This is a genomic window from Treponema sp. Marseille-Q4130 (assembly GCF_014334325.1).
GTDB lineage: Bacteria > Spirochaetota > Spirochaetia > Treponematales > Treponemataceae > Treponema_D.
Window position 1 is genome coordinate 1 of the sequence record NZ_JACSET010000003.1, and the last position, 57,671, is coordinate 57,671.

Consider the following 57,671-nt stretch of genomic DNA (forward strand, 5'->3'; position numbering starts at 1 on the left):
ATCACAGGATTATAACGGCTTGCTCCGCCTCCTTTCGTATATTTTGCAAATACTTCTTCTATCCCAAGCTCGTCTACTGTTTTACTAACAATTCTTACAAAATGATTTTCCGGTACAAGTTCTTCCATGCTCGGTGGCAAAAGCCACTGTTCATGCTGATTGTACGCCTTGAATGTGATTTTATCGCTTACTCCTCTGCTCATACTTAAATTTTAGCATAGAACAAATCTTTTGTCTTTAAAAATAATCAGGGCTGTCCTTACTTTTTGGACAGCCCCTTCTTTTATAGGAGACGCTCATAAATCCTGCGCGGGGAACTTCGCGCTCCGCGCTCGTTGCAAGTCGCGCATTGCTCGGATTTATGAGCTCTTACAGTTTTTCGATCTCCGCTTCCGAGAGACCGGTCATAAGGCGAATCTCAGAGAGCGGGTACTTGCGTTCAGCCATCAGCTTTGCCGTCTCTCGTGCTTTTTGATACGAGCCTGCGGCAATACCGTCGCGTCGACCTTGTAGGAGTCCGTCTCTTCTGCCTTTGCGTATTCCCGTAGCAACGCCCCGCTCAAAGCCGATCTTTTCACCCTGCTGTGAACCCTCTCTTAGTAAATCATCTTTCCAAATATTCAACGACATATACCAACTCCTGAACTTTTCGTTCCGTTTCGCTTTTTCGACAAGCTCATCGATGTGCTCTGTAAAACCGCTCGTCGCCCGCCTCTCGCAAAGATACTCCAACAAAGCGCTCAATTCAGGTTCATCTTCTTTACCGTAGGCACCCACATTATAAAATACTTTATACGATTTGTCATCAAGAAAAATACCGCCGTCCTCACTGCATAAATTGCGAAACGTATACACAGGTAAACCTCTACCGAAGGGATCCTGCGTACAGATAAAGATGACGTAGCTCTCTTTTAATTCCGCATAACTCTGTCCGCGTAAGAGGTTATCGACATCCATAAGGCTTTGGTAATAACGTGTGCGTTTGGGAAGAGAAGGCGGGATCGACGTTTGTATTTCGATATCGAAGATGCGCTCGGGATCTGAGACATAAACGTCGAGACGTATACCCTTACTTTCGTAAAAGGGAGCAATCGTTTTTTGCAGCGAGGGATATTCTATTTTACCGACTTTGATATGCAGGAGCCGTTCGATGACGCCCTTGCAGATCATTTTGTTTTTCATGACCGTGCCGAACATAAAGTCGTCGGTAAAGGAAAGTTCTTCGACGGGTTTATGGGTATATTCCATGGGGATATCCTTGATTATTGAGATAGCGCGGCAAGGAAGCCGCTGCAATATATATCGTTTACAAAGCTATAAATTACGCGGTTTTTTATAAAAATAAACGGATGTACCGCAAAACCCGACTGCGATTCCTTATGAGGGCATACGGAGTGGCGCGTGCGTCGTACCAGGAGATGCTTGCAAATCCTGCGCGGGGAACTTCGCGCTTACGCGCTCGTTGCAAGTGGCGCGGAGAACTTCGCACTTCGTGCTCGTTGCAAGTGGCGCACTGCTCGGATTTGCTCTTTTTAAGTCGAGAGAAGAAAAACGGACAAGCCGTTTTTCTTTTATCCGTGCGGAGGCTTTTATACCTCATCCTTTCGGATGTAATAAAAGGTGTGAAAGCCGACTGCAACTCCTTATGAGGACACACAGCGCGACGTTTACGGCGTGCTGTGTGATAGGACACGCTCGCAAATCCTGCGCGGGGAACTTCGCTCAATGTACGGCACGGATGCCGCCTTTCGCCTCCGTATGAAACTCATTACCCATTACACATTACCAATTACAAATTGATAAAGCACATTACCAATTACAAATTGATTTCCGTGATCTCCACATTGACACGCGCCGCCGTTTTTATATATAGTAAATAAAGCGGTGTTCAACCTATCTTGCAACTCTGCATACCGAATTTATCAATTGCAATTCATTTTTAAGGAGTGTTCGTATGAAATCTTGCCTTATAACAAAGATAACGGGAAGAGAAATTATCGACTCGCGCGGAAATCCGACGGTCGAAGCTGAAGTGACGCTTGCCGACGGAACCGTCGGAACGGGAGCGGTACCGAGCGGCGCATCGACGGGTACTTATGAAGCCCTCGAACTGCGCGACGGAGACGCAAAGCGCTTCGGCGGAAAAGGCGTTTTAAAAGCCGCGGAAAACGTAAACCGTGCAATCAACGAAACGCTCGTCGGAAAAGACGCGTCCGATATCTACGCGGTCGACCGCGCAATGATCGCTGCCGACGGCACGAAAGACAAATCGAAATTCGGTGCGAACGCGATCCTTGCGGTTTCCATCGCAAGCGCGCGCGCAGCGGCTTCTTCTCTCGGCATTCCGCTCTACCGCTTTTTCGGCGGCGTCAATGCGACGAATCTGCCCGTCCCGATGATGAACATCTTAAACGGCGGCGCACACGCTACGAACAGCGTCGACACGCAGGAATTCATGATCATGCCGGCAGGCGCTCCGTCTTTTAAAGAAGGACTCCGCTGGTGCACCGAAGTGTTCCACGCATTGCAGTCCATTTTAAAATCGAAAAAACTCGCGACGGCCGTCGGCGACGAAGGCGGATTTGCGCCCGATCTCGCAAGCGACGACGAAACGATCGAAACGATCCTCGAAGCGATCAAAAAAGCCGGCTACGCTCCGGGAAAAGATTTCCTGCTCGCTATGGACGCGGCTTCTTCCGAATGGAAGGGCGGTAAAAAAGGCGAATACAAACAGCCCAAAAGCGGCAAAACGTTTACGTCGAGCGAACTCGTCGCGCACTGGAAATCACTCGTCGAAAAATATCCGATCATCTCCATCGAAGACGGTCTCGACGAAGAAGATTGGGAAGGCTGGCAGCATTTGACGAAAGAACTCGGCAAAAACGTGCAGCTCGTCGGCGATGACCTGTTCGTCACGAACACCGAGCGCCTCATCAAAGGCATCCAAAACGGATGCGGCAACTCCATCCTCATCAAGCTGAACCAAATCGGCTCCATCTCCGAAACGATGGACGCGGTAAAGATGGCGCACAAAGCGGGCTTTACGGCAATCATATCGCATCGCTCCGGCGAAACCGAAGACACGACGATCGCAGACCTCGCAGTCGCTCTCAACGCAGGCCAAATCAAAACCGGCGCACCGAGCCGCAGCGAACGCGTCGCAAAATACAACCGCCTCCTCCGCATCGAAGAAGATCTCGGAGCCGGCGCGGTGTACCCCGGATTCGGCGCGTTCAATGTAAAACGCAACGCATAGTTTTCGAAAAGAAAGTACGGACGACACGCAACGGAAGAACCCGCCTTCCGTACTTCGGTAACCCTCATCCGCGCTCACGCGCGGACGCTTCGCGGTACTCCACGCGGGCGTAGGCTGCTCGCCCCGCAATCGAACGGCGCACGGATCGGCTTATAACAAAGCCGCCCGTGCGCCTTTTTATTAATAATTAATAATTTTTTAGCGGCTGCCGAAATCATTCGAGTGTCGGAAAACGCTTATTTTACCGCGCGGACGGTGAGCCAATGCTTTCCCTCGCTTCGATACGTTTCAATGCGCGTAAATCCCGCCTCTCGAAGATAGCGTTCCAATTCTTCTTTGCCGTAAATTCTCATACCGTCTATGATAGTCGTCCACTTTTCATCGGCTTTGTTTTTGCCGTCCGCTTCATTGACGACCATGAAGACGCCGCCGGTTCGCAGTACACGAAACACTTCGGAAAAACTTCGATCGGGACCCGGCCAAAAGTAAACCGTTTCGAACGCGCTCACCAAATCGAAAGTACCGTCGGCAAAGGGCAAAGCGGAAACGTCGCCCTGTACGATGCGACACCTGCCGTTTTGTACGGCATCGGCATTCACTTCCTGCGATTTTTTAACCGACACTTCCGAATAGTCGAGTCCCGTAACTTCCGCCTGCGGGTATCGTTTTAACAATTCCGCAACGTTTCGTCCGCCGCCGCAACCGCAGTCCAAAATCGATTTCGGCCGAATGTCGCCGAAAAAGCTCATTCCCCAATCGGCAAGCGGCGCGTGTCCGCGGTTCATGCCCTCCACCATAAGCTTACCCCAAAAGCCTTCGGGCTTTTTCGTATTGCCGAACAGTTTATTTAAAATACCCATTTCCGGTCTCCCTATTATTTTTTGCCGACGAGCAACGTCGAGCCCGTAAGCTGCAACGACTTCGCTTCTTTCGGCGACATAAACATGCCCTGCGTCGTGTCGATCAGTTCGGCTTTTTCGTAGCCTTTCGCTTTTAAGTCCGCAACAAACGCATCCATGTCGCCGTAACGAGAGCGGGACATGAGATCGTGAATCGCGAAGACACCGCCTTTTTTCAGCACCCGAAGCGTTTCAAAAAGCAGCGCCTGTTTATTTACACCGGTGATATTGTGATACACGTAATTGCTCGTAACCGCATCGAAGCTTTCGTCCGGAAAATCGAGTTTTATCGCATTACCTTTTTCGAAGCGTACATTCGAAACGCCTTCAGCCCGCGCGTTGTTTTCGCACAGCGCTTTGCTGAACGAGCGGTACTCCGCACCCCACGGATCGACGCCGAACATCGCACCTTGCGGATTTCGCTTTGCGCACGCGATCGTAAGCGCGCCGCTGCCGCAGCCGACATCGAGTCCCGTACCGCCTGAGGGCAGCGTCACATACTTCGCGACCCCTTCGATAATACCGCGTGCCATCTGCCGCTTGCCGTTGTAATCGAATGCGCGGTACCAGCGCAAAAACAGTACCGCAGCGGCACCGAAGCCGATAAAAAAGAGCGCAAACAGTACCGAAAGTACGGCCCTGAGCGTTCCCGAAACGCCGACGCCGGCAATTCCGAAAACAGCGAGCAAAATAAACGAAACGCATGTGCAGGCGGTAAAAAGAACGAGCACTTCTTTCGGTACCCAGTTTTTATAATCGGGTTTCATAGATTCCTCCATCGGCGGCGATATTTCAGACGAGAGTTTTTATGATGTTTTCGCAAAAACTATATGCTTTTTCGAAGATAATTGCAAGAAGTTAGAAGTAGCTAATTTTACGCTTCGACCGACTGCTGCTCTTTCAAAAGCAGTTCGATAAAGGTCGTGCGCGCTTCCGCGACGGCGGCCGGTTTCCTGCGCAAATCGTGAGCGGGTCGAGCGATCGCATCCCGGGCTTTTTCCCGCGAATCTGCAAAGCCGTCATAGCACACCGTACGTAAATTCGCTATACTGTCCGTATATCTATGGAACCGATATTGACTGTTGAAAATTTAACGAAACGGTACGGTGCGAAACCCGCACTAAAAAACATTTCGCTCGTACTCGAATCGGGGCGGATCATGGGACTCATGGGGCCGAACGGCAGCGGCAAAACGACGTTTTTGAAAATCGTCGCCGGTTTGCAAAAAGCGAACGGCGGAAAAGTGTGCGTATGTGGAAATCAGGTCGGCATCGAAAGCAAAAAGTACGTATCCTTTTTACCCGATCGTAATATTATGCCGAAGTGGATGACGGCGTTCGACGCTTTCGATTATTACCGCGATTACTTTGACGATTTCGATGTACACAAAGCGCTCGATATGCTCGACTTCGTCCGTCTCGAAAAAAACGTTCCCGTCTCGCAGATGTCGAAGGGCATGATCGAAAAACTGAATCTGACTTTGTGTTTTTCACGCAAAGCGAAATTATTTTTGCTCGACGAACCGCTCGGAGGAGTCGATCCCGTTGCGCGGGAGAGAATCGTATCGGCTATCGTCAACACGTACAATCCTTCTTCGTCGATCATCGTGAGCACGCATCTCGTGCACGATATCGAGCACATGTTCAACGACGTGTGCTTTATCGGTAAAGGCGAAATCGTGCTGTATGAAGATGCGAGCGCGCTGAAAAGCCGGCGCGGCATGGACATCGACGAACTGTATATCGATACGTTCAAGGAACTGTAAAAAGCGGCAGTTGGAATATCGCCGTCAGGGAGCTGTAATGATCATGCAAGCAACGTTGAAACAGGAATGGAAAGCGAGCCGCCTGCGCATTTTGTATACGAGCGCCGTCATTGCGATGGTGCTGCTCGGCGCGGTTCTCGTCAATTTTATCGCATATCAAACGAGGTCGGATCATCTTTCGCTCTTCGGCATGATACTGTACGGTATCGGATTTTGCTGTATGGGGATTATCCCGCTGTATGCGTTGGTGCGCGGAAGCGGCAATATGCAGCCGATCCTTTTCGGCGATACGGGATATCTTTCATTGCTCGTTCCGGAGCGCAGTTATGCGCAGCTCGGAGCGAGGCAGCTCGTAAATCTTGCCGAATACGTCATCTATATGCTGCCGGCTCTGTTGTATCTGTCGTTTATGGCGCCGACGGCGGGGCTGCTCTTTCACGGCGCTTTTTCGGAATATCTTCCGCTTGCACTCAATCCGGGTATGTCCTACATCGAAAACATAAAGCAGCTGTACCGCTTTGCATTTGCCGAACATTTTTTAGAACTCGTACAATTCGGCATCATGGGTATTATTTCTTTTGCGAGCTGGCAGGCGATGTTCAATTTTGCAATGGCGCTGTACTCCGCTTTTATCCGCACGAAAAAGCCGAATAAATTTTTGATCGTCGTAATCATCTTTTTTCTGTTTTATTTTCCGATGCGCATCGGTACGCTCGGCTTCGATACCGACGTGAGCGATATGGTGCGGGACTCTTCATTTTATGGAGCGGTGCTGCGCTATTCGTGGAATCATACGCTGCGCTATGCGATTTTCGGCGCGGTGTATTTTTTGGCGACGGGCTGGCTTATGGAACATAAAATAGAGGTGTGATGTGAAACATGCGATGGAGCGCCTGCGGGAGCTTTCGAAAAAAAACGGGCCGCTGTGCGTCGGACTCGACACCGATCCGTCGTATATCCCCGAAAGCGTTTTGCGCCGATTCGGCGGAAAAGCTGAAGCGGTTTTCGCATACAACAGAGAAATTATTAATCGAATCGCGGCCGACAAAAGCGCATGCTGCTGTAAAGTACAGATCGCGTATTACGAAGCGATGGGTATTGCGGGGATGAGCGCGTATGCGAAAACGCTTTCGGCGGTGAGGGCTGCGGGTTTGTCGGTCATATCGGATATCAAGCGAGGCGATATCGCGAATACGGCGGAAGCCTATGCGCGCGCGCATTTTTCGGGCGATTTCGAAACGGATATAGCGACGGTAAATCCGTATATGGGTTTCGATACGCTTTCGCCCTTTGTAGATTTTTGCAAAAAGGGCAAAGGGATATTCGTTTTGCTCCGCACGTCGAATCCCGGAGCGGCGGACATCGAGCGAAGGGAGCTTAAAGAAGGAGGCGCCGTGTTCGGCATCGTCGGCGCGGAACTCAAACGGCTTGCGAAAGAATGCGCCGAGGATTATCCGACCGAGTGCTGTCCGCCTGTCGGTGCCGTCGTCGGCTGTACCGAAGAAAGCGATGCCCGTATTTTGCGCGACGCATATCCCGAACTCTTTTTTTTGATCCCCGGCTACGGAGCGCAGGGCGGAAAAGCGCGAGTTGCCGCAACACTCCTTTCCAAAGCGGGCGGCGTTGTAAACTCTTCGCGCGCTCTTTTGTGTGCATGGAAAAACGATGCGGATCTCGTACGAAAAGCGGATGAAGGAGTGATCACGCTTTCCGATATGGCCGATGCCGCCGCTCGAAGCGCGCTTTCGGCAAAAAAAGAATTGGGAACCTCTAAAAACTGCAGTTTTTAGAAGTAACTTTAAAAATGCGATTTGGCGTAGGCGGCGGATTTTCAAAAACGCTCCTTGCACGGCACGGATGCTGCGCGAGCGGTCTTTTGTGTTAGGGATTGGAGGGACGGCGGAGTCGTTCCCGACCGAGCGGAGCGAGGGAGGGAATGGAGCGCTCATGCGCGGAATCCCGGAAAGCCCGGCGCCGAGCGGGCGAGGCGCAACACCCGTGAGAAAGAAATGCCTGTCCGAAATACGGAAGGTGCTTGGTGTGCCGCCCGTTCGAAATGTATGCGCCGATATATCCTGCTGCAACGCCGTCTACAAACGCCGTCGCGAACATTGTCATTTATAAACCGATATGCTAATATCAAACTTGCATGGCGCATTTTATTAAATCGGAAATTGAACTTGGAAAATCGTCTCTAAGCGCGGACGCGCGGGATTTGTTCCGTCGTGAAGTGCACGTATAAATACGTTTTATATTTATTTTTTTTTATGGAGGAAAAAATGAAAAAATTCGCTTTTTTTAAGCGGACGGCAGCGGTGATGCTTGCAGCGTCACTGCTTTTTGTTTCTTGCGGCGGCGGAAGCAAATTCAAAGCGGGAACCTATACCGGCGAGGGTACGGGTATGGGCGGTGCGCTCACAGTGCAGGTAAAGCTTTCCGGTTCGAAAATCGAATCGGTAACGGTGACGAAGCACAACGAAACGCCCGGTATCAGCGATCCCGCGATCGAAAAGATTCCGGCGCAGATCGTCGCTTCTCAAAAAACGAACCTCGACGTTATCGGCGGATGTTCGATCACGAGCCGCGCGATTATGCAGGCAACGGATGCGGCGCTGAAGAGTGCGGGCGTCGATATCGAAAAGCTGAATGCAGCAACCGCTTCTTCTGCGGAAACGAAAGCGGCCGATGTTGAAAAGACGGCGGACGTTATCGTTGTCGGTGCGGGCGGCGCGGGTATGGCAGCCGGCGTTCAGGCAAATCAGGACGGCGCAACGGTCATCATCATCGAAAAGACGGCACGCGTCGGAGGCGATACGATTATGGCCGGAGGTGCGCTGAACGCGGTCGATGAAGGCAGCGAAACGGCAAAAGCGAACAAGGATTCGGTTGCGCTGCATTACAAGCAGACCTATGAGGGCGGCGACAAGCAGGGAGACCCCGCTTTGATCCACGTACTCACCGACAATGCGTGGAAAGGCGTCGAGTGGCTCAAATCGATGGGCATGGAATTCAAGCCCGGCACGTTTACGGTAACCGGCGGTTTGTGGCCTCGCGCGCATAAACCGGTAGACCCCGTCGGCACGGGATTTTTCAAAACCTATAACCGCTATATCGATTCGCACGAGGGCATCGAAGTGATGCTCAATACGAAGGGCGAAAGCTTTATCGTCGAAAACGGTAAAGTCGTCGGCGTCAATGCGATCGGCGAAACGGGTAACAAAGTGACGCTCCGCGCGAAGAAGGGCGTAGTTCTTGCGACCGGCGGTTTTGCACGCAATGTCGAAATGCGCGAAAAATACAATAAACAGTGGCCGACGCTCGGTGCGAATATTCCTTCGACGAACCCGCCGAGTTCGACCGGCGACGGTTTTGCCATGCTCGAACCGCTTCACGCGCAGCTCGTGCAGATGGAAAACATCCAGCTCCTGCCGCTCGGCGATCCCCAAACGGGAAGCCTCTCCGGCAATATCGAAATGGATGTCGAACGCCGCATCTTTGTCAATAAAAACGGCGACCGCTTTGTCGATGAAGGCGCGAGGCGCGACGTTATGACAATGGCGCTGTTCCATCAGCCGGATAACTATATGTGGATCGTACTCGATTCGCACTGCTATCCGACGGGCGACGAAAAAAACAATTTCAACGAATCCGCGAACGAACTCGTTGCGGCCGGCCGCGCGGTGAAGGCGAACTCCGTCGAAGAACTTGCAAAAGCGATGAACGTTCCCGCCGATCATCTGAAAGCGGCGCTCGACGATTTCAATAAACACGTCGCCGATAAATCGAAGGATGCGTTCGGCCGTACGCTTTATTCAACGCCGATCGACAAGCCGCCGTTCTATGCGGCTCCCCGCGTTCCGACGGTTCACCACACGATGGGCGGCGTCAAAATCGATACGGGCTGTCACGTGTACAACACCGACGGAAAAATCATTCCGGGCTTGTATGCGGCGGGCGAAGTTACCGGCGGCATACACGGTGCGAACCGCTTGGGCGGCAACGCGCTCACCGATACGGTCGTATTCGGACGCATCGCAGGTACGAACGCAGCGGCGGGCAAGTAATCGTCCGTTCTAAAAGCAGACCTTTCGGAAGGGCTTTGAAGTGCAGACGATAGTGTACAGGCGGCCCTCTCTTCGGGGAAGGCTGTTTTTGCGTACTTATCGATTTCATGTGAAGTTCAAAAGCGGCGGCTGAAATATCGTCGCTGCTTTTGAATGCCGAGCCGTTTTTTATGGGAGGTTCTATGAAAAAATTATACGGCGTTATTACCGCTATGACGACGCCGTTTACTCAAGACAATAAAGTGGATGTCGTTGCGCTTGAAGAGCAGACCGAATTTTTAATTCAAAAAGGCATTCACTGTTTGTATCCGTGCGGTACGACGGGTGAAATGTTTTCGATGTCCGCCGAAGAGCGCGAACTCGTCGCCGAAACCGTCGTCAAAAAAGCCGCCGGCCGCGTAACGGTTTTCGTCCACGTCGGTGCAATGTGTCAGGACTGTACGATCCGTCTTGCAAAACACGCGCACAGCATCGGTGCGGACGGCGTGGGTATCATTACGCCGGTGTTCTTCCATGTCGATGACCGCGCTATGGTCGAATATTATAAAACGGTATGTGCCGCGCTGCCGGACGATTTTCCCGTGTATGTATATGTGATTCCTCAGCTTGCGCACAACGACATCGGGGCTGCGACGATGGAAGAGATCGCTTCCGCGTGTAAAAACGTCGTCGGTGTAAAATACAGTTTTGCCGATATGCGCCGGATAAACGAATATCTGCAAGTGCGCGGAGGAAATTTTTCGGTTGTTCCCGGAGCGGACGATCTCTTTTTGCCCGCGCTGTCGTGCGGCTGCGACGGTACGGTGTCCGGTTGTTCGGGCCCGTTTCCGGAAGCTTTCGTCGACGTGTATAAAGCGTTTCAATCGGGCGATATTGCCGCGGCTCGGAAAGCGCAGGTTAAAGCAACGAAATTGGCGATGATTATGAAATGCGGCGCGAATATGTCCATATTCAAAAACATCTTAACGATGCGCGGTATTCGCGGCGGATATATGCGACGACCGCTTCTCGATTTGACTGCCGAGCAGGTTGCGGAACTGAAAAAAGAAGTTGCATCGTATTTGTAATTGCAAATACGGTGTAGAGTATATGGCTTTTTATGGAAAAGGCGGTCTCGCGCTCGGTATAAACGTCATCTATTCGTTTATCGGAGGGGTCTTTTCGACGCTGTGTCTTATTTTGTTTTCAACGCCGATCGCGAATTTCACCGTAACGTTCAATGCACCCGAATACTGTATGCTCGCGCTTTTCGGCCTTTCGATGATGATCGCCGTGTCGACCGGCAACGTGCTCAAGGGTACGATACTCGGCGTCGCGGGCATCCTGCTCAGCTGCGTGGGACTCGATCCTCTGCTTGCCGTGCCGCGATTTACTTTCGGTTCGGTCGACTTGCTTGCCGGCATTTCGTTTATCCCCGTTATGATCGGTATGTTCGGTATCGGCGAAGTGCTGTATCAGATGTATTCGCGGAACCGCGCGGAAGAAGCGGCGGAAATGAAAGCGCGGAAAGTCAATCTTGCGCTCGGCCGCGTTTTGCCGTCGTTTAAGGAATTCAAAGAACTCACAATACCGACGCTTATCGGTGCCGTTGAAGGAACGGTCATCGGCGCGATTCCCGCAGCGGGCGGCGACATCGCATCGATTATCTCGTGGGGCAATGCAAAAAAAATGAGTAAGCATCCCGAAGAATACGGAAAGGGGTCGATTGAAGGGCTCGCCGTTTCTTCGACCGCAAACAATGCGGTTATCGGCGGGGCGATGACGACGATGATGACGCTCGGTATTCCCGGAGATTCGGTTACCGCCATTCTTATCGGCTCTTTGACGATGTACGGCATGCAGCCGGGTTTGAAAATGTTTACTGAAAATGCCGACTTTACCGCAAAGATTATGCTGCTCATGCTGCTTGCGAACGTCGTTTTTTTGATCTTCGGCCTCGTTACCGCAAAAGCGTCCGCAAAAGTGCTGAATGTTTCGCAGCCGACCGTTTGGACGGCGGTATGTCTTTTGTGCGTCGTCGGCTCCTATGCGTTGAATAATAATTTTTTCGACGTCATCGTCATGTTTGCCGCTGCTCTTCTCGGTTTTGTATGCAAAGTATATGATTTCCCGACGGGCCCCTTTGTGCTCGGACTGCTCCTCGGCAATATGATGGAAGCGAATTTCCGCCGCGCGCTCGTAATGAGTCATGGCAATCTCATGACGTTCGTGCAGCGTCCCGTTTCCTGTGTGCTTTTGATCGCGACGATTCTTGCGTTCTCTTGGCCGGTTATTAAAAATATAATCGATGCGCGGAAGGGCAGTGCACGAAAGGCGGGATAAGTGCGAGATTTTTTTATCGACGGCTTCCTCAATGCGGGAAGCCGTTTTTTATACCGTGCCAGTTGAGTGAAAAAAAAGATAAACAGGAGGCTAACAGTATGAATAAAATGAAAGCGATGTTATTGTTTTTATTGTATGCCGCAGCACTGCGCGCATATTCTCTCCGGGCGCAAACAAATCAGACCACGGCAAAAATCATTTCCGATTTTGTCAATAAAGATTTACCGGCAGGGAAAAAACTTTTTATACTTGAGATTGTACCGGGTAACTTTACAAATTCGGGGCATGATGAGTTTTTGGTTTCTTTTGATACGATGCGTAATGCCGATTTATACAGTAGAGGACTAGCTAAAAGCGTTGACAAAGCTAAGGTTTTTGTTATTGATAAAAATAAGGTCGTTGCTTCCTATTCGTTGGATAATTATGGAGCAGGTTACAAAGAAGATGGATTAGAAAAGATTTATTCGGGGTTATTAAAAATACCCATGCCGGAGCTGGGGCGATCCTGTGCCAACGGATGGGTCGGCGATTTCAACGGAACAGGACGCGATCAAATTTGTTTGTATGTAGCTAATGTTGTTCAATATCCGGTCATATATGAATTTTTTAACGGTCAATTTAAGATGATATTGCCGTACGACGAATATGATTTCTGCTATATAATTTCAGCAGATAAGAAGAAGAAAAATATCAAACTGAAAAAATATAAAGATGATCAAGGTTATACTGTTACTGTCAGATGGAACAGCGATAAACTGATGTACGAACAGGAATAAGGATTGCTGTTTTGCGGGCAGTTTTCGGATAATAAAATTCGGGTTATAATGAGGAGATAAAGTGATCGGCAGATTGAATATAAAAAAAATATTTTTCACATCAATTATATTGATCTACCTATTTGTTATCACAGGTATGATGCCCAACAAAGATGCAGCCGACATTTCGCTCGAATTTAACAAAACGGAGCAAGAACCGGCTAATATTTTTCCACAAAAATTACTCGATTCGGAATACAAGCCCTCCCCTGCATTGCATGAATATGCGATGGAAGCGAACCGCCGTATCAACGATTTTTTTCAATATCTTGTTACAGGAAACACGGCGGATCGAAGTAAATCGTATATCGGTCATTGGATACTTGAAAATACCAACGGTGAAAGAAAAGGAAGCGGAGAATCGTCAGAGGGGCATGAATGGGGTGCCGGATATGCCTGCGATATTTTATTGCAGAAAAATCAATTATTCTATAGCTGTGCCGGTGCCGATTCATATCTTTATTTTTCCGAAAGCGGCAACGTATATATAAAGCCGCAATGGTATTATGGAATAATAAAACAAATAAAAATAATTAATAATTACATGTATCTTTACGTATTACAGGGTGATAAATGGATACTCGATCCCGTCCACGAAAACGGAGCGTATGGCTATGTAAAATACGGTTCCGTAAATATTACAATACCGTAATAGAATAGTAATCTCGGTTGAAGCACCGGAAAATCGTCATGGCTGAAAACTATACTAATAAAATATACGGGACGGTTGTTTTTGGCGAAAGATAGTCAACTACCACCACTAAAGGTGGTGGCTTGAAAAGAAGCGCTCAAAGCGGTTAGCCTAGCCTACGGCTACAGGCCTAATTGTTCCTGCAATTCGTCTTGTTGAAGATCGTCTTTCTCCTGTTCACGGATATACTTCCGTATGCCTTCTTCATCAAGTCCCACCGTCGAAACAAAATACCCTCGTGCCCACATATGCTGCCCCGTAAAGTATCTTTGTCGTTCTCCATACCGCCTTGCTATATACAGGGCACTTTTACCCTTTATGTATCCCACCACCTGTGCAACCGAATATTCCAGCGATATCTCCATTAATATACGAAAATAATAAATATTATTCGATGTCTTATAAAGCAAATAGGGCTTAGCCATATTCACCTCACTAAGATCGTAAACTACTTTATTTAAAGTGTTTACTTAAATTAGTAATTTGAATCACGCTAAGCCCTACCTGTGTGGGTTTAGTAGTGTGCTAATTTCTTGTAACACAAGCAATCAGCAGTTTAGCGGGGGCAGGACTTGAACCTGCGGCCTCCGGGTTATGAGCCCGACGAGCTGCCAACTGCTCTACCCCGCGTCGTATGTTTAGTTATAGTATTGCTTATCGGATAAATAGTCAAGAGTTCGTTCGCGGTACACACGGAAATCAATTTTTAATGGGTAATGTGCTTTATCAATTTGTAATTGGTAATGTGTAATGGGTAATTATTTGGAAAAGAGACACGATACGGCATGTGCCGTACATTAAGCGAAGTTCTCCGCGCAACTTGCAACGAGCGCGGAGCGCGAAGTTTCCCGCGCCACTTGCAACGAGCGCGGAGCGCGAAGTTTCCCGTGCCACTTACAACGAGCGCGGAGCGCGAAGTTCCCCGCGCCACTTGCAACGAGCGCGGAGCGCGAAGTTCCCCGCGCAACTTGCAACGAGCGCGAAGCGCGAAGTTTCCCGCGCCACTTGCAACGAGCGCGGAGCGCGAAGTTCCCCGCGCAGGAATTCTCAAGCGTCTCCGATAAAAGAAAAACTCGTCGAGCGTTTTCGACCCTCGACTTGCTCTTTCCTTATGCCGTATTTCACGGTATAATCAATACAGCTATGTACATTGAACGAAGCCGTGATAATTTTTTATCATTTCCGCTTTTTGCGTTGCAAAACACGGTTCGCGCGGTGATCGTGCTTCGGCAAAGCATCGCTGCGTGCGGCTCACATTATGTTATTCGAGGCTGCTATGGCACAACTGAAAGGTTCAAAGACAGAAGAAAATCTCAAAACGGCGTTTGCGGGCGAATCGCAAGCTCACACGAAGTATCTCTATTTTGCAAGCAAAGCGCGCAAAGACGGATACGAACAGATTGCCGCACTGTTTGAAGAAACGGCGCATAACGAAAAAGAGCACGCAAAAATATGGTATAAGCTGCTCAACGGCGGTATCGGTACGACGGCGGAAAATCTCAAAGCTGCTGCGGCCGGTGAAAATTACGAATGGACCGATATGTACGCCGAATTTGCGAAAGTTGCAAAAGACGAAGGTTTCGATAAAATCGCGAAACTCTTCGAAGGCGTCGGGGCGATCGAAAAGACGCACGAAGAGCGTTATCGAAAACTGCTCAAAAATGTCGAAGACGGTCTCGTGTTTTCGAGAGACGATGATCGAATTTGGCAGTGCCGGAACTGCGGTCATATCGTCGTCGGAAAAAAAGCTCCCGACGTTTGTCCGGTATGCGCACATCCGCAAAGCTTTTTCGAAATCCGCGCTGAAAATTATTAATTAACGGAAAGCCGGTAATCGGGGGTATATGACGGCAAAGCGAAGAAAAAAAATCGACCGGAGCAAAGACAGCGAGTATCACAAATGGCTTACCATGCCGATCGTGCAATCGCTGATCTACGGCAGGATCATCTTTATGATTCTGCTCCTCGTGTTGCAGCTTTTGCTGTTTGTCGGATTTTTTCTGTGGCTCGGCTCATCTATAGAATACTTCCTTGCCGTCAGCCTCTTTGCGAGCATCGTGTTTTTTGTTTTTTTAATAAACAGAGAAAGCAAAAACGAATACAAACTCGCATGGCTGCTTCCCATCTTTATTTTCCCTTTGAGCGGAATCTGCTTTTACATTTTAGTGCACTATCAAACACTGACGAGCAAAATGCAAAAGCAGATTTCCCGTGCGGATAAAAACGCCGCGCAGAAAATTATTAATTCCACATACAAAGAAGAAAAACTGCCCTATCCGGAAATACGCGATATCATAACCTATTTGAAAAATTCCGCATTTTTTTTGCCGTATGCGCATAGCGACATCTCGTATTATCAAAGCGGGGAAGACGCCTTTCCCGAAATGATACGGGCGATGAAAGCTGCAAAAAAATTCATCTTTATGGAATATTTTGCGATCTTTCCCGGCGTTATGTGGGGAACGATCCTCGATACCCTTGTTGAAAAGCGCAAAGAGGGCGTCGAAGTCCGCATCATGTACGACGGCTTCGGCTGTGCGCCTCTTTCTCCGCGCAGCTATCGAAGATACCTGCATTCTCTCGATTTGCAGGCGGCGATCTTTACGCCGGTCATACCCATATTCAACGCATACCTCAACAACCGCGACCACCGCAAAATCTGTATCGTCGACGGGAAAACGGCATTCACCGGCGGCATCAATTTAAGCGATCAATACATCAACAAAACACACAAATACGGCTATTGGAAAGATACCGTTATCCGCGTGACGGGGCCGGCCGTACGCTCTTTTACCGGCATGTTTTTGGAGCTGTGGGATATCGTTACCGAAACGAAAGAAGACATCAACACCTATGTCGATGTGCGTCATAAAAAATACGATGTGCCGGGGATCGTCATTCCGTACAGCGATAACGCATATAACAATCAGGACATCGCGGAAAACGTATATTACTATATCATTACGCAGGCAAAAAAATACGTGCACATAACGACGCCCTACGTCATCATCGATAATCAAATGATGAACGCGCTCATCTTTGCCGCTCGGCGCGGAGTCGATGTGACGCTCCTCGTTCCACATACGATCGATCACTTTATCACGTTTTGCACGGGGCGCGTGTTTATCAACACGCTCGTCGAAAACGGCGTGCACGTATACGAGTTTACGCCCGGCTTCATTCACGCGAAGATGTTCATCTCCGACGATACGACGGCCGTCGTCGGTTCGGTCAATCTCGATTACCGCAGCCTCTTCGACCAGTTTGAAGACGCCGCGTTTATCTACAAGCATCCGGTTGTCGCGGAGATCGAAGCCGACTTTCAAAAGACGAAAGCGCAAAGCTCCGAAATAACAAAACAAACGTATAAAAATACGCCCGTTCACCGCCGCATCATCGGCCGCATATTCAGAGTGTTCGCACCGCTTCTCTGACAAGGCACGGCAACTGATTAATAATTAACAAATTACGTGGAATTCCGAATTTTCGACAACTCGAAATCGAACCTCTTAATTTTTCTCACTCATTCCGCTTTACATTGTTGTTTAATTTATGCTAAAATACTTTAATATAGCTAAATATACATAAAGGATGTACTTGTATGGAATTTCTCGAAAAGCTAAGTGCATTTTTCGGCAAGTGGATGGCGCTCATCGTCATCGCGGTCGCCGCTCTTGCGCTGTTTGCGCCGCAGACCTGTCTTTGGATCAAAACGAGCTGGATAAATTGGCTGCTTGGCATCGTCATGTTCGGCATGGGACTCACGCTCAAGATGAGCGATTTCAAAGTCGTGTTCAGCCGGCCGAAAGATATCATCATCGGCTTTATCGCGCAGTTTACGCTCATGCCGCTCATCGCCTTTGTTTTGACGAAGGCGTTTCAGCTGCCGACCGAAATCGCCGTCGGCGTTATCCTCGTGGGCACTTGTCCCGGCGGTACGTCGTCGAACGTGATGACCTATCTTTCAAAGGGTGACGTTCCGCTGTCGGTCGGCATGACCGCGGTATCGACACTGTTCGCGCCGCTTATGACGCCGCTTTTGACACTTCTGTATGCGGGACAGCGTGTCGATGTCAATGCCGTCGCGATGTTTTTGTCGATCGTAAAAGTCGTGCTCGTGCCGATCGCGCTCGGTTTGGTGTGCAATTATTTTTTCGGAAAAGTGACGCGCGAAATCGTGCGCATCCTTCCGCTTATTTCAACGCTTGCGATCATCATGATCATTGCAAGCGTCGTGTCCGCAAATTCCGGACGCCTGAAAACGGTCGGCGCAATGGTTGTCGTTGTCGTCGTACTTCACAATCTGCTCGGCTATGCGGCGGGATACGGCGTCGGAAAATTGCTGCGCCTCGACGCGACGAAGTGCCGAGCGCTTTCGATCGAAGTCGGTATGCAGAACTCCGGACTTGCGACATCGCTTGCGGCAACACACTTTGCGCAATATCCCCTCGCAACGATCCCGGGCGCGGTGTTCAGTGTGTGGCACAATATTTCAGGCGCCGTGTATGCAAACTTCCTTGCAAGCCGGCATCCCGACAAAGCGAAGTAAAGTTGCTTCTAAAAACCGCAGCTTTTAGAGGCAACGTTAGAAATGCGATGTTTTGTCATGCAATGACACGGTGTTCGTGCAGTGCATCGAATAAAGCAGATCCGCTTCATGTGCGACTTGCATCGAGCATGGAGCGGTTTTCGCATCATCTGAAAAATTTTTTAAGGGGGAAAAGCCTTTCCCCTCGGTTCAGAGCTGCGCTCTTCACCCGACCCCTTTCGAGCGGGGGCAAACCTTTTTCGCTCGTGCCCCCGCAACGCCCCGCACTATCCGTACAATTCGTCGAGGAGCGCCTTTCCCGTTTCCGTGCGGAAAATCCTTTCGCGCACCGCTAACGCCTCGGCTCTCATCGCTTTATCATCCGAATCATTTTCATGGTGCTCGTATATGTTTACGAGAAAATCCGCTTCAACGAGAATTTGATAATCGATGCCGTCGATATTCGTATACGTGTGGTGAAGACTTACGAGCCGGCACACGCGCTCCGTTACCGCCGTATCGTAACCGAGCGCTTCGAGCATTTTTTTCGCTTCCGGCGGCCCCTCTATTTCCTGATAATGTCCGTGTCCGTTGCCGTATTTTTGCTCGGCAAGGTGAATGCCGATATCGTGCACGATAGCCGCCGTTTCCGTAATGTGCCGCAGCTCGTCGCCGACCTTTTCACCCGCACAGATCAGCTTCGCAAATTCATACACTTTCAAAAAATGGTGGATGCGTTTGGGATCCCCTCTGTCGTACGCGATCATCGCGTGCAAAAGTTCGTTATTATCGGACATCGCTATTTTTTCAAAAGAGATGCAAACGGATTGTAGCCCTCGCCGTCCGTCTGACCGGACATATAACGCGCCGTCGTTTTATCCTGCTCGACCGAAGTCGTCGGCGTAAGCGAAATGCGCCGTTCACGAGCGTTTACTTCTTTGACGAGTACCGACATCTTTTGTCCCTTCGAAAAGACTTTACTCAGATTCGTATGAGAGTCGACGCCGTCCATTTCCGATATATGCACGAGTCCGTCGACGCCCGGCTCGAGTTCGACGAAGACGCCGAAGGGAGCGACGCGCGAAACGGCACCCTCGTATTTCGATCCCGCGGTATATTTTTCCGCTGCGGTTTTCCACGGATCGGCGAGCAGCTCTTTTGCGCTCACCGAAACCCGCTCGTGCGCCCAGTCGGCTTTAATAATTTTTACGTCGAGCTTTTGCCCGACGTGCAAAACCGCGCTCACATCGTCCACGCGCGAAAGTGCGATTTCCGAAATCGGCAGGAGCGCTTCGAATCCGCCGATATCGACAAAGGCTCCGTACGTTTGCAGCGATACGACCGTCGCTTCGAGCGTCATGCCTTCTTTTAATTTTTCCTTCAGCATTTCGAGTTCGCGCTCGTGCGCTTCTTCCATGACGGCGCGGTTTGAAACGAGTATATCGCGTCCGTCGTTTTTGTATTCTTGAATTTTAAAAACAAGGTGCTTTCCGACAAACGACGCGGCATCTCCTTTTTGTCTCCAGCCCATTTGAGAATACGGACAAAAGGCGCGGCTCGTTCCGACCGTCACTTCGTAGCCGCCTTTGATCTCTTTGTCCACGTGCCCTTCGACGGGGATGCCGTTTTTATACGCGTTTTCGAGGATCGATTTATCCGCTTTACCGCCGGAAATCTTCGTCGTAAAGCGCGATTCTCCGTTTTCGTTTCCGATAAAATATACGTCGAGCACATCGCCTTGACGTACCGAACAGATACCGTTTTCATCGGTAAACTCCGCCGCGTCGAGTACGCCTTCGCTTTTTGCGTTCAAATCGAGAAAAATCGTACCGGCGGAAACCGCGACGACTTTGAGAGAAACCCTCTCTCCCATATCAAATTTTTTCATACAAGCCTCATACTTCGAACGCGATTATAGCGCATTCCGCGGATGAACGCAAACCGCAAACAAACGCAAACCGCCGCATTGACACCGCCAAGACAACTGCAGGAACAGGTCTTCCCGTTGAAGAAATCGAAAAGCTTTAGAAAGTGCAGTAATCAATGATTAATGTGTAATTGGTAATGGGTAATTGATAATTTCCAAGATAATTACAAATTACCCATTACAAATTACCAATTAAAAACTTTCCCCGAAACGTTGAAATTTGCAGAAAAGCAGGTTATAATACATATATCAGTCATCTTAAGTCAGTCCCGCAATTTCTTATGACGAGGGACTTATGTCCGGTACAACCGGTACAGCTTTTATATCTCCTGCTCAAAAGTACACTCAGGTACTTGACAAAGCTGTCGCGCGGTACATAATCGTTCGTTCGTTCGTTCGTTCGTTCGTTCGTTCGTTCGTTCGTTCGTTCGTTCGTTCGTTCGTTCGTTCGTTCGTTCGCTCGTTCGCTCGTTCGCTCGTTCGCTCGTTCGCTCGTTCGCATAACTCATGCCTATAGCATAATATCCTCAAATATAGCTAAAAAACGCCGGCGACAAGAACCCTGTGTGCAAAAAGGCTTCCGCGCTTCGCTTGTGCAGAATTTTTTGCCCACAGGAACCTTGTCGCCGTTATTATTTTCCTCTCTGAAACGTTATATAGCAGCATGTGTTCCGCTTTACATGACGGAACGGACGACGGCAAATACGCACAGTATCTTTTCTCACACCACACGCACAAAGGACGTATTGTCCCTGTGCGTTTTTTTATTTTTGAAAGTTCTACGGATTGGAACAGGTCAATCCAAACAAAACCCCGGATTTTGACCCCACGGGGTTTTTAGGGAATTGCAAGCAAGGCGTAGCAATTCTGAGCCCCTAAACAGTGCGGGAAAAAGAGGGGGTTATAGGGGAGAAAAAACCCTGCTCTGAACGGGGTGTTTTCTCCCCCTAAAGTAAGGAGGTTTTCAGATGAAAACAAGTAATGCAAAGACTAAGGCTTATGCCTTTAGAGGAGGGGCGGCGCTCATCACAGTTGCAACTTTAATACTGGCACTGCTGTTTACAGCCTGCCCGAATGCAGCGAGCGGTTCCGGAAGCGGAGGAGGCGGCGGCAATTCCGGCGGAGGCGGGGGAACACCCGTACCGTCTGCCGATAAAACCTACACGGCTGGCGGCGTAAGCTTTACGATGAAAAGCATCGCTGCCGTAACGGACGGAACCGTGGGTTACACAGGTATAACCGATAACCAACCGCACACGGTAAGCCTTACCGCGTACTTGATAGGTGAGACCGAAGTAACGCAGGAGCTGTGGCAAGCGGTGATGAGCACTAATCCGAGCGGTTTTAACGGCAGTCCTGACGGAACGGAAGTACAGGAAAAGCGTCCTGTAGAAAATATAAACTGGTTTAAATGTATAGCGTTCTGCAATGAATTGACCAAAAAGGTAGCGGAATTGGGAGAAAGCCAGTGCGTGTACACGGTTGAGGGACATCCTTACGGCGAGGCCGACGCAACAGCGAAAAAAATACCTGTCATGGACATGAGTAAAAAAGGATTCCGCCTGCCCACCGAAGCCGAATGGGAATGGGCAGCCAAAGGCGGTACGGATGACAAATGGGCGGGAACGAATGTTGAAAGCGAGCTGGTAAACTATGCGTGGTACAACCATACTGGCGAAGGAAATGCCAACGGTAAAACCCACGAAGTAAAGAAAAAGCAGCCGAACGGCTACGGACTTTACGACATGAGCGGCAACGTATGGGAATGGTGCTGGGACCGGTACAGCTTAGCTACGCCTACCGGCGGGCAGGATCCGATCGGCGCCGATTCCGGTACTAAACGTGTCCGGCACGGAGGCTGCTGGGCCAACCCGGCGATCGGTCTTGCTCGTACTTATCGGATGGGCGGCGATTCCGACAGCAGTTACAACTCCGTCGGCTTGCGCGTGGCTTTGCGCCCGGAAAGCGGAGGCGGAACGCCGCCTGCACCGCCTGAAATCGTATACGAGTTTGTAGACATTCAAGGGGCAACCATTACGGGCGTTGACCCTGACTACACCTTACCCGGAACTGGGGCTCATTGGAAAGGTGTATTTATTAAAGACCGGAAGGTAAAATTAAGCCCCTACAAGCTCGGCAAAACAGAGGTAACGTATAAACTGTGGAAAGAAGTCTACGACGAGGCGGTAAAACCTGAACATGGGTATGTATTTGCCAATGCGGGGCAAAAAGGCAGTTCCGGTTCCGGAACGGATGATGAGCCTGTAACGACTATAAGCTGGCGGGACTGCATTGTGTGGTGTAATGCGTATACTCAAATAAAGCTGGGCTCCGATGAGCAATGCGTATACCGCAAAAGCAAAACCGATTCTACCGTATTAAAAAATGCGACTGATACAGCTGCTTGCGATACCGCTTATGCCGATATGAGTAAAAAAGGCTTTAGACTTCCTACTGAAGCCGAGTGGGAATATGCAGCCCGTTGGCAGGGAAGCAACAACACAAATGCGGCACAATACGGCGATGTACGGCTTACCAAACTGAACAGTGCAAGCGGAGCGAAAGACAAGTGGGATACGGCCGAAACAGGAGAAGTTGCATGGTATAGAGATAATGCGGGAGGAAAAACGCATCCTGTCGGAAAAAAGCGGGCGAATGCACTCGGTTTACACGATATGAGCGGAAATGTCTGGGAATGGTGTTTTGATAGGCATGATAATAACCCTGCATCAAACGATGCTGCTTATACAGAGGCCGGTATTGTTACCGATCCTCAAGGTGCCGCGTCAGGCTCTAGCCGCGTCAGGCGCGGCGGCAGTTGGGGCTACAACGCGTACGACTGCACTGGGGGCAAGCGGGACTACTTCAGTCCTGGCATCACGGACGGCAATCTTGGTTTCCGCCTGGCTTGGTGCCCTTGAGTTCAATGGGTAATGGCTAGTGGGTAATTGGTAATTTTCCAATTACCAATTACAAATTATAAAACCGTCTTGAGTGCGGGGAAAGCTCCGGCTCGGGGCGGTTTTTTTGCGTGCGGGCACTTTGAGCGAACGACGCACAAAAATATGCCCTTCAATTATTACTAGCTATAAACCGAAAAATGCTGTACAATAATAAGTATGTCGGATTTATTGAGTGATGCGGAATTTGAAATGTTTCGCAAGGTTATCTATGATGAAAGCGGTATCACATTTTCGGGGACGAACCGTTCCGTTTTAGACAGCCGTATTAGAGAACTCCTGCGCCAAAAAAAAGTCGATTCGGCAGCAAAATATTATGCGTTGATTTTGCAGGATAAAGAAGAGATGAAAGAGATGCTCGATTCGGTTACGACGAATCTGACGCATTTTTTTCGGACGCAGCCGCATTTCGATGCGCTTATCAATTATGTCGTACCGCATCTCATCGATTATAAAAAGCAGCATCATTCCGATGTGATCCGCGTGTGGAGTGCAGGCTGTTCTACGGGCGAAGAACCGTATACGATCGCGATGATTTTAAAAACGATTTTGCCGCCGCCGTTTACGTTCAAGATCACCGCATCCGACATTTCCCTCAAATCGCTTATGGTCGGAAGACTCGGTTTTTATGCGGACAACCGTGTGGAAGGAGTACCTCCCGACTATCTTGCAAAATATTTTACGAAGTCGTCGGGCGGCTACCAAGTCAATCGGGACATCATGGACACTATCAATTTCGATTATCACAATCTCAGCCACGATTCCGGAAAACGCGATTTCGACATCATATTCTGCCGCAATGTCATTATCTATTTCGATGAGGCGGCACAGGCGGCTGTCGTCCAGCGGTTTTGGGACGCGATGGCACCGCATTCGTATCTGTTTATCGGGCATTCGGAATCGCTGTTCGGCATGAAAACGAAATTCGAATTTTTAAAAACGGAATGGGCGTGCCTGTATCAAAAGATGGAATAACGCTGAATAATAAAATACATACGATAGGAAAACGATTATGGACAACATTGAAGTTCTTATTTGTGACGACTCCGCGCTGATGCGCAATTTGGTGACACGTATCGTTGAGGGAACCGAAGGCTTGCACGTCGCAGCAACGGCGATGAACGGACAATTCGCTCTCGATAAAATCCCCCTCGTAAAACCGGATGTCATCGTTCTCGATATAGAAATGCCGGTGATGAACGGCACCGAATTTTTAAAAGAACGCAAAAAGCGCGGCTGGGATATTCCGGTTATCATTTTATCGAGTGTCGCGACGGAGGGAGCGGCGGTCACGATGGAATGCCTTGAACTCGGCGCAAGTGATTTTATCACAAAGCCCGGCGGTTCGATTTCGACGGATTTGACGGAGGTGTCGGAACACCTTGTCGAGCTGCTCGCTTCTTACGGCTATGCATATGCCCATGCGCACGGGAAAAAGACACACGATCCCGATTATTTTTCACACCAGTTGAAGATGCGCGACGCCGAGCGCTTTGTCGCCGAAAAGAAAGGCATCGCTCCGGCAAAAAATCCCGCGATCGCACCGACGCTGTGGAACCAAAATGCTGAAAAAAACAAGGAACCCGCCGTCGTTACACCGATCCGCGAAGGCGGCCGTATCGAAGTCGTTGCCATCGGAATTTCCACCGGCGGTCCGAACGCGCTCCGCGACGTTTTTAAAGACATCGACGTACGCTTTCCGCTGCCGATCCTCGTCGTCCAGCACATGCCGGCGGGCTTTACCGCGGAGTTTGCAAACAGCCTCGACCGCATCTGTCCGCTCGACGTTACGGAAGCGAAGGACGGAGAAGCCATCGTACCCGCGCACATTTACATCGCCCCGGGCAATTACCATATCTATGTCGTACGGCAGGGTGCCGGTCTTGTTATCAAGCTTTCTCAGGATCCGCCCCGTAACGGACATCGTCCTTCGGCGGATTACCTCTTCGAATCGGTCGCAAAGATTTATCAAAATCATGCGCTCGGTGTCATCATGACCGGCATGGGAAGGGACGGAGCGGCTCAGCTTGCGGAGATGCGAAAGCAGGGGGCGTGGACGCTCGGACAGGACGAAGAGTCGTCGATCGTCTACGGTATGCCGAAAGTCGCATGGGAATTGGGCGGCGTTCAGGAACAGGTGCCTCTCGACCGCATGGCGGCGAAGATAAACGAACTCGTTCGCGATCACTCGAAGTAAAAAAGAAGCGGTAAATTTTTCTTTCACGAAAAACTCCGAAAACGTAAAACCTCCGCGATATATATAGCGGAGGTTTTTATGGTAAAACATAATCGCCGTTATAAAGATTCGGTCTTCGTCGATTTCTTCGGTGAAGACAAAAACGCAAAAGAAAACTTTTTATCTCTGTATAACGCACTGCACGGTACACACCTCGACTGTTCTGCGGAGCTCAAACGGTTGCGCTTGGAGCAAGTGATGTACATGACCTTCTACAACGATGTCGCCCGTCTCGTCGATGATAAAATTATCATCTTAGTCGAACACCAATCAACGATAAATCGAAATATGCCTCTTCGCTGTCTGCAGTACGTTGTACGTTTGTATGAACAAATCCAAGACCCTCGTGCAAAGTATTACCGAACATTACAAAAGATTCCGACACCCGAATTCTACGTGTTCTACAACGGCAAAGAAGAGTATTCTGAAAATGTAACGCTTCGGCTCTCCGACGCCTTTATGACAGCCCCCGTAAGACCGAATCTCGAACTTATTGTCAGCGTGATGAATATCAATTATAATAAAAGCAGCCGATTGCTGGACGCTTGTAAACCGCTAAAAGAGTACACTCTGTTCATTGACGCCGTGCGCAGGCACACGAAGCTCGATCCCGAAAACGGGTTTAAGAATGCCGTCAAAAAGTGCATACAAAACGATATATTGCGCGAATATTTGCAAAGGAAAAGCAGGGAGGTAATAAACATGTTATTGAGCGAATATGATTACGATGTCGATATTGCCGTGCAGCGGGAAGAAGAACGGGCACTTGCGCTGCAGGAAGGCGAAGCGAGAGGTTCACATCAAAAGGCGCTCGAAGATGCGCAGAACTTCAAGCGGCTCGGTGTTTCCATAAGCATTATCACCGAAGCCACCGGCCTCACAAAAGAGGAAGTCGAAAAGCTGTAAATCGACACGCAGGCGGGGGTATATTCCGCATAGGCAGGGGACTTTTGCCCTGCTTATCGATATACGTCCGCGATATCGAGTTTTTCGGGATTCCGCTTTTTTTTCGCAACGAGCATGACGGCACCCCCGGCGGCAAAGAAGAAAACCAGCACGCACAGCGCACGCAACTGTTCAGTCACCGTTACATTGAAGACGGCTCCGATGGGAGATGCGGCAAAAAATCCTAAAACGGCGGCGAGCACGGGAAGAACGAGCGAAAAAAAGCTTTGCCGCGCTTCGTCTTTTGCGGATAACGCGATGCGCACTTTTTGACCGGGCTTTACGTCGAAGCGTTTGGTATTTGCTACGGTAATGTGCAGCGCGCACGATTTACAGTTTGCGTGGCAGGTTGCGCACGCGCTGCCGTTTTCCGCAGGCGTTACGGTAACGGTATTCGAATCGGCTGAAGTGACGATGTACTGTGTATTCATTTCGGCGCTCCGTGTTTTTCGATCTCTTTCATCCGCCTCGAACATTCCCGTTCGCCTTTTTCGTTTCCGAGTTCTTTATACGTGTCGCGGAGATTGAAAAGCGCGTCGTAATAATAGGGATTAAGCGAGACCGCGTGTTCGAACGAATCGCAGGCTGCAGTAAGCATTTGCCGGTTGAAGTAGATGACGCCGAGCGTGTTCCAAAGGTGCGGATTTTCCGGATTATACGCAAGCCCCTCTTCGCAATAATAGAGCGCAGCGGCAAAATCGCCGAGTCCGAAACACACAAGCGAAAGCGCTTCGACAATCTCTTCGTCGGTGCAGTTTTGCGCATAAGCTTTTGTGAGCGCACCGCGCGAATATATCAAATTGCCCGCATCGCGGTAGGTAATACCGAGATTGAACCACAAAAGCGAATTGTCGTTTTCTATCGTAAGGGCGCGGACAAAGCATGCGATCGCTTCGGTGTAGTCTCCGTGCGAAGCGAGGATGATCGCCTGATTGTTGAGCTTTTCCGCCGTTTCATTAAGCATGCACTTTCTCCCGTACATAATCCGCTTCCTGTTTTGTTATCATTGAAGCGAATAAATCGATGATCAGCTGCGGCGTTTCGGCTTCGCTCGATGCGCCGTAAAGCGCGGCAAGTTCGGCGCTCTTTTCTCGAACAAGAGTTTTTCCTTTTTCAAACGCTTTTTCGACGGCGCCGCTTTGCTCGAAAAGAGAAATGCACGCTTCAACTGCCGGCGAATCGATGCCGCCGTCGTGTGCTTCGGCAAAAAATCGTGCGATGCGCGCTTTGTCTTCGGGGTGCGCTTCTATGTGCAGCAGCACCGGCAGACTTTTTTTTCCTTCGACGATGTCGTCCCCCCGCTTTTTACCCGGGTTCCCCGTCGTGAGATTTTGCACATCGTCGAGTATTTGAAAGGCCTCTCCGATTTCGGCGGCCGTCTTTCCGGCGCGCTCGATCTCTTCGTCCGTGCCGCCGCCTGCAAGCGTACCGATTTTCGCCGCGAGAGACGCGAGCGTTCCGGTTTTGTTTTGCACCATCGCCGAATACTCTTCGATCGACGGAAAGAGCTCCCGATTTTTGTGCCACAGAATATCCGCTGCCTGCCCGAGGTGGAGGCGGCGTACTTCGTTCGCATAAAGCGCGTAGAGTTGCGCCTTTACTTCGGGAGAAGCGGCAAGGCGATCGATCGACACGCTCGCTTCGAAATAAAGCCAGGATGCCGCATTGAGTGCAGCATCGACACCGTATGTGATGTGAGCCGCAGGTTTTCCGCGCCGCGTATCGGACGAGTCTTCGATATCGTCGTGGATGAGACTCGCCGTATGCACGAATTCGACAAGCGGCGCAAGCGAATACGTTTCGTCTTCGGTGAGAATAGCGCGGCTGCCGTAAAAAGCGCGCGCGTTTTCGGCGCACAGCACGAGCAAAAGCGGCCGCCAGCGTTTTCCTCCGAGCTTGATGAGGCTTTTGCACGGCTCAGTGAGGCAGGTGATATGTGTGTCCCGTACATCATTTGAAAGCGCACCGAAAGAAACAAGCTTCCACGCCGCATCCGATGCGAGCGCGTTTTCGAGAAAGGTTTCGATCCGTGCAAGACGTGAAGAAAATACGCTGTCCATATTATATAATATACAATTATACCGCCGCAAAATCAATTCGTCTTTATAAACAAAAAACCGAAACCGCGCCGATGCACGAATCGTGCCGACCGTCGATTTCGGTTTTATTAATTTTCGCATCGGCAGGCGCGCAAACGGAGGAACACCCGCCGCACGCCTTTTACCGAGCGATGTTTTAAATCGCGATATACTCGCGTTTATTTTTTAATATAATCGCAGGCCGCGTCTCCGGCGATTTTGCCGAACACTTCGATATCCGCGACCGCGTTGCCGCCCAAACGGTTCGCACCGTGAACGCCGCCGGTCACTTCTCCCGCCGCAAAGAGGCCGGGAATCACATTTCCTTTCGTGTTGAGCACTTCCGTCTTCGTATCGATTTTGATGCCGCCCATCGTGTGGTGTACGGCAGGTCCGATTTCGATCGCGTAGTACGGTCCCTTCGTCAGATCGCGCTCCAAGCCGTTCGGGTTGCGGTTGAAGTCGGCGTCTTTTTTGTTGTGCACATAATCGGCATAGGTTTTCAGCGTCTTTTCAAATTCGGCCGCAGGTATGCCGAGCTTTTGCGCAAGTTCCGCGGGCGTTGCGGCTTCGGTCAGCAAACCTTTTTTCGCATAACCTTCGATCGCTTTCAGAGAAGCGCGCACATCCTGATCGAAGACGAGGAAAGCCGTTTTGTTCGGCTCTTTTAAAATCGCGGCTGACACGACATCGCGCGTTTCCATTTCGTTGATAAAGCGTTTGCCCGTTCGGCTTACGAGGATCGCACCGTTGCCGCGCACCGCTTCCGTGATCATGATACCCTTGCCGGGGACGACCGTCGGATGCGTTTGAATCTGCTCCATCTGCGTAAGAGCACCGTCGAATTTTTTAATCCATTCGAACGCATCGCCCGTTGCACCCGGATGATTCGTCGTACCGAATCCCGCAAGCTTCGGATTATATTTTACGACCATGTCGGAATTCGCACCGAAACCGCCGGTCGCGATGATGATCGCTTTCGCTTTGATTTTATAATCGCCGTTCGGAGACGTAACGGTAACACCTGCGGGTTTTCCGTTTTCCGCAAAGATGTCGGTCACTTTATTGTTGAGGCGGACATCCGCGCCCTGTTTTTGCGCAGCTGCATATAAAAGCGGAACGAGGTGAGCGCCGATCGCAGCTCCTCCCTGCGGACGGTGAATACGCTTGTTCGTCGCGCCGCCGAAAAGACCGACGTCGCTCAGATCCGCACCGACGATATCCGACTGCAGCCACTCTACGATCGCAGCCGAGTTGTCGACGAGCGTATGGACGAGCGCGGGGTCGTTGAGATTTTTTCCGCCCTTCATCGTATCTTCGAAAAACTGCTCTTTCGAATCTTTAATGCCGAGCTTCTCCTGCTCTTTCGTATATGCGGCGTTCAAACCGCCGGTCGCGCTGTTCGTATTGCCGCCGACGATACCCATCTTTTCAAGGACGATAACTTTCGCGCCGCGGTTCGCAGCTTCCGTTGCCGCCGTAAGACCCGCGCCGCCTGCACCGATAACGACGATATCGCACGACGTATCCGTCGCTTTTGCCGCAGCCGTCGTTTCTCCCTTCGACGCTTTGACCGCAGCCTGCAGCGCCGCCATCGTCGCGTTCGACGTGATCGTCGCACCCGACATGGTATCGAGTCCTTCGACCGACTGCTTTGCAACCGCCTGATCGATGACGAACTGTTCCGCAGGCTGTGCAAAACCGGTTTCCGATTCTTTCGTCACCTTTGCGCCGGTGATTTTGCCGCCCTTTACGGACAGGATCAATTCGATCGGTCCGTTGCGTCCTTCACCTTTTCCCGGCCATTCGCCGTCGACAAATTTTCCCTTTGATTTGCCTTTGGCACTCATCGCGATCGCCGCCGTCGCAGCAATGACAAACATACCGATCGCAATGCCGATAGCTTTTTTAGATTTCATATACGCTCCTCTTGCGCATGTGCGCATAATTATAGATCCGGCTTTTCAATTAATAAGAATATAACAAATTTTCATACACAGTGCAATATTCAAAAAATCGGTCGTAAAAGGGAGGTCGTAAAGCGATATCGGAAAAACAGTCTTTCGGGCGTGCCCCTCGCTCCGCTCGGGTCGGGCTTTCCGGCGTTCCGCTGCCGCTCCATTCCTCTTCTCGCGTACCGCTCGATTCGGAACGGCTCCGCCGCGCCTCCAATCCCTCACGCAAGAAGCGCACGCGATTCCTTATAAATGTAGAGAAGGAGTGTCTTCGTACCGTTGAATTGATCAACTTTGTAAACCTCCTAAATCGACAAATACTTTTCCCCATAGTTTTCATATATTTAAAACCCGCCATCATTTTCTCAAAAAAATATTTTTAAATCCGCGTAAAAAATGCATTTGCACGCGATATATAGACTGAACGATATGCTTTTCGAATTTGCACGGTGAGGATATCTTCGAATTGCAAAGCCGTGCGACCAGTACGCGGGACGCGCCGTATCGGGCGAAACGCGGGGCATTTCGGTTGAGGTGCAGTATGAAAAAATTAATAATCTTTTTGCCGTTTTTTGCAGCGCTTGTAAGCGGTTGTCCGGCAAAAAAAATCGACGTTTATGCGGCGATTAAAAATTCCGGTTTGGCGGGAAGCGCGCTGTATGAAAAACTCGTCGCGTTTGAAAAAGAGCATCCCGAACACTTCGAGTCGAAGCTCGATTTGGGCTCGTATTGCTTTGTGTCCGAAAACTACGGAGAGGCATGGAAATATTTATTAAAAGCGGAATCGCTGCTTGCGTCCGTAAAGGGCGTTTCGGCGCAGCACAAAGCGCTGCTGTGCGCACTGCTTTCGGGCTTGTATGCAGCTGACGGCGACGAAGAGCGCGCAGCGGATTATGCGAAAAAAGCCTACGAAACGCCCGAGTGCGGTGCGGAATACGGATATCTGTATGCAAAGATACGGCTTTTGCGGGACGACAAAAGCGAAGCGCTCGCCCTCTTCGATAAAACTTACGCGCTCTATCCCGAACGTATTGCAGCTGACGAACTGCGCGCGTACATGTATCTCCTCGCCGATGCGGGACAGTTTCAAAAATGCAGCGGATTGCTCGAACCTTATTTTGAAACCGGCGGATTTTTTCCGGGGTTCGGCGTATTCGCGTCGGGCGTGTATGAAAAAATCGGCGATACCGAAAAAGCGGTGTTGTGCGCTTTTCTCGATTACGAATACGCGGCCGGCGGCAAAGAAAAAGACGATGCGTTTTTAACAAATCTGCAATCGGTTGAAGCTCTGCTTCCCGAAGGCGGCGATTCTGCGGCTTTGGAAAGCATCAGAGCTTTATTCGATATGAAGCGTGAAGTGCCGGAGACTTCTTCATTTTTCGTTTCCGACTATATTCGGCTCAAAGCGAAACTGCTTCGCGGCGATATTTCGTCCGGCGATCTTTCATCTCTTTTGCAGCTCGAAAAATATTTTTCACGCTTTCCTTCGTACTATTGGTCGGTGTGGCTTGCCGTCCGCGCGCTACAGCGGGACGGATTAAACGATTGGATCCCCGTACTCGAAAAGACCATCGCGCTCGCTCCTTCGTCTTCTTACGCATCGCGCGCAAAAATCGAGTTGGCGTCCTGCATCGGTTTACCGGCAAGTGCCGCCGAAAGCGTGCTTGTTCCGACGGAAGTGAAAGCCGCGATCGACGGCTTTATGTCGAGCGGAGACGATGAAAAACTTTCGCCGCTCTACGCCTTGTTAAATCTTCCCGACTGCGCATACGTGTATGCAGGCGTAGACATGGCAAAGCGTTCGGCCGAAGATCCGATCGTCCGCGCCGCATTTACGAAAAAAAAGCTTCGGGCTGCCGGAAGATTACAGGACCGGCTCGCATTTATTTTATCGTGAGGCACTATGCGCTGCGGTTTTATATTGCTTTTGTTGAGTACCGGTTTCCTCGCTCTTTCCTGCAGTGATCCCGCGGCGGCGGAGCTGCTGTATGCGCGTGCGTCGGATGCGTACATACGCGAAGATTTTTCGAATGCGCTTTCGCTTGCGGATGAAGCGATCCGTACCGACGGCAATTTTTTCCAAGCGCGCCTCCTCAAAGCGAAGCTGTTGATCTTTACGGAAAAGACCGGAGAAGCGGAAAAGATTTTGCGCGCGCTGTGCAAACGCTATCCCGAATTTACCGAAGCGCGGCTGTGGTATGTACGCGCTTTGATTATGACGGAGCGATACGATAAGGCGGAAACGCTGCTCGAACGGGAACTCGCGCTCAATCAAACGGATTGGAGATTTTATTATCAATATGCGCTTTTGGCGCAAAAACAAAACGCGGTCGATAAGCGTCTCGCGCTGTGCAGAAAGGCGGAACAGGCGCTCTGCGAGAGCGAAAAAGTGTACATCGAAACGGCGGATATATGGCTCACGCTCGGCGTCCGATCGAATGCGCTCGATGCACTCGATAAAGCCTATGCCGTTTCCGCGCATCCCGATGCGGTTGCGGAAATAATATATTTTGTTAAGCGGGGGGATGACATACGATGAAACGCATAGCGGGCGCTTTGATATCGATATCGCTTTTCTTTTCGTGCAATGTGATTTCGTTCGACGAATATGAAGTCACCTGCAGTCAAAGTCCCGCGGAAAAATACTTTGACGGCGAGCACATCGGTTTTTCGTTCAACTGCGATGTCGTCCGTCATTATGCCGAGCAAGCACTGACGATAAAATCGGGTACGCATCAGTACGAAGCCGAATATGCGTGGAACGGGCGGTCGCTGTACGTAAAGCCCTCAGGCGGATGGGTTTATGGAAAGCCGTATCAGGTAAGTATCGACGGTCTCATGCATACGGAAAATGATGCGACCTTTCACGCATATACGATATGCACGTTTATATACGGCAACGAAGTTGAACGGTTTTATGCGCTTGCGCTTCCCGAAAAACGCATCGGCGCCGATGTACGGCAAAAGCTCGTGTTTTCATTTAATAAAAAAATCGAAGCGGCACGATTTGAAAAAGCCTTTTCGATTTTGCCGTCGGCGGAATATTCAATCGCACTTTCGGAAGACAAGCGGACGATTACCGTTTCGCCGTCTCCGAAGTGGAAGCTGAACACGACCTATGCGTGGACGGTACAACCGTTTTTGTCGTCTGACGGCCGGGAAATCCAGGATCTGCTTTCAAATACATTTTCTACGACAGAAGATGCCGAAAGTCCCGTGCTCGTGAGCCTCTGTCCCGTAACCGATACGTCGCCCGATGCGCACTGGCTCACCGATATCGCGCTCGATAAAAATATTTCCGGAAAGCAGCCGATCGGTTTTGTGTTTTCAAAGCCGATGGATTTCGATTCGGTAAAAGACGCCGTTTCGATTTCGCCTTCGCTGCCCGGCTATATGGTGCCGAGCGGCGACGAGGGTACGCGCTTTTTATTTGTACCGGAAGAATACTACAAACTCGCGACCGAATATACGCTCGGCATTGCCGTATCGGTTACAGATGAAAACGATACGCCGCTTTTCGAAAAAATCGTGACCCGCTTTTACGCTGCAGATGCATGGCTTTCGGTTACTGGCCTATCGCTCGACGCCGACGACGTTTCCGATTTGTCGGCACCGTGCATAGAACACAGGCTGCATAAAAATGCAGACGGCAACTACGAATTGACCGCGCGGATTTTATTTTCGCATGCGATCGCCGACCGCTCACTTACCGTCGCATCGAACGCGGTGACAGCTTCGCTTCTTTTTCCGCTTACGTCGGCAAGTCCCGTAAAGACGGGCGTCTTTTGGAACGAAGAGAAAACGCGGCTTACGATAACGTGGACGCGCTTTACGGTAAGTACGGACGATGTCTCCTCGTATTACCGTTTGAAAATCGCGGGAGGACCTGCGGGGATAAACGACGGGGAGGGAAGCTATATGGAGAAAGACCTATGTATAACCGTTTTGGCAAAACAATGATCTGTGTCTTAATAATTTTTTGCCTCTTGTATGTCGGCTGCGCTTCCGAGCTGTTCTCCGAAATGAGCGTCGATTCGTGTACGTGGGATGACGACGGCGTTTCGATCGCCTTTTCGCTTGAGCCCGATATGATGTCGGTTGAAAAAGCGTTTACGCTGACCGAAGACGATCATCCCGCATCGGGCATTTTTTCGTGCAGCGGAAGACAGGTGCGTTTTCTCCCGACCGGCGGCATCAAAAAAAATTACGATTACGTCGTCACCGTCTCATCGTCCGCCGAAAGCAAAAGCGGATATTCGCTTACAGGCGATTACTGCAAAACGTTTTCGACGCGGGGTGACAAAGTACGGCCGGAAATAGTTTCCGTCGTACCGCAAAACGGCAGCGCCGTCGATGAAGCGTCCGCCATAACGATTCGCTTTTCCGAACCGGTTACGCGCGAATCTTTCGAAGCCGCCGTTTCCGTCAGTCCGCCTTTTTCGTATGCGCGCGTTTTTTCAGACGGAGACCGAACCGTCCGCATCGTGCCGATGGAAAACCTCAAAGCGAATACGCTGTATAAAATCACGCTGTCCGAAAGCCTCGAAGATTATGCGCGGAACGCGCTCGCAAAAGAATATCTTTCGTCGTTTTATTATCGATACGATACGGAAACGCCGGAATGTACGTTTATTATTAAAAATAAAAACGGCTTTCAAACCGCGGCGGAAAACGGCAAAAGCTATCAAGCCGTTCCGAAAGACTGCGCTGTCGATATCGATTTTTCAAAAGAGATGAATATCGATACGTTGTCGTCATATATCTCCGTCGTGCCGACGATATCGTATTCGGTAAAGACAAATGCGCTCGATAAAACGCATGCATCGCTCATCTTCGACGCGCCGGCGTGGGGAAAGACGTACACGTTTCGACTGCGCAAAGGCGTGCAGTCCGTGGCGGGAAACGGGACTGAACGCGATACGGTATTCGATATCCGCTTCGACGCCGAAAGTGACAGACCGGTCGAATTTGTTAAAGCTTTTTTGCAGACGGGCGAGTGGCGCGAAGGAAATCTTTCCGACGGCGTAAACTATAAGACGATAGCGGCGGAAACGAATTTTTCGGCGCTGCTTTTCGATCCGGTGTTTTTCCCGCCTTCATCCGATACCGCTGCCGCGCTCTATCTCGTGTTTGCCGTTTCGCGAGAGGCGGCAGGGTTGGATATTTTTTCGCTCTTCGATGCTCTTACGTTTTCGGCGACAAACGGATGCTGCTCCATCGTGATAAAAACGCTTTTTGCCGTACCGCCGGAAGACTGTACGGCTTTTCCGCTTAACGAAATGATCGTACCCGAAGAGGGTATGTGGACCGTGCGAGCGGGGCTCGAAATTACGAATAACAGCAATCCGGGCATCGTGACGATGACGGTCGGAGACGGAGTAAAAGATTCGCTCGGAAATGCGATTCGATCGAAAAACGTTTTTACGTTTACGAAATGATGAGGATACGGTGATGAAATCGATCGGCAAAAAATTTGTCATACCGCTTCTTTTCTGCTGCTCTGCGCTCGCGTTTTCGGAAACCGTTTTTCGTTCGCCGGAAGAAGCTGCGACCTTTGCCGTTTCGAATTCGAAAGAATACCGGCTGAAAAAATTGCACGTCGAAGCGTCTTACAAAGCAGCCCGCCTTGCGCTGCAGGAATTTTTACCGTCGCTCAATGCGTCGTTCTCAGAAAACGATGCGATTAAAATCGGCGGAGCGGATTCGCACAGTAAATCGCTGCAGTTTTCCGTACGCCAAGTCGTAGGCGACGGCGGCAAGCGCATCGTTGCGTATAAGATGAATAAGACGGATGCGTACTATGCGGTAAAAACCTACGAACAGGAATTGCAGGCATTTCAATCGTCGGTCATAAATCAATACTTTGTGTGCCTGCGCCAACAAGAAATTATTAAAATAAAAAGCGATTTGGAAAAGAATGCGGCAACGCAGCTTGAAATTATTAAAGAAGAATATCGGCTCGGTCTTGCGCTTGAAAACGATTATTTGGAATACCTCATTTCGTTCAGGAAAATTCAAAACGATAAAAAGAAAGCCGAGCGGGAACTGCGGAAGCAGATGCGCATATTGAAATCGATCATCGATATGGCTCCCGATGAAGAGCTGCACCTCGAAAACGCGCTTGTCGGCGGTACCGATATTCCGTATCTCGAACCGCACATCGCCGATCTGTGGCGCATGACGGACGAGCGCAATCCCGCGATAAAAAAAGCGGAAGCGGCACTGCAGTATGCCGAACAGCGCTATAAGTACACGAAATTGTTTTTTCTCCCGGAAGTCACCGTCGAAGGAGGTGTGTCGTTTTCCGGTACGGCCTACCCGTTGAACAAGCCTTCGTATTCGCTGAAGCTGTCGCTGAATTTTCAAAACGTACCCTTCGTGCCGATGACCGTCGGAAACGGTTACGGTTTTAACAAAAAACAGCTCGTCGGGCTCGATAATTCGCTTTCGGCGGGCATCGTGCCCGATACGAATTATTTTATTAAACATACCGTCGATAAAATCGCGCTGGAGCGGGAAGGCGAGCAGCTTCGTCTGCAAAAAAACGCGGTGCACGAACAGCTGTTTGAAAAAGCCGCCGCGTACGACGACGGCAAAGATTCGATCGCGCGGATATCGGAATCGATTTCGCTTCGCGAAAGGCGCCTTACCGTAAGCGCCGAGCAAGTCGAAAAAGGCGAGATGAAGCGGATCGACTACCTTGCCGAATTGATGGAACTCGCGGAAGAAAAGGTAAACCGCATCGCTGCGGAGACGGCGGTGCAGGCGGCTCTCCGCGATATCGAAATAGTGCTGTGCGTTCCGTTCGGAGGTTTGCAAAAATGTTTTTAATAAAACCGTTGATGAAATATTCGTGCGTCGTATTGCTTGCCGCCCTCTTTTGTGCGTGCGCGCCTTCCGACGGAAAAAACAAAGAGGAGCTTTTGCCGGTTGAAGTGAGCGCAGTACGGGCGGAAAACAGAGCGCTTGACAACGTGCTTAAAAGCTTCGGTTCCATTTCATATAAAACGAAAACCGACGTTACGTGTACGGTCAGCGGAACGGTGACGGCGTTTTTCGTAAAAGAAGGGGACGCCGTAACAAAGGGACAAAAGCTCGCGCAGCTGCGCAACGTACAGCTCGAACTGCAGAGAGAACAATATATGAACGCGCTCGATTCGGCTAACGCATCGCTCGAACTCGCCCGTGTAAAGCTCCGCGAAGAAACGCTCGCGGCGGAAGGCCGTTTGCTCGCTATAGAAAAATCGAAAATACATATCGTGCAAAAAGAACTCGAATCGGAATTGTTAAAAGAGACCTTTTCGAATAAAGAGAAGCTGCACGAGCTCGGCGGCGTTACCGATTCGTCGCTCGAACAGCTGAAACTGCAAGTGCGTTCGGCGGAAACGGAAATCGCAATGATGAAAAAAGAACTCGATACGCTGCTGCTCGGTTTTCGCGATGAAGATTTATTAAAAGAAGGAATCACGCCTTCGCGCGATCCCGACGTGCGCAAAAAGCAGTTCACAGCGCTCAACACGAAATCGGGGGTAGCCGAGCTTGCTTCCGTACAGGCGCAGGTACAGGCTGCGGACAGGCAGCTCGCGTCGGTACACAAGCTTATCGACGAGCTTACGATACGTGCTCCTTCCGGCGGCATCGTCGGAGCGCGCTATTACGAAAGCGGCGAATATGTAAAAGAAAACGAAAAGATCGCAACGCTCATGGATACGTCGTCTGTGTATGCGGTGCTCCATGTGCAGGAACAGGATGCGGTCGGCTTTGCACAGGGTACGCGCGTTTCGCTCTTTTTGCCGTCGCTCGGCGCGTCGTATCGATCCGTCATCGCCGAAATATCGCCGGCAGCGGATCCGCAGAGCGGAAATTTTTCCGTCAAAACGGAAATCGGCAATAAAAGCGGTGCGATTAAACCTGGAATGTTCGTGCGTTGCGAAATCGAACGCGCGGCGGCAAAAGACGTTCCGTGCATACCCGACAGCGCGCTGCTTTTATCGGACGAAAAAACCGGAAAAGTTTTTTGCATCGTAAACGGATGCGCGGTACAAAAAGCCGTTTTAATAAAAGCGCATCGCGACGGTTTTGTGTGGATCGAAGACGGGCTTTCGGCCGGAGACTTCGTCGTCGATAAACCTTCGCCGTTTTTACGCGAAGGGCAGGCGGTAAGGGTAAGCGCGCTATGATAAAGAAAATCGTTTCGTTTTCGGTTTATCATCCGGTCTCCGTATTGATGCTGTACCTTGCGTTGCTGCTCTGTTGCTGTATCGGTCTGTACACGGTTCAGCTCGATTTTATGCCGAAAATGAACGAACGCTTTTTGCTCATTTCAGCCGACTTTACCGGAGTGAGCGCGCAGGATATGCGGAAGCTCGTTACGATCCCCCTCGAAGACGCAGCCGCCTCCCTCAAGGGCATAAAAAATATTTCATCGGTGACGCGTGACGGTCTTTCGCTCGTCGTTGTCGAACTGCACTGGAATGCCGACGCCGACATTGCCATCGTCGAATGCCGGCAGATCATCGATCAGTGTTACGAAGCGCTTCCGAACGGCTGCGCCAAACCGAATGTCGCTTTTTTCAATCCGGTGCACAGAGAAACGCTGACCCTTGTCATCTTCCCGAACGACGGCGATTTGGAGTACGGCCGTCATATCGTCGACACGGACATACGGCCGCATCTGCAGCGCGTCAAAGGTGTCGGTTCCGTTTCGGTTACGGGCGGCGAAAAACCTGAAGTGAAAGTCGTACTCGATAAAGCGAAGCTCGAATCGATTCCCGTATCTTTACAGAGCGTCGCGGAAATTTTATCGCAGGCGAATTTCGAATACCCGTCGGGAAGCGTAAGCGACGGCGGCAAGGAATTGCTTTTTCGAACCTCCGGTTTATTTACGACGCTCGGCGATATCGAAGACGTGCCGTTTTTGTACGGCAACGGCGGCGTGCTGAAAATCAAAGACGTCGGAACGGTGTCGCTCGGCACCGAAAAAAAGGAAAGCTTTTTTACGTACAACGGGCGTGAAGCGATATGCGTGAAAATCTATAAAAAAGCCGATGCGAGTCCGCTCGCCGTATCGAAAAAATTAACAAGAGAGATAGATCGGCTGCACAATTCGTACGGCGGAAATTTTACGTTTAAAATCGTGTTCGATCTGTCGGACGAACTTACGGCATCGATACGAAATCTGTGCGTGTCGGCCACACTCGGAGCCGTGATAACGGCGATCGTGCTGTTTTTGTTTTTGCGCACATTGCGTATATCGCTTTTGGCCGCGAGCCTTATGCCGCTTTCGATACTCTTTTCCGTATTCGTCCTCGCGCTGTGCGGCAAAACGGTCAACATTTTATCGGTGTCGGGCATAACGATCGGCATCGGCATGGTGATCGACCCGGCAGCCGTAGCGATAGAAAACGTATTGGAAAAACTGAAGCGGCAGCCGGATTCCTCCGCTGCGGAATCGATTGTCGACGGCACGGCGGAAACATCCCTTTCTTCCTCCGGTTCCGCCGTAACGACGATAGCCGCCTTCGTTCCGTTTTTCTTTTTCCCCGGACTTTTCGGCAAACTCTTTTCCGATATGGCGCTCGCCGTCATCGCTTCGATCGCGTTTTCTTTTGTACTCGCGATGACGTATATTCCCGCAGCGATGTCGCTGCAATCGAAAAAATTGATCGACAACTTCGCCGGAAGTTCGAAGCGAAACTTCAAGCGGCAGCGGGGCATTGAACGCTCAACACGAATCGAATCATGCGTCCGCGTACCTGCCATTTCGTGCGGCGAAAAACTCTACGGCGATTGTTTAAAAACGATATTCGAAAAAAAATATGCGGTTCCCGTTTTGCTCGCCGCTTGCCTATGCGTCGGAACGCTGTGCGTACTGCTTTTAAAAAAAGAGCTGCTGCCGGTATCTCCGAGCGGCACGGTCGGCGCGACCATACGTTACGGCACTTCGCCTTCGCTCGATGCGCTGTTTTCCGACGCGGATTTTATAAACCGTGCTTTGTCGGCGGAGGATTTTATCGATACGGTGTGCATATCGGGCGGCATAGAAAAAGACGATTACGAACAGCTCGCCGCTCCGGAAGCGAAAAAAGAAACGATGCGCATCACGTGCAGCGGGAAGAGTCCCGAAAAAATCGCGGCCGCACTCGACGCGATTTTGCAAAATACGGATATGCGCTATACGCTTGAAACGAGCCGCAATCTGCTCGAAGAAATGCTTGCTTCCGATGCGGCGCCTCTCATCGTGACCGCTTCTTCGCCCGAAGCGGCGGCGGAAACGGCGTTTGCCCTCTGCGATGAGCGGGATATCGCGCCGTACGATATTTTACAGGAAGCGGCGTTTATACCCGACAGAAGCGCATGTGCGCGGTTTGCCGTTTCGGCATCGCAGACTGCCGCCGCCGCTTACGCTGCTCTCGAAGGTGTCGAGTCGAACGCTTTTTATACGGGCGGACGAAAGATACCGCTTCGCGTGTCGTTTGCCGACGGGACCTTTACCGCCGTAGAACAGCTTATGCGTACGGGCGTCGTTGCAGGTAAAACCGATATACCGCTGTCCTCTCTCGGTACGGTCGAAGCGGTCGAGAACGAAAAGACGCTGTACCGTTGGAACAGAAAAGACGCAAAAAAAATAAGCGGCGTACCGAAAGAAAAATCAGTAAATTTCGACGGCATCGTTTCGCTTCGCGATATACAGATGAAAGAGTTTTTCAAAAGCGCGGCGGTGCTGCTCGCCGTCGTGTTTTTGCTGCTCTACTGCATTATGGGCGCTCAGTTCGAATCCTTCATTATTCCGCTGCTCATGTTCGTTTCCATACCGCCTGCGTTTGCCGGAGCCTTTGTGCTGCTTCTCTTAAGCAATCGCTCGCTCAATATACACAGCGTGATCGCCCTTGTCGTACTGTTCGGAACTGCCGTCAACAACGCGATTATTTTATACGAGAGTATAACAAGGCAAAACGATATCACGGAGCAAAGCGTCATCGCCGCAAGCGTCGCAAAACTCCGTCCGATTTTAATAACGACGCTCACGACCGTGTTCGCCGTCGTTCCCTTTGCCGTCGATCCGCTGCGAAAAAATCAGCAGTCGTCGATGGCGATTGCGATCGTCGGCGGGCTTATCGCATCGTTTGTTGTCGTGCTTGCCCTTATGCCGCCGCTACTCTTTTCCGTTCTAAAAAGGAGGCGTTTGTCGTGACCTTGCGTTCTTGGTATGAGCGTCCGAAGCTCGCGTTTTTCGTATTCGCTGCCGTTACGGTTTGCCTTATCGCGTGTGTGCTCCGTATAGAGATCGGCGAATCGTACGACGGACGCTATACGGTGTTCAGCGTCGAGTTCGATTATTACGGAGTCGATGCCGACAAAATCGAACGGCTCGTAACGATCCCGCTCGAAGAAAAAATTTTACCGCTTGCGGGGCTCGTTGAACTCGACTCTTCTGCGGAAAACGGCAAATCGACGACGACGGCATATTTTAATAAAAAGGTCGACACAAAAAACGTCTACCTTTCGATCGGAAACGTCGTCGATACTCTGTATGCGCTTCTTCCGCGCGATGTGCAAAAACCGCGCATATACGCGTCCGACACGCATTCCGGCAGCGTCCTGTGCGTCGCCTTTGAAAAAAAGGACGAGCGCACGCGCGAGACGATAGAATCGGTTTTAAAGAAAAAAATCGAAGGCGTGCGAGGCGTCTCCGAAGCGATCGTTACGGGCGGCGCGCAAAACGAAGTCTTCGTATCCTTCGATCCGGAAAAAGCATCAAGCTCGATTCAAAATCCGTCCGACTTTTCGGCAGCCGTGCGTGACGGCAACACGGCGAGTCCCGCGTGTACGATACGGACTTCGCGGTACAACAAATCGATCGTATTCGACACGAAGCTGAGAAATCTCGACGATGTTCGCGCGCTTCCGATAAAGACGGGAGAAAATTATTCGACGCTCGGTTATGTGGCGGACGTAGGAATGCAGCCGCGGAAACAGGACGGGATCGTGCGTATCGACGGGAAGGAGTGCATTGCGCTGAACGTCAAGTGTTCGTCGGACGGGAACAGCATCGCCGTTTCATCCGCCTGCAAGAAGATTCTTTCAGCCGCCGATCTGCAAGGCATCCCGTATACGATTTTATACGACATCGGCGGCGAACAGCTGAAACTCATCCGTTCGGTCGCCTTTGCGTTCGTGCAGAGCTTTATCTGTGTCGCCGTCATCGTGCCGTTTTTTTACGAATCCTTTTCGGCGGCCGTCCTTATTTTACTCCTGTTGATTGCCGACAGCGTATGGACGGTCGGGCTTTTGCAGCTTTTCGGATTTACGCTGAACCGCCGCACGATTGCGGGTATGTCGATCGCGCTCGGTCTCATTGCGGATTCGGCGCTGATTATCGTCGCGTGCGCCGAAACGAGTCCGTCGAACGGCGTATTTTTTGATAGGGTCGGGCGGCTGCACGCGTCTCTTACGGCGGCGGGCTGTACGACGCTGCTTGCGGTGATCCCGCTTTTTTTTCTCGATGCCGTCGTACCCGGTACGAAAAATACGGCCGCCGCTATGAGCATAATGATTTCGGCATCCGTCGTTTTGTCGGCGGTATTCGTTCCGTGCTGCATCCGCTGCGTACCGCAGGTAAGGCGAAAACGGATGCTGTATAAAAAAATCGAATCGCTGTATGTGCGCTTTTCGTACAGGGCGGCGTTTTCGAGCATCGCTCACGGCCGCGTCGTTTTTGCATTGTATGCGTGCTGTACGGCACTTCCGCCGCTGTTGTTTTTGATGAGCGGAAAAAATCTTTTACCCGACGAAAAAAGCCGCATCATCTTTGCCTCGGTCGATTACGAACCCGAGACGAGCGCGGCGTACATCGACGAAAACGTACGGAGGCTTGCACTGCGATTAAAAGAAGACTCCGGCGTTTCGTTTGTACGTACCGAAGCCAAGCGCGGTTCGGCGGATATCGAAATCGGCTGTGTGCGCGAAGCCGACGTCGGACGCGTTCGAAATCGTGCCGCATCTTCGGCGCATATCGTAGCCGACGGATTTTTATACGTTCCCGGTTTGCAAAAAAAGAGACGGAAAAAATTCGCGCGTTTTCGGATCGCCGCCTCGGGTGACGATTCAACGCAGTGCAGGATATATGCGGAACGGGCGGCAGCTGCGCTTGCTCCGTTAAAGCATATCGATTCCGTCGTACTCAATTTTAAAAAGGCGGAAAAAGAATATGCGTTTGTCCCCGATAAAACGATGCTTATCAAAAACGGATTGACGGTCGAGTCGGTCGCATCGAATCTGCGCTGGCTCATGTTCGGTCCCGTTGCGGACAAGTGGCTGCAGGACGGCAGGGAATACGATATCCGTATCGCAGGAAAAAATCTGCAAAACGCCTCCCTTTCGCAGATACAAAACATTCATCTGCCGGTTCCGTCCGGCAGCATTGCGCTGACCGCGCTCGGCAAAATACGGCAGACGGAAAAAATTAATAAAATTTACAGGAAGGACGGAAGGCGGTGTGCGTATTTTACTGCGGAAGCGAGCGGCTTGAGTACGAGCGAAGCGGCGACCTTTGTGCGCGACCGGCTCGCGGAGATCCCTCTCGAAAAAGGCTACAGCTTTTCGTTTGAACGGGATATCGTCGAACTGCGTGCCGATTATACGCTTGCCGTCTCGGCTCTTGCGCTCTGCGTTGCGGGGATATTTATCCTGCTTGCGGCGCTGAACGAACGGCTGAAGCTTGCGGCGCTCATCGTCTCCGTCATTCCGGCGTCTTTTGTGCTGCCGCTTGCGATACGTTTCGCGTCCGGCGTGCCGCTCGAACTCGGCGACCTTACGGGGATGGTTGTACTGTCGGGGATCACCGTTAACAACGCGATCTATATAACGGAATCGAAAAAAAGCCGCATTGAATTTTGTATACGGGAAAAAGCGCGCAGCATCCTTGTCACCTCTCTTACGACGGCGGCCGGTGCCGTGCCGCTCTACCTGTTCGGAGGGGATTCGTTTTCGAGAGGTCTTTCGTTTTTTATGATTTTCGGAATCGTCGATGCGCTCGTCGTATCGTTTGTATTGTTTCCGGGCTGTATGGCACGGATTTTTAAAAAATCGCATTTCGGAGGTATGGTATGAATGAAAAATTAACAAGAGTGATGGCCGCCGTGCTCATGTTCGTGTACGGCATGAGCATCGTTCCGGCGCAGGAGATCGCGTCCGGTCTCGCAGCGGGAAAGGTCCGCATCGATTATTATTTGAATCGTGCGGAAAAAGCCCGCGACGAAAACGAATGGAAGCGGATTGCCGACGAGGGTATGCTTACGGCGCTTTCGGCATGGGAACATGCGATGACCGCGCTGAAAGAGCAGGATGCCGATGCGTGGAACGCTTCGCGTGCGGATGCGAAAGCGTATTACGAAAATACGATCGCAAAAAAATACGCTGATTGGATCTGTACGCGCTATACGAGGGCGAACGAAAATGAGGCGTCGTCGGAACTCGCGCTCAGACTCAAAGAGAAGATAAACGCTTTTGACACGTCACAGTATACGCTTACCCAAACGAAAGAGCTGTACGATGCGTGGCTTACGGAAAGCCGGAAAATCGTCGACGAGTATCTGGGCGCATACGATACGGGAGCTTCGCGCGAAGCGATGCGGCGGGAAGCGGAAATGCTTTCGCAGATCGAAGGAAAACGCTTTGTCGCCCGTTTTATTAAAGACAAATATTCGCTTAAAGCGGAAAAGGCGAAAGAAGCCGCAAGTGCGGTCGCGGACGATTTGACGAAAAAGACGTACGCGGAAACGGAACGGGATATGAACGACCTGTTCGCATCGCTCGAAAAGACGATTGCCTCTCCCGTCGATAACGAAATTAACAAGGATGCGTTTCTTTCGCGCTTTAAAGAAGTATTTAACAAAGGGCTTGCAAAATGGGAAGATGCGGAACGAGAATTTTTACGCGACAGGCTTGCATGGGAAAACGAAGCTCAGCGGACATATGAAGAGAGCGAGCGGATTTGGGAAGCGGCAAAAAAAACGCTTTCCGATAAACGCGTCGAATGGGAAAAGAGCATCGATGCGCGTATCAAAAAACTTGAGCAGGAAATTGCGGAAAAAAACAAAGAGTATGAAGGCGAGATAAACGGTTTGCTCGAAAATTATAAAGCGGTGCTCGATGAAAATGCGTCGTACCGGTATGAAGCAGCGCAGATGCAGGAGGCAGTCTACAACAATATACGCGATATGTTCGTTTCGTCGCGGGAAGGTATCGAAAATTGGATCGCGTTGTGGGCTTCAAAGTACAACGGCGTGTATTCATATTGGAAGACCGAAGATCCGAACGATATTTTCTACAATGCTATTAACGGAAAAGCCGATATAAAAATCGATGCAGAAACGTTGAAGATTATTCGTGCGAATATATACGATTGGCAGGATAAATACATACGGCAGGTCGTACGAGAATACAATGCCGTCTTGCAGCAATACGTGTCCGAAATTCAACGGGTACAAAACGATTTCAATAATGTTATAAATTCCTCCGATTTTATAACATTTTCCGATAGACCGGATTATACAAAATCAAAAGCTTATAACGAAAAAATTTTCTCGCATGCATTGGATGCTATGGACTTGGATTCCGGAAAGATCAAAAATTATAGATCCGACTTTTTCTCCCGATACGATAAAATTGCCGCGCTGAAAAAATATGAAGATCCGGAAAAAACGCTTACTGCCCTTGTTGCTGCGGAAAATGTAAAGAATTTGGAGAGCGAACTTCAGTCCTGTGCCGACGCCGATGAATTTTCTTCCGACAAAGCGATAAAAGCGTATATCGCTGATTTGAAAAAGCAGCTTGCGGCGCAAAAGAAAAAGACTGCAGGCGGCGATTTTACCGGCAACGATTATACAGGGCAGTTGAAAACATATCTCACTGCAGTAAAAAAATGCGATGACAAACTTCTGCAAAACGATAATTTTGTCGTGCTTGCCGATGCGCTTTCGGCCGGCGAAACGGTGCTGGCGTGGTACCGTATCGCGCTGTATGATAAAGTCCGCCTCGACGAATCGATTAAAAATCTTTTTCAGCTTGCAAAAGCGGAAGAATACGGATACGGCGAAGCGGAGCTCGAACTGTTCAGAGCGAAAACCTTTGCCGCGTCGGCGGACGAAAATTATGAAATTGCAAAAGCGGTCGACGAATATGCGTCGATAACGGATGCTTCACGCGAAGCGAAAGCTGAAACGGAAAAACGCTTGCACGATGCAGAGCGTGCGTATGAAAGCGCATACGATGTGTATCGCGCCTTATGCGGAAAACTTACGGATGCCGATATAACCCGTGCAAAAGAAAAACTGCATGCCGCGTATGAAAATCTGCAACGCGCAAAAGAAGCGTTTGCCGCTGCTGAAAAAGAAAACGCTACGCTGATAGCTCTGCAGCCGACGATACAGCGTGATACGATCGATCGGACGATTCTATCGTATGCCGGCAAGCATTTCGAAAAAAACGATGCGGTATTCCGGGCAGCATATGATTATTATATAGCAAAATTTTCGGAACTCGAAAAACGGGATTTTGAAAACATAAGCAGCGAAGATACGATACTCCGGCAGTATGCGGACGCAAAGGCTGCACTCGCAAAAGCGATACGGGAAAACGATATATCGCCTGCGCGGGCGGGGGAAAATTCATACGATGCCGTTATCGATTATATAAAAAATTTTACGGCATTTCCGGCGGAAGGCTTTGAGGGAGTGCGTGAAGCGCTTGCGGCATATATTCGGATGTATTCGGATATGGAAGCCTACCGTTATGCCATGCTTTCGGATACCGACGGCAAAGCTGAAGCGGAGAAGCTTGCACTATGCCGCGAAAAGCTTACAGCGTATCAAAACGATGACGAGCTTGAAACGCTTACCGAAGAACAGAAAGCGGAATTGAATACGCTTGTTCTTGAGTGCGAATTTTTGCAAAACGTCATACTCTATGCAAAAAAAACGGGCTGCGCTTGGAGCAAAAAATTATTAAAAAACGGTTATTTGAATTCGTCGATATTTGCTTCGGCGGAAGAAAAAGAAAAAATACGAATTATCTTTGCCGGTGCCGACGCCGCCGAACTTCGCACGAGGGAGGGTACGGTAACAGCTGCGGCGCGATTCTTTTTACAAGAGGATTATGCTGCCGGTGAAAAAACGTCCGGCGAATTATACGATGTGCTGACGCAGGCGCTTGAAAACAAAGACGATTCAACGAAAAAACTCGAGCTGTATGCGGAATTGTTTTTACTGTCCGATGACAACGGTATAAGCATGCGGATTGCGGAAAACAATAAAAAAGCGGAAGCGCTGCAACGCGATATCGAAACGGCAAGCGTCGCGTATACGCAATCGATCCACAAATTGAAAACCGCCGAAAATGCATATATGCGAAAAGTCGATACGTGCAATGCGGCGTATACGGAGCTTGAGCGGCTCCGTGTTGCCAAGCGCTGTGCGCAGGCCGTGTTCGATTGGGCGTCGAGCGTGTATCTTGAGAATATCGGAATAAATGCGAACGAACGATATGTAACACCGAAAGAAAAACTTTCCGAAGCGGCATATACAAGGGAACGTGCGCTGCTTTCCGTACAAGTGCTGGAAAATCTGATTGCCGGAAAACAACATGCAAATGTCGTTCCTGCCGAAAACAACGAACTTGAAGCGTATAAAAAAAGCGATCGCGCCTATTATGAAACGCTCATCATACGGCATGAAATATCTCTGATATATCGCGAAAAAGAAAAAATACTTGCGGCCGCAGAATCCGCCGAACGAGCTGCGCGCACGACATTGACGATACCGTTCGAGTATGCTGCAACGGAACAACTTGTACATATTGAAAAAAACGACGACGGTACTTGGAAGTACGCATTGACGCAAAAAGTCGTCGCGGATCATAAAAGCGAAACGTATTATGAAACGGATGAAGAAGACAATACGGTTGCGAAAATACGGAGATGGACAGAGTATAACGTATACCCTGCCGAATATGCGGGTACCGACAATACTGCCGAGCAAAAAAATTATTTTACCGATGACAGCGCCGCGATACTGCGAACGATAACGCAGGGGACGATTAAACAGACTGCGGCGGAAAAAGAGGCGGAAGCATGGCTCGATTCTCTGTGGAAACGAAAAAAGTCATACAGAGAAAACGTCATACTCGCCGCAATGTATTTGCAGTATCGATGCAGCGGCGATAAAATTAAAAATCTGCAATCCGATGCGGAAGATATTTTTCGCATGCCGAACGTCAACAATGCACACGGAATCGATGTTTATGAAAAATATAAACATCATCGCGAAAACGTTCTGTGGGATGCATACGATGCGGTTATTAAAGACGGCGGAGAAGACGATATTGCGAAATGCATTATCTTCAGAAACGGCGGCAATGTGCTCGGTGCGGAACTCGAAGAATTTGAAGTCGATATTTTAAAAAGTCGTGCACTCAAACGGCTTGCCGATGAGATGGATGAGATCGAAAGCGACCATACGCGTTTTAAGCGTATTTTTTGGGGCCGGTTTAAACGTACCGATGCGAAAGGAAAATATGCCGGTGCAATTTGTAACAAATGTCATGCGTATCGAAAAAATGCGACAGATGCCGCTTTAGGCAAGGATGAGAAAATTCGAGTCATGCTCGATACGCTGAGTGAAGCGAAGGCCACACGCGAAAATGCAGCACGCGACTATACCACACTGTTCGGTAATACCGAGCGAAGCGGAACGGAGATCGCGGCAGAGGTACGGGTTGCGCTTATCGGGAACAGTCTTATATCGAAGTCGGTGCTCGAAGAAATTATCGCAGCGGCGGACGGCGGTAAAATGTATTTAAATACGCGCATCTTTATTGACGAAACGGCAGACGCATATAAAGCAAAACGCGATACAACTGCCGCCGCACTCGACACAAAACGGAAAGCGCTTTTTGCTGCACAGCGGAACGCAGCAGATACGTATTATGCATACGTTGAAAAAAGCAAAACGCTCGACGAAAATGCACGCGCCGAATTGCGAAAGCTTGCGCTTGAATCCTCCGATGTGACGGCGAGCACGGAAGCCCGTAAAAAATCGGCTGAAAAATATGATACATTGTACAGCAAAACATTCAATATCTCCGTTGCCGAAAAACGCTTGTTTGCCGAATACGCGGAAAACGCATGGGGAAACGGTACCTACGATACCGTACAATTTATTAAAAACATGGCATCGTATTACGGAGATTACTACAACGGAAACGGTCGTAGCGATTTTACCCGCTCGACGGAAACCTATGACACGTATATACAGGAACAATTGCTGAATTTTGTCGGATCGAAAATAAAAGCAAAGAATGCGAGTTTGTATGACGCGTATAAAATCGAATTGATGAAGAATATGAATGCGGCACAAACGGAATACAAAAACGCATTGCAGCAGCTTAATGACATCGCTCTGTTGTCGGCGGAAGAGTGGACGAAAGCACAGGAAAAGATGAATGTCCGGCATAACACGTGGCAACGCGAATTCGTAGAAAAATATGCGCTGCATCAAAGAGAATGGGAATCAAATTACGGCGTATTTTTGACGCAAAAGCAGGAATGGATAAACGGAATGTATCTCGACGCGGCAGCGGAAACCGAATTGCGTCAGGATATGGGAGAACGAGAAGCGGTCGAAAAACTCATGGAAGCAAGAAGTGTCGCGCGAAAAGCGCTTCCGAAACCTGCGCTCAACTTTGAACAATATACGGAAACCCTGCTCGGCGAAACGCTGTTGGGGAAACTCGAACGGCAAAGCGCCGTTTTGCAAAATCGAATTTCCTCCGTTGCGTTTGCAGCCATCCGTCACGATTCGGTACGATCTGATATCGAAATGACGCATCGCGCAGCCGAAGTTCTCGCCGCGACGAACAAAGATTTACAGGAGCGAGCCGTGAGGATCGCCGCTCAGCAAGCGGAACAAAATCTTATTAAAACCCGCGATCGATACTATTCGCTCGTAGGGGAACAAAATCAAAGTATAGAAGATTATGTAAAAGAAACGGTACTCAACTCCGGATATACATGGAGTAAAAAAATTATTAAGCGGCGCGTCGTCGTCGATTCGAATTTTTGGACTGCGACTCGTAAAACGCAGACCGTACACCCGTATGAATGGTATGCGACGGCGGCTCCGGATATAGGCATAGATGTGAAAGCGCTCGCCGTTGCAAATCACGATGCCGTCGACTGCTTGATGGCAACGGCTCAGAAAAATTTGTCGGCATGGTATGAACGCGTGTTCGGTGACGGCGGCGAATTTGAAAAACACAGGGGCGAAGCACCGAAATTGAAAAGCGGCGGCGATATCAATATAAAACGGGGACGACAAGGAAATATTGAAAAACAGGGCAGCGGAGAAATAGGCCTTGTCATGCTCGATGTATTGTGGAATGATGTAGAAGAAAGCTACGGATGGGCTGAACTCTCGAAGCCCGATTGGGATCAAAAGCTGTGGAGCGGTTCTTCGTTTTTCGGTATGGATCCGCCGAGCATACGAACGGTAACAACGGTAGCGGCAACTGTCGTTGCGACTGTCGTAAGTGCAGTATGTACGTGGGGGTCTGCGGCGCCCGTAGTTGCAGCGCTGTGTTCCGCTGCGGTTGTAAGTACGATAACGATGAGCAACGAACTGCTGTTTGCAGCGCTCGATTTAAGCGGCGGTTATAAAACGGCTGAAGAAATCGGAAAGAGTCTTGCGATGAGCGCAGTGACGAGCACGCTAAGTATGGCCGGAGGAGCTGCAGGAGCGGGAGCCGGATTATTGGGCGGCTTTGCGGGAGCGGCATTGAAAACAGGTATCAGCGTGTCGAGCGGTCTCACGGGAAAATTCATTACCGGCGGAATCGCATCGGGTTGGAATTGGAGTGAAATGGGAAAACAGTGGGATGACTGGGGCGATTGGAAAGGGACGGTCATAGATACGGCCGGAAGTGCTGTGACAAACAGCATGGAAGCGGCCATGCTCGGAAATACGATCACAAAGAACGGACAGATAAGCGGCTACACGAAAGTGGTCGGATTCAACAGCGGTCAGATCGGGCAGATCAAAACGCTTGCCGGAACGGCAGGCAATCTCACGGCAAGCGCGATGGAACTCGGCATAAACGGCGAAACGACGATAAACGTGTTGAATACGAGCGACTTGTTAAAGAATACGAAACTTGCAGGAGCATCGAACGGATTGCTTGCGCTGACGTTCGGAAAAAACGGCGCTCATGCGGAAATAAGTACGGCAGGTCGCAATTACAATATTGCAGAAATAACGAATACGATCGGCGGTATGAAAACGGCAGGCATCGCTCTTCGGACAAATGCGTATGAACGGAAAAACGGAGCGGGTACCGGAACGGCGCTTCGCACTCAGTACGGATTCGGAGACAAAACGGCACGGCAGCAAGCGGATGATATTCTGCACGGCAGAGCCGAGTTGATAAAAGACGAGGGTACCGTGACGGCCGGCGGTCGCGCAAAGACCGAGCTTGACGGCAAACGAAAAATATATGTCAACGGGAACACTTTCGACGGAACGGTCGAAAGCGCGCTCGCAATGGGCATAGCGCTGCAACACGAAGCGTACCGCGACGGGATTACCGAATCGAGTGCGGCACAACAAGCGGAGACGATGCAGTCGGTATACAAACACACGGAGATGGCGCTTCGGATGGCAAGCGACGGTATGGTCGACAAAATGATGGACGGCGTATTGTCGCGGATGCCCGAGCTGAAAAGCGATATCCGAAACTATAATCGATATATGTTTGCGATGGCGCAAGCGGGAGAAGACGAGGCGAAACAGAGGGAAGCATACGCGCAGTATGCAGCGTATATCGATGCAGCGTATGATTCGAGCGGGGATTATTGGAAGCTGACACACGGTGGACAATTGGTAAATGACAGACAAGGCTGGCTAAAAGATGAAAACGGGAAGTATATAGGTATTGACGGAAAGCCGATGGATGAACCGATAGAAGGGAAAACGCTGGGCGCAAGGGGAATAGAGACCGGTCTGCTAAATTTGCTTGCAGGAACGAGCGGGAGAAATTATGACAGTTTTACTGATGCACAAGTAGCTATCGCCCAACAGTTAATGAAAGACGCGGGAATGAAAGCTGTAAATGGAGCAACTGAAACTGATGCGCGCAAATTAAAGTGGTCAACCGCAAAAGGCGGACAAACATTGAATATGTATGAGTTTATGAATGCGGCCGGATGTAAAGTACCCGATACGATATTCGCTGCGTATTACAATACGACGGTAGACAGCGAGCTTGCAAAAGTATGGAACGTAGACTTAGGATTTGAAAAAAAACGCGCAGTCCCCGAATCGCTGGCGGAAAAATATTCCGCATTACGACTTGCACATATACAGGGGGTAAAGCATCCTACGGGGTTAAAGAACAAATATAAGTTTACGGTATATGGATCGGATGATATAGGCACGGAATTCTTTAAGCTGAATGAAAATAATCCGTTTTTGGACGATATATTAAAGCAGACCGATTCTTCTTTTAATGACTTACAATATATGCAGCCCTCCGGCTGTAATTTTATGGCAAGTATGGCTTATCCACAGCTGCTCACGGGAAAGATATTTAGTGCAAATCAAATAAAATCATTGTGGAAGGAAGCGGGAAAAGACAGTTTAATTCTTAATATAACGAATGATATTAATTTAGGACAAGGAAATGTACGGGATCCTGACAAACTAACGGATTTTGCATGGAAAGAATTGGGAAAGACAAACAGCAGGTATAATAATTTTGCATTATCGTTCGGCGATTATACTCGATATAATGTTGCCACATATAGTTTACCGGATAAATTAAAATTAAAATATTCATATACCGGACATTTTGTACTCGGAGAAATATTATATAATTCTGGAACTACAACTGATTTTATATTACGTCGGGATCTGGTAAAGTTATATGCAAGATAAAAAGATAATTTTTATTATAGCGGTATTATTGAATATAATACCGCTATATTCACAAAGTTATAAAAATCTAACAGGACTCTGGATAGATCAATTTGCGTATGATTGGCAAATTTCACATTATGACAAGTTCAAAGGATTTGGCATTGCAATTTTTCTTAATGAAGATGGTATTGGAGAATATTGGGATGGAAATATATTTGATGTAACTGAAACAACGATATTGGAAAATGGTATAATTTTGTTGAGATTATCAAAAGAAGGTCGGCCTGCATTAGAGGTATCTCTAAAACTCTTAACTGATGATATAATTTGGGTATATAAATCCGTTGGTACAGGAGAAGTATACAATTATCCGTGGTATCGCATATCCGGTCCTGCCAGAATACCCATACAGAATGCCGTCTTAAACGACAGCCGTGTTCGTCTTCGCGTAAAGCCGAATTTGTCGTGTGACACGTGGAGCTTCTTAAATAAAGGTGATACGGTAAAAATAAAGGATAAAAGTGAAGAACCGTTTACGATCGACGGGGAATCGTGGTATTGGTACAAAGTGGAGACGGACGATTATCCCGACGGCTGGGTATACGGAAAGTATTTGGATATAGAGGCGGATAGAGAATAAAAAGTTTTCCTTGACGATGAGTGATATAAAAGATCTGGGACAGATAGTGATACATAAAAATACTGACAGGATTTACGAACGGTTTGCTATAAGCGGTATTGTGGATAGAAAATCGGATAGTTATAAGTCTGTACGAAAGCAGGAAGGAGTTATAGATTACCAAGGGTTGGACAGTATAACGCTCTTTAAGAAAGATCTGGATGGAAATATCTTTGAGCAGTTTACGACAACAGGCTGGCAGACGGTAGCTAACGGATATGCGGAAGTACGCTTTGAAGACTTCGTATATTTTAGAACGATAGTGTTTGCAGAACCTGTTGAACGAGTCTGTATAACTATACAAAGCGTGTATGAAGGCAATAAATGGCAGGATACGGCAATCTCCGCTATTATGTTTCCGGAAACTAGATTGGATAAATGAGAATTATTCCGACGGCTGTTTTGTAACTATGCGTGAAAATCAAAGGCGACTTTTGGAAAAATTACAGAGATGAGGATTGGCGGGAGGTTATCAAATAACCGGTACTATAGTGAGACAAAAATATAAAAAATATAACAGAGTGAAGTAATATGAAAAAGATATTTTTATTGTTAGTATTTAATTTAGCTTCTCTTTGTTTTGTTAATGCAGACGGTACACAGAGGCAAATCGACATATATAATAATCTGGATAAGGAATTCGATTTAGGTAAACGTTGTTTAGGATATACGGAGATCGGTGCAGTCTCTAAAGAGGGTAACACCGTTATTATTAAAACATGGCCTGCCAATTATTATATTAAAAAAATCGATTTGGATAATATCGATAAAAATATGTACGGTTATTGTATCTTTGAATATAATGCACGGAAGTATCTGGCGATTTACGGATCGAATATGTTTTTTTCTTTTGACTATGTATCTCCGAATATATCGAATGCGTATAACCCGGGTTTATCGATAAAAGAAGCGCCCTTTGCATTTATGCAATATATAAAGCCGGTTATGACGGAAAAAGTACCAAACGAACTTTGTATCATCCTTTCGGTACCGGAGCCGGATCCGAAAACTGTTTCGGTCCGATGTCAAATCAAGGTGTATCGGAATGGAATAATTCAAAAAAGGTCGGAACCGGTGCTTATTATTTCAATCAACAATTGGAGTTATTTAAATCATGGGGAATCTATAACGGCTATGAATTTAATATTAATTTGAGAGGGAAGGTACGTCTATGAAAAAAATGATATGGATATTTTATGCGGTTTGTTTTTTTGTGTATAATTCTTATGCTGACAATTTGATAAATTTTTGCGAGATACCGAATCCCTCATACAAGGATGATACAGCATATATTGTAAAAGGGGACGGATATATATGCGAATTTAAAGAGCTGAAAGATACTACATATTGTGAAGTTTTTCCGATAATGTTGGAAAACGAACGCGGCTTTGTCAAGAATAAGCACAGCGATTTGTTTATTTTAGAAGCCGAAGGGCTCATTCTGTATCATCATGCGGAACTCGAAAGAGCTGCAAAAATATACGGCACGGCAAAATGGATTGATATGCAGCGCAAACTTTTTTATGAAGGATCATATAAACATGATGCATATACCGTTGAATCTGCCGTCGAGCTGTTCGGAACTCAGGAAAAAGATTCAAAACGCTTAAGGCTGGGAGACACGGTATTTTTCAATACGGGCATTTTGAAAATTGTAAGTTCGTCTTGTTTAATTGAAGTACATCAGGGCAAAGAGATTGTATACTCTCCGGAATATTTTCTTTCGAAGATATTTTACAATATCGGCGACGATTATATTAATTTTTGGCTTTACGATTCCGTTTCTCCTCCGTGGGTTGAAGGCGTAAAGGGCTACGGCATCGGCGAATATCTCGATATCAATTTTAAATACGCATCGGATGAAATTCAAATCCTCAACGGTTTTGTCGATTTTTCTCGTAAGCATTTATATCGAGCCAACAGCCGTGTAAAAAAGATTTTAGTCGAATCGGATGATCCGAAATTTGCGAAAGAATACGAACTTGAAGACGTAGTAAGATATACCCCCGTTCGATTACCCGAAAAAACGAAGAAAATCAGAATCACAATAAAAGACGTGTATAAAGGGGATAAATACGATGATACGTGCATTTCTTCCATTACCGTTACTGATCCGAATGTACCGAGCTTTGAAGAGCGAAAGAAACAGGTATGCAAGCTTTTGGAAGCGACAGATGTTATGAAAAAAATTAAAACTTTTAAAGAAAAGAGTAATATGAATTAATGGTTGGCTTGAAAAATTTTATTGATTTTGAGAGGCAACTGTTGGGGTTAGCATAGTGCTATGCCAATACTGCAATAGCCTTATTCGGTAAGCTGGCACGATACGTGCATTACCGCCGTCATCACGCGGCGCGATTAGCGTCGCTATTTCAATGCGCCGTGTTTGCACCGTATGCGGCATTCTCCGCAGCGGATGCATTCACGGTCGTTTACTGTACACGTATCCATTTTGCACGAAGCGACACAGGCGTTGCAGTGTACGCATTTGGATTCGTCGACGCGGATTCCGAAAATTGCGAATTTATTAAAAAAAGAATAGATCGCACCGAGAGGGCAAAAAAATCTGCAAAAGGGACGGAACATAAAAACCGACCACAGAATAAATACGGCGGCGACGACGGCTTTCCACGTAAAGAGCAGACCGGCAGCGCTTCGAAGCTGTTCGTTCAGCAGGATGAGGGGTACGCCGGCGCCGACCGTCCCTGCAGGACACACAAGTTTGCAGAAAAACGGCGCGCCGAGTCCGTCTTTAAAATAAAACGCGAGCGGCAGCGCAATGCACAAAACGAGCAAAAGCGCGTATTTGAAAAGCGATAGCTTCCTCGTAAGCGCGAACGTTCGTTTTGTCCTTTTTATTTTTTTTGACGGGATTTTATACAACAGTTCCTGCACCAATCCTGCGGGACAGATAAAGCCGCACACGACGCGCCCGAAAAGCGTTCCGATGAGCAAAAAAAAACCGGTGATAAAAAACGGCAGCTGTCCGTTTGCAAGCGTATTTTGCAGAGCTCCGAGCGGACAGGCTGCAATCGCGCCGGGACACGAATAGCAGTTTAAACCGGGTACGCATAGGGTTTTCAACGGCGAATGCGAAATGCCGCCTGAAAACCAGCGTTTCACATCAGCGTTGTATATGAGCATTGAGATAAATTGTATCGCCTTTCTGCGGCGCATCTGTTTTTTATCCAATGCCGATACACTCCATGCAGATAAAAACGGCTTTTCGGAAAATCGAATCGTTGTCTCCGCGGAAAACGCCAACGATAATAAACACCGCCGCGGCGGCTATCAGAGCGATGCGCAGCAGCGTATGTTTTTTTTCGGAGCGACCGTCTTTTACGGAAAAAGTTTTTTCAATTTGCATACTTTTCGACGAATCGCTTGAGTTCCGCGGGGCTCATCGCTCCGACGCGGATTTTTTCGATTTTGCCGTCCGGCGAAATCAATATGCTCGTCGGAATGCCCTGAATAAAATACGAACCCGCGATGGAGCCGTCTCGGTCGAGTCCGCCGGGAAACGTATAATTATTTTTTTTCATAAAAGCACTTTGCGATTTTTCCGTATCGGAAATACATACCGC

43 protein-coding genes, 1 tRNA gene and 1 pseudogene (1 of these 45 running past the window's edge) are annotated in these 57,671 nt (G+C 49.3%); 29 read left to right on the forward strand and 16 right to left on the reverse strand.

Going from position 1 to position 57,671, the window contains the following annotated elements:
• Positions 1–203, reverse strand: a 203-nt coding sequence (locus tag H9I36_RS03800) for a transposase (RefSeq protein WP_486389538.1), incomplete at its 3' end; no start/stop codon positions are given.
• A 166-nt stretch (positions 204–369) separates the two neighbouring features.
• Entirely contained in the window at positions 370–1,248 is an 879-nt protein-coding gene (locus H9I36_RS03805; protein ID WP_187384056.1) for an Rpn family recombination-promoting nuclease/putative transposase, read from the reverse strand.
• A gap of 706 nt (positions 1,249–1,954) precedes the next feature.
• Here H9I36_RS03805 and eno point away from each other — a divergent pair.
• A complete protein-coding gene (eno, locus tag H9I36_RS03810) occupies positions 1,955–3,256 on the forward strand; it encodes a phosphopyruvate hydratase (RefSeq protein WP_187384057.1) in 1,302 nt (433 codons plus the stop codon).
• Positions 3,257–3,492: 236 nt separating this feature from the next.
• On the opposite strand, the gene H9I36_RS03815 is transcribed toward eno, so the two are convergent.
• The 3 genes from H9I36_RS03815 to H9I36_RS03825 all read right to left on the reverse strand — a co-directional run bounded on the left by H9I36_RS03815 (position 3,493) and on the right by H9I36_RS03825 (position 5,185).
• Positions 3,493–4,116 (reverse strand): class I SAM-dependent methyltransferase, encoded by a 624-nt coding sequence (locus tag H9I36_RS03815; RefSeq protein WP_187384058.1) that lies wholly within the window; start codon positions 4,114–4,116, stop codon positions 3,493–3,495.
• A gap of 14 nt (positions 4,117–4,130) precedes the next feature.
• Positions 4,131–4,922 (reverse strand): class I SAM-dependent methyltransferase, encoded by a 792-nt coding sequence (locus H9I36_RS03820; protein WP_187384059.1) that lies wholly within the window; start codon positions 4,920–4,922, stop codon positions 4,131–4,133.
• A gap of 107 nt (positions 4,923–5,029) precedes the next feature.
• On the reverse strand, positions 5,030–5,185 hold the full coding sequence (locus H9I36_RS03825; protein WP_187384060.1) for a hypothetical protein: 156 nt from the start codon (positions 5,183–5,185) through the stop codon (positions 5,030–5,032).
• 33 nt (positions 5,186–5,218) lie between these two features.
• Here H9I36_RS03825 and H9I36_RS03830 point away from each other — a divergent pair, with 33 nt between their 5' ends.
• The 8 genes from H9I36_RS03830 to H9I36_RS03865 all read left to right on the forward strand — a co-directional run bounded on the left by H9I36_RS03830 (position 5,219) and on the right by H9I36_RS03865 (position 13,773).
• Entirely contained in the window at positions 5,219–5,920 is a 702-nt protein-coding gene (locus tag H9I36_RS03830; RefSeq protein ID WP_187384061.1) for an ABC transporter ATP-binding protein, read from the forward strand.
• 37 nt (positions 5,921–5,957) lie between these two features.
• Positions 5,958–6,791: a hypothetical protein gene (locus H9I36_RS03835; RefSeq protein WP_187384062.1), complete on the forward strand. Its 834-nt coding sequence runs from the start codon at positions 5,958–5,960 to the stop codon at positions 6,789–6,791.
• Position 6,792: 1 nt separating this feature from the next.
• Positions 6,793–7,710: an orotidine-5'-phosphate decarboxylase gene (gene pyrF, locus H9I36_RS03840; protein WP_187384063.1), complete on the forward strand. Its 918-nt coding sequence runs from the start codon at positions 6,793–6,795 to the stop codon at positions 7,708–7,710.
• 489 nt (positions 7,711–8,199) lie between these two features.
• Positions 8,200–9,984, forward strand: coding sequence for a flavocytochrome c (locus tag H9I36_RS03845; RefSeq protein WP_187384064.1), 1,785 nt, complete (start codon positions 8,200–8,202; stop codon positions 9,982–9,984).
• A 182-nt stretch (positions 9,985–10,166) separates the two neighbouring features.
• Entirely contained in the window at positions 10,167–11,051 is an 885-nt protein-coding gene (locus H9I36_RS03850; protein ID WP_187384065.1) for a dihydrodipicolinate synthase family protein, read from the forward strand.
• 22 nt (positions 11,052–11,073) lie between these two features.
• Positions 11,074–12,306, forward strand: a complete 1,233-nt coding sequence (locus H9I36_RS03855; RefSeq protein WP_187384066.1) for a tripartite tricarboxylate transporter permease — start codon at positions 11,074–11,076, stop codon at positions 12,304–12,306.
• Between the two features lie 98 nt (positions 12,307–12,404).
• Positions 12,405–13,082 carry a hypothetical protein gene (locus tag H9I36_RS03860; protein WP_187384067.1) on the forward strand — a complete coding sequence of 226 codons (678 nt, stop codon included), beginning with the start codon at positions 12,405–12,407 and terminating at the stop codon, positions 13,080–13,082.
• 61 nt (positions 13,083–13,143) lie between these two features.
• Positions 13,144–13,773, forward strand: coding sequence for a hypothetical protein (locus H9I36_RS03865; RefSeq protein ID WP_187384068.1), 630 nt, complete (start codon positions 13,144–13,146; stop codon positions 13,771–13,773).
• Positions 13,774–13,934: 161 nt separating this feature from the next.
• Here the strand turns inward: H9I36_RS03865 and H9I36_RS03870 are convergent.
• Positions 13,935–14,192: pseudogene (locus H9I36_RS03870) on the reverse strand (transposase); the annotation flags it as partial.
• A gap of 177 nt (positions 14,193–14,369) precedes the next feature.
• A tRNA-Met gene (locus H9I36_RS03875) sits at positions 14,370–14,442 on the reverse strand.
• A 646-nt stretch (positions 14,443–15,088) separates the two neighbouring features.
• Between H9I36_RS03875 and rbr the strand changes: the two genes are divergently transcribed.
• From rbr to H9I36_RS03890, 3 genes are all read left to right on the forward strand, one after another.
• Positions 15,089–15,628 (forward strand): rubrerythrin, encoded by a 540-nt coding sequence (rbr, locus tag H9I36_RS03880; protein ID WP_187384070.1) that lies wholly within the window; start codon positions 15,089–15,091, stop codon positions 15,626–15,628.
• Positions 15,629–15,656: 28 nt separating this feature from the next.
• The gene (gene cls, locus H9I36_RS03885; protein ID WP_187384071.1) at positions 15,657–17,246 is read left to right on the forward strand and encodes a cardiolipin synthase; all 1,590 of its coding nucleotides are present in this window, start codon (positions 15,657–15,659) and stop codon (positions 17,244–17,246) included.
• A gap of 167 nt (positions 17,247–17,413) precedes the next feature.
• Complete coding sequence (locus tag H9I36_RS03890; RefSeq protein ID WP_187384072.1) at positions 17,414–18,361, forward strand: bile acid:sodium symporter family protein; 948 nt, start codon at positions 17,414–17,416, stop codon at positions 18,359–18,361.
• A 266-nt stretch (positions 18,362–18,627) separates the two neighbouring features.
• Here the strand turns inward: H9I36_RS03890 and H9I36_RS03895 are convergent, their stop codons facing one another.
• Complete coding sequence (locus tag H9I36_RS03895; protein ID WP_255422655.1) at positions 18,628–19,137, reverse strand: HD domain-containing protein; 510 nt, start codon at positions 19,135–19,137, stop codon at positions 18,628–18,630.
• Between the two features lie 2 nt (positions 19,138–19,139).
• Complete coding sequence (locus tag H9I36_RS03900; RefSeq protein WP_187384073.1) at positions 19,140–20,228, reverse strand: 30S ribosomal protein S1; 1,089 nt, start codon at positions 20,226–20,228, stop codon at positions 19,140–19,142.
• A 1,226-nt stretch (positions 20,229–21,454) separates the two neighbouring features.
• Between H9I36_RS03900 and H9I36_RS13025 the strand changes: the two genes are divergently transcribed.
• From H9I36_RS13025 to H9I36_RS03920, 4 genes are all read left to right on the forward strand, one after another.
• The gene (locus tag H9I36_RS13025) at positions 21,455–23,188 is read left to right on the forward strand and encodes a formylglycine-generating enzyme family protein (RefSeq protein ID WP_370586947.1); all 1,734 of its coding nucleotides are present in this window, start codon (positions 21,455–21,457) and stop codon (positions 23,186–23,188) included.
• A gap of 198 nt (positions 23,189–23,386) precedes the next feature.
• Entirely contained in the window at positions 23,387–24,202 is an 816-nt protein-coding gene (locus H9I36_RS03910) for a CheR family methyltransferase (protein WP_187384074.1), read from the forward strand.
• 37 nt (positions 24,203–24,239) lie between these two features.
• Positions 24,240–25,424 (forward strand): protein-glutamate methylesterase/protein-glutamine glutaminase, encoded by a 1,185-nt coding sequence (locus tag H9I36_RS03915; protein ID WP_187384075.1) that lies wholly within the window; start codon positions 24,240–24,242, stop codon positions 25,422–25,424.
• 78 nt (positions 25,425–25,502) lie between these two features.
• Positions 25,503–26,369 (forward strand): Rpn family recombination-promoting nuclease/putative transposase, encoded by an 867-nt coding sequence (locus H9I36_RS03920; RefSeq protein WP_187384076.1) that lies wholly within the window; start codon positions 25,503–25,505, stop codon positions 26,367–26,369.
• 53 nt (positions 26,370–26,422) lie between these two features.
• Here the strand turns inward: H9I36_RS03920 and H9I36_RS03925 are convergent, their stop codons facing one another.
• From H9I36_RS03925 to H9I36_RS03940, 4 genes are all read right to left on the reverse strand, one after another.
• Complete coding sequence (locus H9I36_RS03925) at positions 26,423–26,839, reverse strand: SoxR reducing system RseC family protein (protein WP_187384077.1); 417 nt, start codon at positions 26,837–26,839, stop codon at positions 26,423–26,425.
• Entirely contained in the window at positions 26,836–27,372 is a 537-nt protein-coding gene (locus H9I36_RS03930; protein WP_187384078.1) for a tetratricopeptide repeat protein, read from the reverse strand. Before H9I36_RS03930 ends, H9I36_RS03925 begins: the two co-directional genes overlap by 4 nt.
• The gene (locus H9I36_RS03935) at positions 27,365–28,468 is read right to left on the reverse strand and encodes an FPP/GGPP synthase family protein (RefSeq protein ID WP_187384079.1); all 1,104 of its coding nucleotides are present in this window, start codon (positions 28,466–28,468) and stop codon (positions 27,365–27,367) included. Before H9I36_RS03935 ends, H9I36_RS03930 begins: the two co-directional genes overlap by 8 nt.
• Before the next feature lie 197 nt (positions 28,469–28,665).
• On the reverse strand, positions 28,666–30,405 hold the full coding sequence (locus H9I36_RS03940) for a flavocytochrome c (protein WP_187384080.1): 1,740 nt from the start codon (positions 30,403–30,405) through the stop codon (positions 28,666–28,668).
• Between the two features lie 577 nt (positions 30,406–30,982).
• On the opposite strand from H9I36_RS03940, the gene H9I36_RS03945 reads away from it, so the two are divergent.
• The 13 genes from H9I36_RS03945 (at position 30,983) to H9I36_RS04005 (ending at position 56,311) form a co-directional block, all read left to right on the forward strand.
• On the forward strand, positions 30,983–32,338 hold the full coding sequence (locus H9I36_RS03945; protein WP_187384081.1) for a tetratricopeptide repeat protein: 1,356 nt from the start codon (positions 30,983–30,985) through the stop codon (positions 32,336–32,338).
• Positions 32,339–32,344: 6 nt separating this feature from the next.
• Complete coding sequence (locus H9I36_RS03950) at positions 32,345–32,980, forward strand: tetratricopeptide repeat protein (RefSeq protein ID WP_187384082.1); 636 nt, start codon at positions 32,345–32,347, stop codon at positions 32,978–32,980.
• Positions 32,977–34,401: an Ig-like domain-containing domain gene (locus H9I36_RS03955; protein ID WP_187384083.1), complete on the forward strand. Its 1,425-nt coding sequence runs from the start codon at positions 32,977–32,979 to the stop codon at positions 34,399–34,401. Before H9I36_RS03950 ends, H9I36_RS03955 begins: the two co-directional genes overlap by 4 nt.
• Entirely contained in the window at positions 34,374–35,879 is a 1,506-nt protein-coding gene (locus H9I36_RS03960) for an Ig-like domain-containing domain (protein ID WP_187384084.1), read from the forward strand. Before H9I36_RS03955 ends, H9I36_RS03960 begins: the two co-directional genes overlap by 28 nt.
• Before the next feature lie 13 nt (positions 35,880–35,892).
• Complete coding sequence (locus H9I36_RS03965) at positions 35,893–37,272, forward strand: TolC family protein (RefSeq protein WP_187384085.1); 1,380 nt, start codon at positions 35,893–35,895, stop codon at positions 37,270–37,272.
• Positions 37,263–38,621: an efflux RND transporter periplasmic adaptor subunit gene (locus H9I36_RS03970; RefSeq protein WP_187384086.1), complete on the forward strand. Its 1,359-nt coding sequence runs from the start codon at positions 37,263–37,265 to the stop codon at positions 38,619–38,621. The genes H9I36_RS03965 and H9I36_RS03970 overlap by 10 nt, the downstream gene beginning before the upstream one ends.
• Positions 38,618–41,635 (forward strand): efflux RND transporter permease subunit, encoded by a 3,018-nt coding sequence (locus H9I36_RS03975; RefSeq protein WP_187384087.1) that lies wholly within the window; start codon positions 38,618–38,620, stop codon positions 41,633–41,635. The genes H9I36_RS03970 and H9I36_RS03975 overlap by 4 nt, the downstream gene beginning before the upstream one ends.
• Positions 41,632–44,553 carry an efflux RND transporter permease subunit gene (locus H9I36_RS03980; RefSeq protein WP_187384088.1) on the forward strand — a complete coding sequence of 974 codons (2,922 nt, stop codon included), beginning with the start codon at positions 41,632–41,634 and terminating at the stop codon, positions 44,551–44,553. Before H9I36_RS03975 ends, H9I36_RS03980 begins: the two co-directional genes overlap by 4 nt.
• Complete coding sequence (locus H9I36_RS03985; protein ID WP_187384089.1) at positions 44,550–53,426, forward strand: S-layer family protein; 8,877 nt, start codon at positions 44,550–44,552, stop codon at positions 53,424–53,426. Before H9I36_RS03980 ends, H9I36_RS03985 begins: the two co-directional genes overlap by 4 nt.
• Entirely contained in the window at positions 53,416–54,048 is a 633-nt protein-coding gene (locus H9I36_RS03990) for an SH3 domain-containing protein (RefSeq protein ID WP_187384090.1), read from the forward strand. The genes H9I36_RS03985 and H9I36_RS03990 overlap by 11 nt, the downstream gene beginning before the upstream one ends.
• Before the next feature lie 16 nt (positions 54,049–54,064).
• Positions 54,065–54,469 carry a hypothetical protein gene (locus H9I36_RS03995; RefSeq protein ID WP_187384091.1) on the forward strand — a complete coding sequence of 135 codons (405 nt, stop codon included), beginning with the start codon at positions 54,065–54,067 and terminating at the stop codon, positions 54,467–54,469.
• Positions 54,470–54,618: 149 nt separating this feature from the next.
• On the forward strand, positions 54,619–55,242 hold the full coding sequence (locus H9I36_RS04000; protein WP_187384092.1) for a hypothetical protein: 624 nt from the start codon (positions 54,619–54,621) through the stop codon (positions 55,240–55,242).
• Positions 55,243–55,453: 211 nt separating this feature from the next.
• Positions 55,454–56,311 (forward strand): NADase-type glycan-binding domain-containing protein, encoded by an 858-nt coding sequence (locus H9I36_RS04005; protein ID WP_187384093.1) that lies wholly within the window; start codon positions 55,454–55,456, stop codon positions 56,309–56,311.
• Positions 56,312–56,454: 143 nt separating this feature from the next.
• Here the strand turns inward: H9I36_RS04005 and H9I36_RS04010 are convergent, their stop codons facing one another.
• The 3 genes from H9I36_RS04010 to H9I36_RS04020 all read right to left on the reverse strand — a co-directional run.
• Entirely contained in the window at positions 56,455–57,210 is a 756-nt protein-coding gene (locus H9I36_RS04010) for a 4Fe-4S binding protein (protein WP_370586946.1), read from the reverse strand.
• A gap of 61 nt (positions 57,211–57,271) precedes the next feature.
• On the reverse strand, positions 57,272–57,454 hold the full coding sequence (locus H9I36_RS04015) for a CD1871A family CXXC motif-containing protein (RefSeq protein ID WP_187384095.1): 183 nt from the start codon (positions 57,452–57,454) through the stop codon (positions 57,272–57,274).
• Positions 57,444–57,671 carry the final stretch of a TlpA family protein disulfide reductase gene (locus H9I36_RS04020; RefSeq protein WP_187384096.1) on the reverse strand. It continues 270 nt past the right edge of the window, so only the last 228 of its 498 coding nucleotides appear in the window; its start codon lies off the right edge, out of view; the stop codon is at positions 57,444–57,446. Before H9I36_RS04020 ends, H9I36_RS04015 begins: the two co-directional genes overlap by 11 nt.

Coding starts and splice junctions, on each gene's coding strand:
- H9I36_RS03805 (WP_187384056.1), bottom strand. CDS start 1,248: ATGGAATATACCCATAAACCCGTCGAAGAACTTTCCTTTACCGACGAC.
- eno (WP_187384057.1), top strand. CDS start 1,955: ATGAAATCTTGCCTTATAACAAAGATAACGGGAAGAGAAATTATCGAC.
- H9I36_RS03815 (WP_187384058.1), bottom strand. CDS start 4,116: ATGGGTATTTTAAATAAACTGTTCGGCAATACGAAAAAGCCCGAAGGC.
- H9I36_RS03820 (WP_187384059.1), bottom strand. CDS start 4,922: ATGAAACCCGATTATAAAAACTGGGTACCGAAAGAAGTGCTCGTTCTT.
- H9I36_RS03830 (WP_187384061.1), top strand. CDS start 5,219: ATGGAACCGATATTGACTGTTGAAAATTTAACGAAACGGTACGGTGCG.
- H9I36_RS03835 (WP_187384062.1), top strand. CDS start 5,958: ATGATCATGCAAGCAACGTTGAAACAGGAATGGAAAGCGAGCCGCCTG.
- H9I36_RS03845 (WP_187384064.1), top strand. CDS start 8,200: ATGAAAAAATTCGCTTTTTTTAAGCGGACGGCAGCGGTGATGCTTGCA.
- H9I36_RS03850 (WP_187384065.1), top strand. CDS start 10,167: ATGAAAAAATTATACGGCGTTATTACCGCTATGACGACGCCGTTTACT.
- H9I36_RS03855 (WP_187384066.1), top strand. CDS start 11,074: ATGGCTTTTTATGGAAAAGGCGGTCTCGCGCTCGGTATAAACGTCATC.
- H9I36_RS03860 (WP_187384067.1), top strand. CDS start 12,405: ATGAATAAAATGAAAGCGATGTTATTGTTTTTATTGTATGCCGCAGCA.
- rbr (WP_187384070.1), top strand. CDS start 15,089: ATGGCACAACTGAAAGGTTCAAAGACAGAAGAAAATCTCAAAACGGCG.
- cls (WP_187384071.1), top strand. CDS start 15,657: ATGACGGCAAAGCGAAGAAAAAAAATCGACCGGAGCAAAGACAGCGAG.
- H9I36_RS03890 (WP_187384072.1), top strand. CDS start 17,414: ATGGAATTTCTCGAAAAGCTAAGTGCATTTTTCGGCAAGTGGATGGCG.
- H9I36_RS03895 (WP_255422655.1), bottom strand. CDS start 19,137: ATGTCCGATAATAACGAACTTTTGCACGCGATGATCGCGTACGACAGA.
- H9I36_RS03900 (WP_187384073.1), bottom strand. CDS start 20,228: ATGAAAAAATTTGATATGGGAGAGAGGGTTTCTCTCAAAGTCGTCGCG.
- H9I36_RS13025 (WP_370586947.1), top strand. CDS start 21,455: ATGAAAAGCATCGCTGCCGTAACGGACGGAACCGTGGGTTACACAGGT.
- H9I36_RS03910 (WP_187384074.1), top strand. CDS start 23,387: ATGTCGGATTTATTGAGTGATGCGGAATTTGAAATGTTTCGCAAGGTT.
- H9I36_RS03915 (WP_187384075.1), top strand. CDS start 24,240: ATGGACAACATTGAAGTTCTTATTTGTGACGACTCCGCGCTGATGCGC.
- H9I36_RS03920 (WP_187384076.1), top strand. CDS start 25,503: ATGGTAAAACATAATCGCCGTTATAAAGATTCGGTCTTCGTCGATTTC.
- H9I36_RS03925 (WP_187384077.1), bottom strand. CDS start 26,839: ATGAATACACAGTACATCGTCACTTCAGCCGATTCGAATACCGTTACC.
- H9I36_RS03930 (WP_187384078.1), bottom strand. CDS start 27,372: ATGCTTAATGAAACGGCGGAAAAGCTCAACAATCAGGCGATCATCCTC.
- H9I36_RS03935 (WP_187384079.1), bottom strand. CDS start 28,468: ATGGACAGCGTATTTTCTTCACGTCTTGCACGGATCGAAACCTTTCTC.
- H9I36_RS03940 (WP_187384080.1), bottom strand. CDS start 30,405: ATGAAATCTAAAAAAGCTATCGGCATTGCGATCGGTATGTTTGTCATT.
- H9I36_RS03945 (WP_187384081.1), top strand. CDS start 30,983: ATGAAAAAATTAATAATCTTTTTGCCGTTTTTTGCAGCGCTTGTAAGC.
- H9I36_RS03950 (WP_187384082.1), top strand. CDS start 32,345: ATGCGCTGCGGTTTTATATTGCTTTTGTTGAGTACCGGTTTCCTCGCT.
- H9I36_RS03955 (WP_187384083.1), top strand. CDS start 32,977: ATGAAACGCATAGCGGGCGCTTTGATATCGATATCGCTTTTCTTTTCG.
- H9I36_RS03960 (WP_187384084.1), top strand. CDS start 34,374: ATGTATAACCGTTTTGGCAAAACAATGATCTGTGTCTTAATAATTTTT.
- H9I36_RS03965 (WP_187384085.1), top strand. CDS start 35,893: ATGAAATCGATCGGCAAAAAATTTGTCATACCGCTTCTTTTCTGCTGC.
- H9I36_RS03970 (WP_187384086.1), top strand. CDS start 37,263: ATGTTTTTAATAAAACCGTTGATGAAATATTCGTGCGTCGTATTGCTT.
- H9I36_RS03975 (WP_187384087.1), top strand. CDS start 38,618: ATGATAAAGAAAATCGTTTCGTTTTCGGTTTATCATCCGGTCTCCGTA.
- H9I36_RS03985 (WP_187384089.1), top strand. CDS start 44,550: ATGAATGAAAAATTAACAAGAGTGATGGCCGCCGTGCTCATGTTCGTG.
- H9I36_RS03990 (WP_187384090.1), top strand. CDS start 53,416: ATGCAAGATAAAAAGATAATTTTTATTATAGCGGTATTATTGAATATA.
- H9I36_RS03995 (WP_187384091.1), top strand. CDS start 54,065: ATGAGTGATATAAAAGATCTGGGACAGATAGTGATACATAAAAATACT.
- H9I36_RS04000 (WP_187384092.1), top strand. CDS start 54,619: ATGAAAAAGATATTTTTATTGTTAGTATTTAATTTAGCTTCTCTTTGT.
- H9I36_RS04005 (WP_187384093.1), top strand. CDS start 55,454: ATGTTGGAAAACGAACGCGGCTTTGTCAAGAATAAGCACAGCGATTTG.
- H9I36_RS04015 (WP_187384095.1), bottom strand. CDS start 57,454: ATGCAAATTGAAAAAACTTTTTCCGTAAAAGACGGTCGCTCCGAAAAA.